This is a genomic window from Mesorhizobium sp. M1423, from assembly GCF_040317575.1.
GTDB lineage: Bacteria > Pseudomonadota > Alphaproteobacteria > Rhizobiales > Rhizobiaceae > Mesorhizobium.
This window is the reverse complement of sequence record NZ_JAMYKU010000032.1, coordinates 1-55,193: the sequence shown is the minus strand read 5'-3', so window position 1 is coordinate 55,193 and position 55,193 is coordinate 1. Positions and strand designations below refer to the sequence as shown.

Below are 55,193 nucleotides of genomic sequence, written 5' to 3'. Positions count from 1 at the left end.
ATCGAGCAGCAGAACGCCGCCAAGGAGCGCCTCGACCGCGCTGCCAAGATCAGCAAGCGCTTCACCAAGTTGGTGGCCTAATCATGAAGGGTGTCGTTCTCTTCCAGCTCGCCCTGATCGTCGCCTTTATCTACGGCTGGATCGTCAACTTGATCGAGGTGATCCATGCGGCCACCGCTGGTTCGCCGTTCACGACGATGCTGATCCTCCGCATCATCGGCATCCCCTTCGGTCTGCTCGGCGCGATCCTCGGGTGGTTCTGATGCAGGAGGCCATCCGTCTCGCTCACTGCTTCGGCGCGATCCTCACGGGCATCGTCATCCTCGTCCTGGCTGTGGCCATCAGCGCCACCCACGGGTCGGCCTTCGGAGTCGCCGTGGGCTTCCAAGCCTTGGTCGCCGGCTACGCTGTCGGGGTCAACGTGACGAACAACCAGCATCCACGCACCACGATCACCTTGGCCCTGTTCTGCTGGGCCTCGACGCTGGTCGCCATCCTCGCTGCGCTCAACAGCATGATCTGACGGAGGGGGCTTCGGCCCCTTCCTGTCCCTGAATCGAACAAAGGAATGCACATGCGCCAATTGCCTGCGCCGACCGTCAACGACGGCTTCCGCGTCACCCCTGCCGAGAATGGCGGATACATCCTGACCATAAACGACCCCCGCAAGGATGGTCTCTATGCCCAGCCTGAGGCTGCCTTCACGGACGCTTTGGACATGATTGCGTGGCTTGCCCGCGAGTTGAGCGTGACCGTGACGGTGAGCCAATGAGCCGAGCGTCAATCTCCCTGAGCGACCTCCGCAGATACGCCGACAAGCTGCCGGACTTCTACTCCCCGGATCGGCCGCGCTACTACAAGGTCGCCGTCATGCCGCGCATGGTGGAGCCCTATGCATACTACGACGCCCGCATCGATCGTGTCGACATCCAGACCATCGAGTTCCACTGCCGTGAGACCCACGTCGACGGCGTCCGTGCCCTCGCTTGGTACTATCACGACATCCTCGTGAAGGTGGCTGTATGAGCCCCAAGGAAATGGCCGAGGACCTCGCCGGGGACTTCTTGGAGTTCGCCAAAGACCTCCTCAAGGTCAGCCGAGAAGACAACGTCAAGGCCATCGCCGGTCGCCCCGTCACGCACGTCTACGACGCCGCGGAGATGGCCCGTATCGTCTTCACCGCCGCCTATCAGGTTCACCACCGGCTGATGTCCGTGGCGAACACGATGCGGATCGAGGAGGTCGGGTGAGGCAACTCTCCGACGCGGATAGGCTCTCGCTTCTCCGCTACCAGCTAGTCCTCAGTGCAGGCCGGCGCATGGGCAAATCCCTGCTCACCGCCGAGACCGTCAAGCACCAACTCCAGCAGTTCCAGAACACCCCGCCGCAAGGCTGAATGCACGAAACCGACAGTGAGTTCCTGCGCAAGGAGCCATGCCCATCCTGTGGCTCCCGCGACAATCTCGCCCGGTACACGGACGGCCACGCCTACTGCTTTGGCTGCCGCCACTACGAACCCGGAGACAATGAATTGACAGAACAGACCGAGGCTGCAGAGCCCCGGAACGTAGACTTCGTCCCTCTTGGTGAGCCGTCCGACTGGCAGAGCCGAGGCATCAATCTAGAAAGCGCGCAGAAGTGGGGCTTCACCCGTTCGACCCTGAACGGCCAGCCCGTCCGCTTGTTCAACTACCGAAACAGCGCGCAGCAACTCGTCTGGCAGAAGGTCCGGTTCCAAGGAAAGGACTTCCGGTCTAAGGGCAACAAGGAGGACATGTGCCTCTACGGCCAGTGGCTATGGCGGGACGGCGGTAAGCGCGTCGTCATCGTCGAGGGCGAGCTGGACGCGATCTCTCTCAGCCAAATGCAGGGTCACAAGTGGCCCGTCGTCTCGATCCCCAACGGGTGTGACGGCGCGGCCAAGGCCCTGCGGAAGAACCTCCAGTGGCTGGAGCAGTTCGAAGAGATCGTCCTCATGTTCGATCAGGACGAGCCCGGCCAGAAGGCAACCGACGAATGCAAGCTGATCCCGTTCACACCTGGCAAGCTGAAGATCGCCACGCTGCCCCTCAAGGACGCCAACGAGATGCTCATGGCGGGCCGCGTCAAGGAGACCATCGACGCCCTTTGGGGTGCCAAGGTCTACCGTCCTGATGGTCTCGTCGGCGTCTCCGACATCATGGGCGACCTCCTCAAGCCGGTCGAGTACGGGCTGCCGTGGTGCCTGGAGGAGCTGACCAAGCTCACCTACGGACGCCGTGACGGCGAGGTCTATGGCTTCGGCGCAGGCACCGGCATCGGCAAGACCGACTTCCTGATGCAGCAGATCGCGTTCGACATCACCGAGCTGAAGCAGCACGTCGGCGCAATCTTCCTCGAACAGAAGCCCGTCGAAACGGCGAAGCGTGTTGCAGGCAAGTTGGCCGGCAAGATGTTCCACGTCCCGGACGCCGGCTGGACACCGGAGGAACTGACCCGCGCCGCCACCGAGCTGGATGGCAAGCTGTTCTTCTACGACAGCTTCGGCCAGACGGACTGGGAGTTGGTCAAGGGGCACATCCGCTACATGGCGGTGAGCCTCGGCATCAAGCTGATCTACGTCGATCACCTGACCGCCATGGCCGATACAGGCGACGAGAAGGGCACCCTAGAGCAGATCATGAAGGAGATGGCGGGCCTCGCTATGGAGCTGGGCATCATCATCCACTTCGTCTCGCACCTGTCGACGCCTGATGGGAAACCTCACGAGGAAGGCGGGCGCGTCATGATCCGTCACTTCAAGGGCTCCCGAGCGATCGGCTTCTGGTCCTATTTCATGTTCGGCCTCGAACGAGACCAGCAGAACGAAGATCCGATTATCGCCACCACTACCATCTTCCGCATTCTCAAGGACCGATACACCGGCAGAGCCACGGGCAAGACCATCATGCTCGGCTTCAAGCAGGAAACAGGCCGCTTGTTTGTGCGGGACGACGACCCCTTCAAAGACAAGGACGCCCAACAGCATGGCTTCTCTAACGAGAGCGATGATGACCTGCCTTTCTGAGGCGCTGTCGTTCGTGATGGCAGCCCTCCTTATCCTCTGGATCGCGGCAACCCCGCATCCATCCCCACAGCCCGGCAATGAGTGCCGCGTGTATGCGACCGGCCTCTATCTTCCTTGTTCGAAGGTGGGGCCGACCGAAGCCAAGTTCCGCGACGTGTGGCTTAGCGAGGGGCAGGACATCTGACCTTCGACCACACCAATGAGAACGTCCCCTCAGCGCTGATCGTTCGGCGCGAGGGCTCCCGCCTAATCCTCCAAGGCAGAACTGCAACCATCGTCCTGTTCGCTGAAGCGTGGAGGGACGTGGTGAGCGCAATTCAAGAGGTAATGCAATCCGCCGAACCACCCTCGTCTTCGACATCGAGACGAACGGACTGATCCCAGAGATGACCACGATCCACTCGCTGGTCATCAAGAATACCGAGACCGGAGAAATCTGGTCATGCGACGACCACCGGAACCGGAACGGCTATTTCGTCAAAGACGGCCTCCTCCTCCTGATGAACGCTGACGTCATCGTCGGCCAAAACATCCAAGACTTCGACATCCCGGCGATCCAGAAGCTGAACCCGTGGTTCAAGCCGAAGGGCCTGATCCGCGACACCCTGATCATGTCCCGTCTCATGTACGCGGACATGCTCGACGCCGACTTCCGGCAAGAGAAGCGCCTCGGTCTCAACAAGTGGATCAAGAAGCAGCTCATGGGCCGACACAGCCTAGAAAGCTGGGGCCAGCGCATGGGGCTTTGGAAGGGCGACTACGGCGAGATCATGAAGGCGGCTGGTGTCGCCCAAGGTCTCAAGGGCGATGCGCTCACGGCGTTCGTGTGGGGCAACTGGTCCCAAGGGATGCAGGACTACTGCGAGCAGGACGTCGAGGTCACCGACCGCCTCTGGCAGAAGCTCATCAAGAAGGGGTTCTCGGAAGAGAGCATCCAGCTTGAGCATGACGTGCGCCGCATCGTGGCCCGTCAGGAGGCCTATGGGTTCGCCCTCGATCTCCCCAAGGTCCACGCGCTGCACAGCACCCTCGCGCAGCGTAAGGCCGACCTGGAGCGGATGCTGCAGGCTGAGTTCAAGCCTTGGTATCGCAACCTCGGCCCGAAGACGCCGACCATAGACCGTAGTGTCTCGCAGAAGCACCTCAAGCCTGTCGGCTACGAGGTTGACCGAAAGGGCAACTTCAAGATCGACAAGAAGACCGGCGAGAAGAAACCGATCTGGCCGAAGATACACTACTCGACCGACGCTCCGTACACCGAGGTCAAGCTGGTCCCGTTCAATCCGGGATCACGGCAGGACGTCGCCAACCGGCTGAAGAAGTTGTTCGGCTGGAAGCCCGCGGAGTTCACCTCCGATGGTCATCCGAAGGTCGACGACGAGACGCTCAAGGGCCTCCCCTACCCGTCCGCAAAGGTCCTGACCGAGTACTTCGTCGTTCAGAAGCGCATCGGCCAAGTCGCGGAAGGCAAGGAGGCGTGGCTCAATCACGAGCGCAATGGCCGCGTCCACGGGAAGGTTGCCACGAACGGCGCGGTGACGGGTCGCATGACCCACTCCAAGCCGAACATGGCTCAGGTCCCGGGCATCCACGACAAGAAGACCGGCGAGCTGCTCCCGTACGGCTACGAGTGCCGGGAATGCTGGACTGTCGGAAAGGGCAAGAAGCTCGTCGGCTGTGACGCTGATGCGTTGGAGCTGCGAGACCTGGCTGGGTACATGGCCGCCTACGACGGTGGCGCGTACATCAAAACCGTTCTCGAAGGAAAGAAGTCCGAAGGGACCGACATGCACACCCTCAACGCCAAGGCGCTGGGGTGCAGCAGAGACGTCGCCAAGGTCTGGTTCTACGCCTTCATCTACGGCTCCGGTGACGAGAACCTCGGGAACATCCTCGGTGTCGCGTCGTCGAAGGCCAAGGCAATCGCCGCTGGCAAGCAGTCCCGTCAGAAGTTCCTCAAGGCTCTTCCGGCTCTCGGAAAGCTGTCCGAAGCGGTGCAGCGCAAGGCCAAGACGCAAGGCTGGATAAAGGGCCTTGATGGTCGCATCCTCATGGTTCGCTCGGCCCATGCCTCCCTGAACACGCTCCTGCAGTCTGCCGGTGCGATCCAGATGAAGCGCGCGCTGGTGATCCTCGACAACAACCTACAGGCCCTCGGGATGGTCCCGGGCGTCCACTACGAGTTCGTCGTTAACGTCCACGACGAGTGGCAGATAGAGGTCGATGAAGACAAAGCAATTCTGGTGGGGAAGGAGGCCGAGAAAGCCATCCGTCTCGCTGGAGAATACTACAATTTCCGCTGCCCTCTCGCCGGCAACTCCGTCGTGGGAACGAACTGGGCAGAGACACACTAAGGCACCCCTCAACGCTCCGGGCTACGTCTACATCGCGATCAACGCGGCGTGGCCCGGGCGCTGCAAGGTGGGTCTCGCCAAGGACCTCAAGAATCGTCTGCGGCAGATGAATACCAACGACCCCGAGCGGGGTTACCGCTTCCATGAAACGAGGAGATTTGATGATCGCAAACAAGCTGAGGCAGTTCTTCACGAGTTGCTGGCTGGCTATCGCATCGCCGGCACAGAATGGTTCGACCTACACCCAGAAGATGCTGCCGGTCTGCTACGGGGGCTCCATCGCAGGACTGCTGCAGACGGCAGATCGGGAAGCGATGAAGGAAGCCCTGACGAATAAGTACGGCATCAGGGAAATCGACTGATGCGGTACGTCATCAAGGACGTGGACACCGGCCACTACGTCCGAGGCGAGAGCGCTTGGAACCGTAGGCGGGACGCCGACATCAGCAAGGCCAAGCTATTCCACCGCAAAGCCGACGCCTTGGCGCACATCGAGCGGTGGAAGCATTGGGCTCGGGCCTTCCGGTACGCCGTGGTGCCCGTTCAGATCACCGAAGCCCACCCATAGGAGAACCATTGAGAACACTGCTGATCGACGGGGACATCCTCGTCGTATCGACTGGAGCTGCCCTTGAAGTCGAGACCGACTGGGGCGACGACGAGTGGACCCTGACGTGCGACGTCGCAGAGGTTAAGGCCACCGTCCTCTCCACCATCCAACGCCTTGAGCGAGACCTCGACGCCGACGCCTCGGTCATCACTCTCTCAAAGGGCACGACGTTCCGCCACGACCTCTACGCCGGCTACAAGAAGGGCCGCTCACGCAAGCCTGTCGGCACCAATGAGGTCAAGCGCTGGCTGATCGAAGAACACGGCGCGAAATACAAGCCGGGGATCGAGGCCGACGATGTCATGGGTATCCTCGCGACCAACCCTCGGCTGATCAAAGGCGAGAAGGTCATCGTCAGCCAGGACAAGGACATGCTCACGATCCCGGGCCTGATCTACCGCAATGGCAACATCATTGAGGTCAGCCCCCGCGAGGCCCTCCACAACTTCCTCAAGCAGACCCTCACAGGCGACATAACGGACGGCTACCCGGGCTGCCCGGGCATGGGACCTGTCAAGGCTGAGAAGCTCCTCGCGGCGATCCAGCCCGGTGACCTCTATTGGCCTCACATCGTTGCCGCGTACGAGAAGGCCGGCCTCACCGCCGACGATGCCCTGCTTCAGGCTCGGCTCGCTCGCATCCTCCACAACGACGATTACGATCACGCCAAGAAGGAGCCCATTCTGTGGACGCCCCGGTGAAATCTGACGGGGGTTCCTCGTCCTACTATCTGATCCCCGAGACGGCCACCGAACTGATGGACCTGATCGAACACAAGCGCATGAGCTTCGCTGTCGGTAACATCTTCAAAGCTTGCTACCGCCTCGGCTCCAAATCGGGGACATCGAAGGCCTATGACCTCAGGAAGATCATCTACTTCGCTGAGCGAGAGCTTGCCATGCTCGGGCCGCTGGCTGGATGAATAGGGTGACCACTAGCACTACGGAGGGGTTTCTAGCTCCTCCGCAGTTGTCTCGGGAAATCCTCGCGTACCTTCGACAGGTCTTTCGCGACAGGCTGCCCGACGACCCAACGATTTCCGACCGTGAGCTTGGGGCTTTGATCGGACAACAGCGGGTGATCACACACCTAGCTGCCATCCTCCAAAATCAGGAAGAAGACCTCCTCGCCAATGTGCTTCAGCAAGCCAAAGATTGAGCCGGCCGACCCGGTCGCGCCTCCCCCACCCCCGATTGACAAGCCTCTCGCGCCTGTCCTGAACGAAACGTCCCGGCTGTCCAATCAGGATGGCAACGCCGCCGCTGCCGCCCGCAGGGGTCGCAAGGCACTGACCATACCGCTGGCTCGTACTGGCGGTTCTGGCATCAACATCCCTCAATAATCGACCTTGGCCGACGCGACTGACGTAATCACCGCGAAGGCTCTGTATGCGCAGCTCGCCACCGCAAGAGACCCGTATCTCAAGCGGGCTCGGCGGGCTGCAGAACTCACGGTCCCATACCTGTTCCCCAAAGAGGGCTCTTCAGGCTCGACCGAGTTCGTAGAGCCCAACCAAGGTCTCGGCGCTCGTGGCGTCAGGTTCCTCGCATCCAAGCTGAGCCAGAGCCTGTTCCCCATCAACGCGCCTTTCTTCAAGTACGAAATCGACGACATCGCCCTCCAAGACCTGACCAAGGCCACGGACAAGCGCGGCGAGATCGAGAAGGCCCTCAGTGCCCGCGAACGTGCCGTCATCAGCGAGATGAACGGTTCCATGTTTCGGCCCGTTGCCTTCGAGGCCTGCCGGCAACTGGTAATCGCCGGCAACTACATGATCTTCATCCCGAAGAAGGGCAAACCCCGCGGTTTCCGCCTCAGCTCCTACGTGGTCAACCGTGACCCGTCTGGCAACATCCTTGACATCGTGATCAAGGAAGAGGTCGCCCGCGCAGCCCTCTCGGAGGACATCAAGTCCAAGATACAGGCCGCGACTGCCGAAGGGCCTCGCGATGCCAAGGTCGAGGTCTACACCAAGATCTACCTCGACGACGCCACCAGCCAGTACATCGTGACCCAAGAGATCGACGACGTTGAGATCGACGGCGAGTACTCTGGCTCTTATCCGGCTGACAAGCTGCCCTGGCTCCCGCTCCGCTTCACCTACGTGGAGGGCGAGGACTACGGTCGTGGCTTCGTCGACGAGTACATTGGCGACCTCAACTCCCTCGACGTTCTGACTGAAGCCCTCCGCGACGGCACCGTTCAAGGTGCAAAGGTCGTCTGGATCGTCTCCCCAAACTCCACCGTCCGTGTCGAGAAGCTATCCAAGGCTGAGAACGGCGCGTTCGTTCAAGGCGACATCAACTCGATTCAGCCCCTCAGGCTCGACAAGCAGGCCGACTTTGCGGTGGCCGAAAGGTTCATCGCCCAGCTCACCGAGCGTTTGTCCTTCGCGTTCCTGCTCAACACCTCCGTCCAGCGGAAGGGCGAGCGGGTCACTGCCGAGGAAATCCGGTACATGGCCGGCGAACTCGACCAAGGCCTCGGCGGCGTCTATTCGCTGCTGGCCGAAGAGTTCCAGATGCCTGTCGCCAAGCTGTTCGAAATCCGCATGGAGTTCGTCCGAAAGGTGCCTCCGCTCCCCAAGGAGATCACCTCAACGACCATCGTCACGGGCCTCGACGCCCTCGGTCGCGGCAATGACCTGCAGAACCTCGACAGTTTCATCGCTGGCGCGGCCCAAGTTGGCGGCCCCGACGCGATTGGTCGCTACGTCAACCTCGGTGAGTACTTCAAGCGACGTGGAGCTGCCCTTGGCATCGACATGGGCGGGCTCATTCGTTCCGACGAAGAGATCGCCGCGTCGGACCAGCAGGCACAGCAGATGCAGATGCTCCAGCAACTCGGTCCTCAGGCAATCGCTCAAATGGGCGGCATGGCCAAGGAGGGCATGAAGCAGCAACCCCCACAAGGCACGACAGGAGAACAGAATGGCTGACGAAACACAGGCCGAGCCGGTAGCGGCAATTGCACCGGAGGCTCCCGTCGTGGAGCCGGTAACCAAAACCAAAGCTAAGGCCAAAGAGCCGAAGCTCGCGGACAACCAGACGCTGATGCTCAGCGGCAACGTCTACACGGCCCATTGATGCAGACTGGAAGCGTCCAGATCGGCCACGTCGAGCCGACCGCAGAACAGACCGCAGCAGCCCTCGCAGCGGCGGCAGCAGTTGCCCCGACGAACGGGGAAGAGGCCCGCGCCAAGATCGCTGCTGAGGACGCGGCAAAGAACGCCCCTGCCCCGTCGAAGGCTGAGCGCCCTGAGAATGTCCCGGAGAAGTTCTGGGATGCTGAGAAAGGCGAGGTGAACCACGAGGCCCTGCTGGCTTCGTACACCGAGCTGGAGAAGAAGGTTGGCGCTCCGAAGGAAGAGCCCAAGCCGGAAGACAAGGCGAAGGAAGACGCCGACAAGGCCAAGGATGAGAAGAAGCCTGAGGGGGAACCCAAGAAGGCATCTGAGGTTGTCGCCAGCCTGAACGAGCGGTTCGCCGCCAACGGCAAGCTGGATGACGCCGACTACGCCGCAGCCGAGGCCATTGGTCACGACCGCGCAACTGTCGACGCCTTCATCGCCGGCCAGCAGGCTCTTGCCGAGATGGCAACGCAGCGCATCACGTCGGCAGCCGGTGGCAAGGAAAGCATGGACCGCATGTTCGCATGGGCCTCCACTTCCATCCCCGCCGCTGAGATCGCCACCTTCAACAAAGCATTCGAAGGTGCGGACGTGAACGCCGCCGTCATCGCGATGGAGCAGCTCAAGGCCAAGTACGAAACGGCCAACGGCAAGGACCCGACATTGATCGGAGGCAAGCCTTCTGGCAGCTCCGTGGATGCCTACGCTTCGTGGGCTGAGGTCACGCGAGACATGTCCGACCAGCGCTACGAGAAAGACCCGGCATTCCGCACCAAGGTGCAGAACAAGCTCGGTCGCTCAAACATCTAATACCACTGGGTTCGGGGGGCCACGCCCTCGGTGATTGTGGGACTGAATTGGTTCCCCTTCCTAGTCACTTCAAGGAAAAATGAGACCCATTGACACTCTGGTGTGGCACTGTGCTGCCACGCCTGAAGGCAAGTGGTTCGACGTCGAGGATGTCCGCAAGTGGCACACTCTCCCGCCCCCGAAGGGACGCGGCTGGAAAGACGTCGGCTATCACTTCATCGTCCTCCTCGACGGCACCATCCAGAAGGGTCGACCCCTAGAGCGGGTTGGCGCTCACGTCGAAGGCCACAACACCGGCTCCATCGGGTGCTGCTACATCGGCGGCATCGAAGCCAACTCCTTGAAGCCCAAGGACACCCGCACGGCTGCTCAGAAGGCAGCGATGCTGAAGCTCACTCAGGATTTGCTCAAGCAGTTCCCGACAATCAAGCGCATCGCCGGCCACAATGAGTACGCCTCCAAAGCCTGCCCGTCGTTCGACGTCCGCAAGGACCCGCTCGGGAATCTCCCGACGTTCACCTCAGGCCGGCGTCCGTGATCCGCAGCAAGCGCAGGACCTCTAAGTTCTGGCTTGCCGTCACGCTCGCGCTCTCCTTCATCGCCCTGTTCAGTTGCATCTGGCGGGGCCTTGAGACGGCTGCCGTGGGGATCACAGTGATGATCCCGGCAGTCTACGGAGCATACGTCGGCGTCGGTCACATGGACTACCGGCAGTCGCTCGGCCAACCCGAACAACAGGAACCCTATGGCTAAGCTTTATGGCTGGCTGGCGGGCCTCGTCGCGATCCTCGCCATCATCGGCGTGATCTACGGCAAAGGCCGGCTGGACGCCAACCACGCTGTCGAGACCAAGCAGCTCACCGAGACAATCGAGCTGCAACGCAAGGCAATCGAGAACGAACAGGCGGCCCGCCAGTCGGACGCCATCGTCGCTTCCGAGAACGCCAAACGTCAGGCAGCCCTTCAAACCAAGATAGGCGAATTGAACCAGTATGTGGAAACGCTCGAAGACGCTGATCGCGAGTGCCTTAATGGCGCTGACGTTGAGCGCCTGCGCGACCTCTGGCGCTAAGTTCGCCAAGCCGCATTACCCTGAGCTGCCCGCCGATCTGCGGGTATGCTTCGAGACCCAGGTCGCCCCGCCGTCCAGTGGCGTGATGACAAAGAAGCGAGTGATCTTTCTGATCGCTGAGCTGAAGAAATCGGAGACCGAGAAGAACGATTGTGGCAAGCGCCTCATCGCCTTCTACGACAACGTCTCCCACTGACATACACCCCGGCACCGGCCGCTCAGGCCGATTTCGATGGCGTCTGAGATCACGTTGCCCTTCTCGTCGAACACCTTGCGACCTTATACAAGGTAAGTCTAATGTAATTAATGATCCGCCTATTGAGAAGGGACGGCAGCGCTCTCGGGTTGGGCGCTATCATAGCCGCAGCCTGCACTTTCGGGATGCCGTCGGCATCGGCACATGATTGGTATGAAAAGCAGTGCTGCCAAGATGAGCATTGTGAGCCAATCGCAGATGCCGCGGTGCGCGAAACAAGCAAGGGCTTCAAGATGCCATCCGGTGAGTTGCTGCCTTACGGGGACGGCAGGGTGCGTCAATCACACGACATGCGTTTCCATTGGTGCCATGCCCAAAAAAAAGGAACGGCACACGGGTCTCGTGGCCGATTACCACGTGGCCTCCCCGACATCACAATCTGCCTCTACGTGCCGCCTAGGTCCTTCTAACACTTTATTATTCCAATTCTGGCCGCACTTTTATTTGGCCGCAATCCACAATTCCCGACGCCCTGTTCTGACAGATCACACCCCTCTTTAGGCGGTGATCAAGGAACCAAGGAAGTCTCACCAGAAGACCACTTGGAGACCCGCCAACCGACGCCTGAGGGCTCGGAAGCCGGACAATCCCAATGACGCTTCCAGTGCTGCTCCGAGGTCCGCGCAAACCTCAGAACAAACACGGGAATACAACACATGGCCAATCCTGGCATCGTATCCAATCTCGGTCAGGCGAACGGCGCTGGCGCTCTCGACGCCAACTTCGTCAAGGTCGCTACCGGCGAAATCCTCACCGCTTTCGAACGCACCGTCGAGTACGCGGACAAGCACATGGTCCGCAACATCTCGCAGGGCAAGTCGGCGTCCTTCCCGGTCACAGGTCGCACCTCTGGTGCTCGCTACCACACCCCGGGCGATCAGGTCCTCGGTACGGTCACGAAGTTCAACGAGCGCGTCATCACCGTCGATGATCTGCTCCTGACCGATTACTTCACCGCCAACATCTACGAGGCGATGAACCACTTCGACAGCCGCTCGGAAATGACCAAGCAGCTCGGCGAAGAGCTGGCTCAGGCCTACGACCGCAACGTCGCTCGCACGATCATCCTCGCTTCGCGTGGTACGAACGTCGTGGACGGCCTGCCGGGCGGTGGCTCGATCACCAACGCGGCCCTCCTCACGGATAGCGATCAGATGGCGAAGGCCTTCTTCGACGCTGCCGTCATCTTCGACGAGAAGTACATTCCTGCAGGCGACCGTTGGGGCGCTCTGAAGCCGGCGCAGTACTACGCGCTCGCCCAGAACACCAAGGTCATCAACCGCGACTGGGACGGCAAGGGCTCCTACTCGGACGGCAAGGTCGTCAAGATCGCCGACATCCCGGTCTTCAAGTCGATCAACCTGCCGAACGGCACGAACGTGACGACTGGCCCGACCAAGTACCAGGGCAACTTCACGACCACCGCTGGCGTCATCTTCCACAAGGGCGCTGCCGGCACCGTCAAGCTGCTCGATGTGGCACTTGAGAGCGAATACATGGTCTCGCGTCAGGGCACCCTGATCGTCGCCAAGTACGCTGTCGGTCACGACAAGCTGCGCCCCGAGTGCGGCATCGAACTGAAGACTGCCTAATCCGCAGCACCCACCACTGAACCGGGGCCTCCTAACGGGGGCCTCGGTTTTTTTCGTTCAACTCTCCTCTGGAGGATCAATGGCCAACGGCCTGACCCCACTGACAGAGCTTGAGGCGATCAACGAAATCCTCGCGACCAGCGCCGAAAGCCCTGTGTCGACCCTTGAGGACAATCAAGTAATCGACGCCTCGCTCGCCATGAATACCCTTCGGGCCACCTCTGTGGAGGTCCAAACCGTCGGCTGGAACTTCAACTCCGAAGACGGCGTGAGCATCACCCCCGACCAGAACGGAGAGATCATCCTCCCGCGTAACGTCCTGAAGGTCGACACCTCAGGCGAAAGCTCCAGCATCAGCGCTGTCCAACGCGGCCAACGCCTCTACAACAAGGGCGACCGCACCTACCAATTCGCAGGCCCGGTGACGGTCGATTGGGTCCTCGGTCTCGACTTCGAGGAACTCCCGTCCACCGCGCGCCTCTTCATCACAATCAGAGCCGCCCGCAAGTATCAGGATCGATACTTCGGTGATCAGGCCACCCACTCCTACACGCTGCAGGACGAGCAGATCGCTCGCGCCGCGATGATGGAGGAGGAACTCGACAGCGCCGACCCGAACATGCTGAACGACAGCCAGTTCGTCGTGAGGCTCAAGACCCGGTCGTAATGGCTAAGGTCTCTGGGTCGATCCCCAACTTCGCCAACGGCGTCAGTCAGCAGGCTATGGCCCTGCGGTTGGCTACCCAAGGCGACATCCAGACGAACGCCTATTCCACAATCGTGGATGGCCTCAAGAAGCGCCCTCCGACGCAGCTCAGGGCGTCCCTTGGCGAGGCCATTGCGGGCAACGTCTTCACCCATCAGATCAACCGTGACGCCTCCGAGCGCTACGAGGTGATCGCCACGCCAACGTCGATCCGAGTGTTCACTCTCAACGGAACTGAGCGCACCGTCACGGCTCCCAATGGCTACGGCTATCTGAGCTACGACAGCGGCGCCTACGACCGTCCTCCTTATCGGGCACTGACGGTGGGCGACTACACTTACATCGCGAACCACACCGTCAAGGTCGAGCTGGACACGGCTGTAATCGAACAGCCCTGCCCCAGCGAGGCCCTGATCAACGTCTTGGCCGGCAACTACGGCAAGACCTACACGATCAAGATCAACAACGTTGAGATCGCCCGCTACCTGACTCCCGATGGTCAAAGTTCCGCGCAGACCCCTTCGGTTGACGTGTCCTTCATCGCCCGCCGCCTCGCAACTGGTGAGACCGTCCTGATGAAGGACACCGCCGATGACAAAGCGAATGGCAACTGGCACTGGGAGGACACTGACACAAACCTCGCCGCCAACGGTATCACCGCAGCCAATGGCTGGACCGTCAAGGTCTTCAAGTCGACGATCTACATCAAGAAGGATGACGGCGCAGACTTCAGCATCGCTGTAGACGATGGCTTCAACGGCCACGCCATGAAGGCGGTCCGCAAGACCGTTCAGGACTTCGCTGATCTGCCCGCCTACTGCGAGGACGACGTCGCAGTTGAGGTGGTAGGTTCAGTCGGCACCCAGTTCGACAACTACTTCGTCCGCTTTGACCGGCAGGACGCCAACTCCTCCATCGGCGTCTGGCGTGAAATCCCCAAACCCGGGATCGTCACCGCCCTGAAGGCTTCGACGATGCCCCACGTCCTGATCCGTCAGGCCGATGGCTCATTCACCTTCGATGGGGCCACTTGGGACAAGCGGAAGTGCGGCGATGACGTGATCGCTCCCGGCCCATCCTTTGTGGGCGAGAAGGTCAACGAGGTCCTGTTCTTCAAGAACCGCCTCGGGTTCCTGGCTGGCGAGAATGTCATCTTGTCCCGGCACGGCAGCTTCTTCGACTTCTGGCGCTCAACGGCTACGGCACTGCTGGACGATGATCCCATCGACGTGGCAGCGACCGATAACGGTGTCTCCGTGCTTCGCAGTGCGGTGGCCTCGTCGGACAGGCTGGTTCTGTGGGCCGACCAGATGCAGTTCACCCTCATGGGCAACGAGCTGCTGACCCCAAAGACAGCCTCGATCCGCCCCTCGACGGCGTTCTCATCGTCCAGCAAGGCGCGCCCCGTGCGGGCAGGCAACTCGATCTTCTTCCCGGTCGACCGTGGCCAGTTCACGATGATCAGGGATTACAGGATCGACGTGAACAGCGGCCTAGCTGACGCCGAGGACTCGACCGGTCACGTTCCGCAGTACATCCCGGGAACCGCCATCAAGCTCGCCGCGTCGACCCACGAGGACATCCTTGTGGTGCAGGCTGACGGAGACCTCACGTCTCTCTACGTCTACAAATACTACTGGTCGAACGCTCAGCAGCTTCAGGCTAGCTGGTCCCGGTGGACGTTCCCCGGCGTGACCTCGATCCTCGACATAGGCTTCATCGACAGCCAGCTCGTCTTGGTCCTCAACAGGGGCACCAAGGCCTTCATTGAGGTCATGGACATCCAGCCAGGTGGTGTCGACCCAGACGTCCGATTCGTGGTCAACCTCGACAGGCGGTTCAGGGTCGAGAACTACGATGTCCGCACCTACGATCCGTACAATAATCGGACCACGGTGCTGACCGATCACGACATGACCGAAGCTCCGTATGTCTGTGTCACGGCGGGATCACCAATACCGACCCTCGAACCGGGATTGCAGATCAGCATCCTGTCCTCAGATGCCGGCTCAGTGGTCCTCGAAGGCGACGTGAGGGACGTCCCACTCTACTTCGGGACCACCTACGAGACGCGCTACGGACTGTCGACTATCTTCATCCGGCAGGAGAGCCGAAATGGCGGCGTGTCGGTAATCACCGAGGGCCGGCTCCAGCTCATAAGCTTGCTGATCCAGTTCTCGAAGACCGCCTACTTCCGCGTCGAGGTCACACCTCTGGCGCACCAGACGAGGGCTTACTACTCGACTGGCCGCATCATGGGCGATCCGAACAACAGGGCCGACGAGATCAATCTCAGCGACGGAGCCTTCAAGGTTCCGGTCCTGTCCAAGAACGACCGCGTCAAGGTCGAGATCGTGAACGACAGCTATCTCCCGTCCTGCCTGCTCTCCGCAGAGTGGGTCGGCAACTACGTCCAGAAATCGCAAAGGATTTGATGATCACAATTCGCAGGGCCAAGGTGGCCGACGCTATTTCCTTGGCCCCGCGTCTGCGTTCAGCAGATCGGGATGAGTGCCGGGCTTACCTCGGGTTGGAACCTGAGGTGGTCCTGCCGCAGCTCGTCCAGCAGGGCAACTACGTGTGGGCCGGCGTGGAGACGAACGGGGAGGTCTTTGGCCTCTTCGGTGTCGACCCCGTCAAGGGCAATCCCCATCTCGGGATCGTCTGGATGGTCTCCTCGCCCGCCATCATGAAACACCGCCGAGAACTCATTGGCATGACCCCGAAGTGGCTCAAGAGGCTCCATAAGGTCCGCCCTCTTCTCGGCAACCACATAGACGCGCGCAACACCACGCACATCCGCTGGCTCAAGCGCATGGGTTTCTCGTTTCTGAGGACCCACGCTGAGTTCGGCGTTGAGAAGCGTCCCTTCCACGAATTTGCAAGATTGAGGTCATAACGAATGTGCATAGGCGCAGTCGGTTTGGCTGTTGCCCAGTTCGCTCTGTCCGCAGCCAGCACTGTCGCCGGCTTCATGGGCCAGCAGCAGCAGTATGAGGCGCAGCAGCAATACTACAAGAACAACCGTGAGGCGGCGAACAAGGCTGCCGTGAACTCCTATGCGGCCAACCAGAACCGCGCCCTACAGGAGCGTAAGGCTGCCTCTCAGGAGACCCAGCAACTGCAGACCGATGCGATGCGAGGTAGGGCAACCGCTGAGGTCGCTGCCGGCGAGGCTGGCGTCACAGGCCTGTCAGTCGACGCACTGATCGCGGACTACTATGGGCAACAGGGCCGCTACGAGCGAACCCTCGACAACAATTACCAGATGCAGGCCGACTATCTCCGTGGCGAGATGGATGCAACTCAGGCCCAGGCCGAGGGCCGCATCAACTCGGTCCAACAGGGCCAGAGGCCGTCCTTCGCTGACGCTGCAATCCGTATCCTCGGCGGCGGTCTCGATGCCTACGGCGGTTATCAACGCGCAAGGGCAGCAGGGGTCGCATAATGGCAGGCCAAGGAAGAGTTCAAGTACCGGAGCTGCAGTCGAACATTCGGCTCCAGCCCGCTCCGATGCAGTCGGACACCTACGCCCCACCGCCGCAGCCGGCCAAGAACGAGAACCTGTTCCGTCTGGCTGACGCTCTCGGGGCCTTCTCGAATACCGTCGGCGGCCTCGTCGGGGTCGTCGGCAAGACCAGCAAGGAACAGCGCGCCCGTGAGGACGCCGCCTTCCAGATGCACATCGCCGGCCAGACCCTAGCGGAGACCCGAAAGGACATCGCTGAGGGCCGCATGTCGGTGACCGACGACGTGATCGCCAACGCTGCCCGCCAGAAGGTCTACGGCAATAAGTGGGCGCAGAGCCTCGCTCAGGACACCGATACCGAACTGCAGACCAGCTTCGACTGGGACAAGGGCAACCCCGAGCAGTTCCTGGCTAAGACGTTCCAAGAGAACATCGAGAAGAGCGGCCTGACCGACCCGAACGCTCTCGCCTCGGCGGGTGCCGCATGGGACCAGTACAAGACGTCGGTCCTCGCGAAGCAAGACAAGTACCGGATCGATCGCACCAACAAGTCCACCGTCGACACGGCCTTCACAGTCATCACCGACAAGGCCAACGAGTGGATCAGCAACGGCGTCGAGCCCCGCGAGTTCGCCCAGAAACTCAGCGCCATGCGTGGAGAGTTGGGTGTTAAGGGCTCCCTAGGGGCCGGCGAAGAGACGCTCGATCAGGAGTACCTCAACGCTGCCGCTCGGATAGTCCAGACGAACCCCGAGTACGCCGTGGCCATGCTCGATGCCGAGTACAATGGTCGCTCTGGCAAGACCTCGCTCTCCTCGCAGAGAGTCTATCGGGACCGCGTTCTGCAGATCAAGGCCGAGGCCGAGAAGGCTGTTGGCGTCCGCAACGACAAGAACCAGCAGCTCAGCTTCGACACACAGGCCGACAGCTTGTTGGCCGAAGACAAGCTCGACCGAGCCGTGGACGCCACATGGACGGATCACAACGGTGAGCAGAAGACGATCAATGCCGAGACGCTGAAGAAGGAGACGTTCAATCGCTATCTCCTGCGCTCGCCTGAGATCGCCACTGCCAACAAGGAAGACCCCCAGCAGACGATGCAGCGGGAACTCCGAAAGGCTCAGCTCGCCGGCCTCGAACACCCTGCCCTGAAGGCCGTCGTCACGGGTATCGCTAGTGCCGCTTCGGTGGACATGGCGCAGAACCCCGACGCGATGGATCGAGTGATGGACAAGGTCAAGACGGCGCGTTGGCTCTACAACACGTCCAAGAACACTTACATGTCCTACGTGACCGAGGCCGACCGTGATTTCATGGAGAGCTTCATCATCGCCAAGGACAATCTCACCGGCAAGGATGGCCGGCAGATGTCAGATCAGGCCGCTCTCGAGTTTGCCGTTCGCACCTCGCAGCCGGTCCAGGTCGATGGCCTGAACTTCACCCGGGACCAGAACGACAAGATCGACCAGTCCGTGAAGACCCTCGCGTCGTCGGATGGCTGGCTCTTTGGCATCTTCGGCACGGAGACCACACCGTGGAACTCTGCCGCAGCCCAGCAGCGTGTTGCATCCATCGCCAAGCGCCTCGTGCGTGGTGGCGTGGATCAGAACATGGCCATTACGCAGGCCACCGAGAGCGTTAAGCGCAACTCGATCACCTACAATGGCACTCTGCTGGAACTCGGCAAGGCGGCTCTCCCTGACAACTACAGGGCCGCTCTGGACGGGATCATCGGGGACTTCGCGACCACCAATCCGGGGGTCTTGAAGGATCACGACATCTCGACCGGCGACATCACCATCCTGCCGATTGGCGACATCAATCGCTCTGGCGGCCGATTTATGCTGATCGACAAGAACACGGGCGCAAGCCTGATGGACGACAAGAATGGGGAACCGTACTTCGTCAGCTTGAAGACGATCCGCGACCGTGGCCGCGCGATGAACGACGAGAAGACCGCGAAGGCTGCCCACGACATCTCCGTCAGGGGCGCAGCCAAAACCCACGGCCTCGTCCCAGCGAAGGCGGAAGACGGCAATGGTACCGTCTGGATCAACCCGAAGACCCGCGAGGCCTTCGACGTCACGGTCCCTGAGCCGGGTGCAAAGCCCGTCATCAAGAAGCTCGGCAAGCGCATTCGCAAGAACGCTCCGGTCTACGATGACAACGGCTTCATGCCCCCGCTAGGCGGCGCGAACCGCTAACCACTCACAGGCCCTCGGATCACCTCCGGGGGCCTTTTCAATTCACCCACGAGGAACAATGAACTCAGAACTCTCTCAGGCCATCATTGACGAAAGCAAACGTCGTGGGGCTGACCCTCTCGACTTCGCTACCCTCGTGGGCTTCGAAACGGGAAACACCTACGACATCTGGCAAAAGGGGCCGACCACCAAGTGGGGTCAGCACCGTGGCCTGATCCAGATGGGCGAGCCACAGCGCAAGCAGTTCGGCTACCACCAAGGCATGACCGCAGCGGAAGCTGTGAAGTCGTCCTTCGATTATCTTGAGGCCAACGGATGGAAGTCCGGCATGAGCCTCCTCGACATGTATTCCACGATCAACGCCGGGGCTCCAGGCCGCTACGATGCGGTCGACGGCGGCACCACGGTTCGCCAGAAGGTAGAGAGCGAGAACATGCTCGTCTCCCGCAGGCGGGCTGCCAAGCTCCTCGGGGGTGAGTTCACACCCATCAACACTTCGAACAATGGCTCAGCCGACATCTCGATGCCCTCGGTCGAGGTTCCCGGATGGCGCACCAACACGCCTCGGGCTCCTGAGGTCGAGACCGCTGAACCGGGCTGGTGGCAGCTCCAGAAGGACGCCTACAACACCGAGCAGACGCTCCCGTGGCTTGGCGTCCAGAACAAGCAGATCGCCCCTGATCCGAACTGGTCCCTCGACCCGGCCAGGGTGAAGCAGGACCTAGAAATCCGCGGCGTCCCTGAGACCGAGATCGAGCGCTACTCTCCGCGTCTGGCAAGTGTCTCCGAGGTCGACTATCAGGACAATCTCGGTCGCGTCAAAGACGACTGGGACCGCAACATCCGGCTGTCCAACGCTGGCTTCACCGGCAGCGCCCTACGCATCGCAAACTCGATCTTCGATCCGGTGGCCCTTGGTGCTGACCTATTGGCGTCCACAGTCGCCCCGGAGCTGGTAATCGGCAACCGTGGCCGGCGTCTTGGCAGGGTCCTTGAAGGGGCTATGGCCGGCGCTTCTGGCGGTGCTGCCTCTGTTGCACTCAACGCCGCAGTGAACCCCAACGTCAACCAGTCTGACCTCCTCGCGGCGACCGTCTTTGGCGCTGGCATGGGCGGCGCTGTTGGTCACCTGTTCGGCAGGCCCGAGACGACCTTCGAAGGTGCCCGGCTGGCTCAGGCTACCCGCAACGCTGTTGATGCCCACGAGGGAATCGTCCCCAACGCCGGCTCCGTCGGTGCAGCAAGGGCGACCAACAACACCCCGTTCCTCGACGAAGGTCTCGGCCTCCTCGACGACAGAGACTTCGCCAAGACGTTCGGCGGCAGCATCCGGCCCGATCTCTCGGCCCGCCTCCAGCAGGATGCCAATCCGCTCGTAAAGGCGGTCGCTGGTCTCGTGCAGGATGGCACTGGCAAGCACGAGGGCGCGGTCAACGCTATTGCCGTGACAGAGGACATGACCCGCCTCTACGAGGAGAAGGTCATCCATCATCAGCAGACCTATTCGGCCCAGCTCAGCGACTTCGCCTCTCGGCAGGACAAGGGTATGGCCTCTGAACAGGTCGAGCGGGCGTTCAACCGCAAGGTCGACGAGTACATCCGAGACCGACAGCCAGGTCGTGCAGAACGATACGACGCTGCGGTCATCAAGATGGGCAACAAGCAGTCGCAACTTTACGACGACGCTCTGGGCATGATGCAGAACCCGTTCATGCGAGAAGGCATTGCCGACGCCCGTCCGGTGCTGAACGCCGACGCGGTCTCCAAGGACCCACACTTCGCTCCTCGCTTCTGGGACGCCCAGCGCCTAGTCGAGGCCCGCAGGTTGTTTGGGGTCGACACGATCTCGAACCTGATCGGGCGCGCGATGAAGTCCGCCAACACGGCTCTCGCAGACGATCTGGTCGAGCGCACCTCCAAGGCGTTCACCAAGGCCATCGTCGACCGGGCTCATGGCCTTGAAGACATCACCTCGGCTCGCCTCAGTGGGGGCAATCTGGACGCTTTGGTGGACATGCTGGAGAGCAACTACGGCCTCGTCAAAGAGGACGCTGACGCGCTCCGCTGGCAGTTCAAGGGGCAGCACATGCAGAGTGACAAGGGTGCTTCCGAGCATCTGAAGTCCCGCCTGCTTCTCGACGAGAGTATGCCGGCCATCTCGGTCAGGCGTCTCGACGGTGCGACTGAAGAGCTGAGGCTCTCGGACCTGTTCTCGACGGACGCCAAGGCCAACTACACGCGCTACATGCGCAACACGATGGGCCGCGTGGCCCTTGCCCGCTACCGCTTCAAGGACCCTCAGACCGGCGAATTGCTGATCAACGGGTTCACCAGCGATGCGGAGTGGGACAAGTACGTCCGCATGGTCAAGGAGAAGAACGCCGACCTCATCTCTCAAGGCAAGATCACGAGGTCAGACGCAGACACCAGCATCAAGCGCCTGGAGTTCACCTACGCCTCGATCCTCGGTCGCCCGACCAACACCATGGAAGCGACCAACGCCGGCTGGACCCTCAGGATGATCCGCAAGTTCAACTTCGCGCGCATCATGAACCAAGTTGGCTTTGCCCAGCTCTCCGAGATCGGGATGCCCATCGCGTCTCTCGGCTGGAAAGCAGCTCTCTCGCAAGCACCGGCCCTGCGCCGCGTGATCAACGAGGACGGCGCGTCGATCCTGAAGTCTGGCCTCGGGGACGACTTAGAAGCCATCATGGGTGTCGGTGCAGACCGCCTCATGCACAGCTCGAACTACAACCTCGAAGACCTCACGCACCTCTATGACGAACCCTCGGGGACATGGAAGGACGTGGTTGAGCGGGGCCTGAACAAGGCCAACAAGTTCACCTCCGAGGTCTCGGGGCTGACCCAGGCCAACGTCATGCTTGAACGCTGGACGGCTGCGGCCATCGTGCAGAAATTCTCCAACATGGCTGCCAACGGCGGCAAGGGCATGTCGGCCAAGCGGCTGGCAGATCTGGGCTTGGACAAGGAAATGACCGCTCGCGTCATGAAGATGTTCAACGAAGAGGGCAACTTCGAACACACCACCGGCTTCATCACCGGCAAGAAGGTCGTCCGCGCTCACTTCGACAAGTGGGCTGACAAGGAGGCTCGCGAGGCATTCATTCAGGCAGCCCATCGCCTGAGCCGTCAGGTCATCCAGAAGAATGACCTCGGCAACATGATCATGTGGATGTCCCATCCGCTAGCGAAAGTGCTGATGCAGTTCCGCACATTCATGGTCGGCTCTTACGCCAAGCAGACCCTCAAGGCTGCCAACATGCGCGACCTTACGGCGCTCCATCAGATCGTCCTCACCACGGCAATGGCCACCGCTTCCTACGTCGCTCAGATGAAGGTGCAGGCCATCGGACGCTCCGACAAGGACAAGTTCCTCGAAGAGCGACTGAACCCTATGGCGCTGATGGCGGCTGGCTTCGCAAGAGCTGGCGCTTCCTCGATCATCCCAATGCTTGTCGACACCGGGCGGTACGCCGCTGGGTACGACGGCCTGTTCTCCTACACTCGCACCACGGGGCAGACCAGTAACATGCTCTTCGGCAACCCCACCGTGGGTGGCATCGACGACGTGATGCAGGCGTCCAGAGGTATCGCTGGATTGTTCCGCGAGGGTGAGTGGTCTCAGGACGAAGCACGCAGCCTTGCTCGTGTCTCTGTCTTCGGGAACGCCCTGCCGATCACGATGGGCCTGAATGGCTTGATCGCTGATCTGCCCAAGCATCCACCGCGCCAGTAACCAAACCGGCTCCCCAACGAGGCCCTCGGCTAACCCCGGGGGCCTTTCTGCATTCCCCACCAAGGAACGAAATGACCACACCAATTCTATCCTTCGTCGTCTACGACGGGGACGGGTCGACGCTCGACTACACGTTCGACTTCGGCTACCTCGACCGCAATCACGTTAAGGCATACATCGACGACGTCGCCTCGGGTTCCTTCACTTGGACAGGGCCGTTCTCGATCCGCTTCTACACCGCTCCGGCAGCAGGAACCAAAGTCCGCATCGCCCGCGAGACGCCCTCTGCTCAGCCGCTGGTCACCATTGCGAACGGTGCCTCGCTGCGCGCTGAAGACCTCAACAGGCAAGCGCTGCAGTCCATGTACGTCAGCCAAGAAAGCGCTGACATCGCCATCCTCCTGAAGACTGGGGCGATCACGGCTCCTGCCACGGACGCCGGTCGCATCGTTCTCCAGTTCCCGACCATCGAAGTCCGCAAGAATAGCGTCCTCGGCTTCGACGCCGAAGGCCAGTTCCGTCCCTTCACGTCTGCCGACATGCCCAAGGGTGACACCGGCGAGAGAGGGCTTACCGGCAACCCCGGCCCCACGGGTCCGCAAGGTCCGCAAGGTACCCAGGGCCTTCAAGGTCCCCAAGGTCCTGCCGGGGCCAACTATGCCCCCAACGCCCAAGGGCTGACCGCAGGGCGGGCGGCTTACGACGCTCAGGCGCAGAACTTCTCCTACCTCGACATCCAGCAGGGCAAGCTCTTCTGGAAGCTCAGCGCGACCTCCGGCGACTGGTCCGCAGGGATCACCTTCGGTGCCGGTGCTCAGGGCATCCAAGGCATTCAAGGCCCGGCAGGACCCTCTGGTGCGCAAGGCCCAGCAGGAGCAACCGGGGCGGCCGGCACTCCAGGGATGATCTGGCGAGGCGCTTACGCAGGCGCAACGGCCTACGCCCCCAAGGACGTCGTCTCCTACAACGGCTCAGCCTACATCAACATCCTGGCTTCGACCGGAAACATCCCGACGAACGTGACCTACTGGTCCCCTGTGGCCGTCAAAGGCGACACCGGAGCGACCGGAGCGACCGGAGGCGTTGGTCCGACAGGCCCGCAAGGCGCAGCCGGCCCTCAGGGTCCTCAGGGTGTTGCAGGCACCAACGGCTCTGACGCGGCAGTCACCTCAGCCGCAGTTGCCTCGGCCATCGCTGGCATCGCTTACGGTGCCGTTGGGTCGTTCGTGTTTGCCTTCATCTTCAACGGCGGGGTTTCAGATAACGGGACCTACGCAGGCTCGTCCCTACAGCCCGCTGGTATTTCGTCCGTCCTATCTGCAGCCGAGCCCAACGACACCAAAGACGACAATCCTCGGCTTACCAGAGGTGGAAGCGTTCTTGCAGGGACGTGGAGGGCACTCGGTCGCGTCCAGGCCGATACCGGCCTCAACCGCCCCCGCTTCACTCTCTTCGTGAGGATTGCCTAATGGAATACCGCTACCCGAAGTTCAACGCGTTGGGCTCCATCGACATGGAGATCAACCACTCGGTCCACGGATGGATACCATTCACAGCGTCCACGAGGGACGCCGAGGTTCTTGGTCGGCAGCTCTATGCCTCGGCCAGTGCCTCAGCCGCTTCATACGTTGCCGCTACCCCACCGACCGTCGAAGAGCTTCGCGAGGCAATGCCGACCCTAAGCCCCCAGCAGGTCCGCAGGGCTCTCCTGTCCATCGGCATCGCTGAGGCAGACGTCGAGATGAAGCTGGTGAATGATCCGGCTGGCATGATCGAATGGCGATGGGCCACCTATTTCCGCAGAACTCACCCGCTGATCGACAGCCTCGGTCCCCTCTTCAGCATCACTCCTGTGCAGATCGACAGCCTTTGGGCGTGGGCGGCTGCGCTGTGACACCTCTCGCTCTAATCACAGGAACAACCACCGTGGACAACACCACCGCTGCGGTCGCCGTCTCCGCAGTCTCAAGCCCGATGTGGCTCCCGTGGCTCCACATGGCGTCTGATGGCGCGGCACTCATCGCACCCCTCCTCGGCACGGTCTGGCTCGTCGTTCAGATCGTCGCCAAGGTCCGCGACATGACCAGAAAGGACCCCAAGTGAAGACCGACAGCAAGGCCCTCGGAGACCTCTTCGACACCTTCGCGAACCAGCTCAAGACGATCCTCACCGATGGCCGAACGGTCGTCGATAAGGAGACCGGCGAGGCGCTTCAGGTAACCCCAGACGCCGCTTCGCTGAATGTCATCTTGAACTTCCTCAAGCACACCGGGACGACCGTCGCTCCAGGCACCAACAAGGTGGTCAACGATATCATCGACAGGCTCCCGTTCGACGGCTCCGAACACAACCCCGATTTCCCGAGACACTAAGTGAACATCACCGCACAGAACACCTTCACCCCCGCCGTCCTCATCCAGGCCGGCGACATCTTCGACGTGTCGATCAGCGGCACCTTCGTGGCGACCGTTACGGTGCAGCGATCCAAGGACAGCTCGACTTGGTTTGACGTCGACAACTTCACCGCTCCCGCTGAGAAGACTGGCGTGTCCGGCTCCGCTTGGTACTTCCGCGTAGGCGTGAAGACGGGCGGGTTCACTTCCGGCACCGTTGTGGCTGAGATTTACAGCTAATGGGCGTCCCTTACATGTTGTTCCAGGGCGTCCTCGGCAACGTCCTGTGGACCTCTGCCGCAGCAGCTCCGCCCGCGCCGCCGCCTGTGCCTGTCGATCCGGTGTACCTGCCATCGCTCTCGACGGCCCCTGCGGTCGTCTATGGAACGACAAGGCTTGTCCAGTCCTACTCAGGCCCGGCCCTCCGTGTGCAGCGCGCAGTCGATGACGTTGAGCAGGACATTGGCTTCGGCTCGAAGTACTTCGACACCGCCGCCGCCACATCGTTCCGTGGGGCCAGCTCTCTCGGGCTCCGCAAGTGGTACGATCAGACTGGCAACGGCTTCCACCAAGAGCAGGCGACCAAGGTCAACCAGCCGGGCGTCTTCCCCGAGGTTCTGTACAATGGCGCGCCCTCGATCTCGTTCGACAGCTCCGCGCTCGTCCAGAACCAAAGCTCGAAGTTCACGGCCTGCACCATCGGCCCGACCATCGCCAAGGAGAACTTCACCGAGTTCTACCTGCTCTCGCCGAACTTCTCGCTCAACGACAACTACTACGGCTCGTTCCCGGCAGACGCGACGACCGTGTCGCTGTTCACCACGACGGCAAACGTCGGCCTGAGGGGCAACAATACCACGCCCTTCAACGACACACGGACGGGTCCTCGAAAGGTACCGCCTTTGAACCAGTGCGTTCTGCGCTGGAGAGGTGGTCCGACAGGTAAGCAGTTCGGCGTCAACGGTTCCCTGTTCCTCGTGGGCACGGCCCCTGCGGCCGGCAACGTGACCGGCAAGGGCTTCGGCAGGTGGAATGCCACCACACCGTCCAGCTACGATGGCGAGTTCGACATCATCGCCTACGTTGCCTATCCGGCAGCCCTGTCTGATGCCGAATGCCTGGCTGTCGAGGCATCCCTCAAAGCCCAGTGCAACGTTCTGACCTCCTCCACCGTCAAGGTCGTCTTCGACGGCGACAGCAGGACCGAGGGCTCTGGCCACTCCAAGAACCAGACGTGGACGAAGAAGCTGGTCCAGTCGGTGTCGACGCCAATCTACGCGGTCAACATGGCCGTCGGCGGTCAGTACCTCAGCAACATGGCAACGAACGTCGCCGGTCGCGTGAACAACCAGTATGACGCCGCGTTCACCAAGAACATCGTCTGCATGGGCGGCCCAGGCATCAACGACCTCACCAACGGCAGGACGGACGCGCAGCTCATCGCTGACTTCCAGACCTACGCGAACGGCATCCACGCCAGCCAGCTCCTCATCGCGGCCACGATCCCTTACCGAGACACCGCGACAGCGCAGCAGGAAACTTACCGCAATTCCTACAACGCTTGGCTCCGTGCCAACTACGCGACGTATGCGGAGCGCCTCGTGGAACTCGACATCCCGCAGTTCGCCTACTGGTCCGCGAACTACTACATCGACATCGTCCACTTCAACGATGCCGGCCAGCAGCTTTGGGCAGACGCCTTCAAGCCTGCAATCGAGTCGCTCATAGCGGCCTAACAGACGCCTCAGGACGAGCGATAGGTCGCTCAGCAACCCAACAGCCCCCAAGCTCACAACGCTCGTCCTGAGCGCTCCCTGCCCCGTTTCCGAAAGGTTTAATGACCAAGCAGACCCTCGCTGCTTCGACACACTTGTCGACGCAGAAAGACCCTCTTCTGGACTTCCGCAACTTCCTCTACGTCGTGTGGAAGCACCTGAATCTGCCGGACCCCACCAAGGTCCAGTACGACATCGCATCTTTCCTGCAGCACGGCCCGAAGCGCTCGATCATTGAAGCCTTCCGTGGCGTCGGCAAGTCATGGGTCACCTCGGCCTTCGTCTGCTGGCTGCTCTACTGCAACCCCCAGCTCAACATCCTCGTCGTATCGGCCTCCAAGCAGCGCGCTGACGACTTCTCGACCTTCACCATGCGCCTCATCTTCGAGATGGAGCTGCTGGCCCACCTGAGGCCACGCGGCGACCAGCGCATGTCCAAGGTCTCCTTCGACGTTGGCCCTGCCCGCGCCTCTCACGCGCCCTCCGTCAAGTCGCTCGGCATCACCTCGCAGATCGCTGGATCGCGCGCCGACGTGCTGATCGCGGACGACATCGAAGTCCCGAACAATTCCGACACCCACCTGAAGCGCGAGAAGCTGTCCGAACAGATCAAAGAGTTCGACGCCGTGCTGAAGCCGGGCGGTCGCATTATCTACCTCGGCACCCCGCAGACCGAGCAGTCGATCTACAACCTTTTGCCGGATCGCGGCTACGCCGTTCGCATCTGGCCGGCCCGCTATCCCGATGAGGAGCGCCGCGCCAAGTACGGCTCCAAGTTGGCCCCTCTGATTGGCCGCGAGTTGGACGATAAGCCCGACCGAGTGGGTGCCCCAACAGACCCCCAGCGGTTCTCCGAAGTGGATCTTAATGAGCGCGAGCTGTCCTATGGCCGCTCAGGCTTCTCCCTGCAGTTCATGCTCGATACCAGCCTCTCGGACGAGGACAGGTTCCCGCTCAAGTTGGGCGATCTGATCGTCATGGGATTGAACCCGAAGAAGGCCCCGAGAGAGGTCGTCTGGGGCTCAGGCCCCGAACAGGTCAACGAGAAGCTGCCGATGGTTGGGCTGCCCGGTGACCGCTACCACCGCCCGATCTTCCACGACAAGGACTTCCTCGACTACGAGGGAACGTGCATGTTCATCGACCCCTCGGGGCGTGGCAAGGACGAGACCGCGTGGGCTGTGGTGAAGATGCTCAACGGTATCCTCTACCTCACCGCTGTGGGTGCCGTCAGGGGCCACGGCTATGCCGACAAGGTCCTCGACATGATCCTCGACTGCGCCAAGCAGCAGGGCGTGAACGTGATCAAGGTCGAGCCGAACTACGGCGACGGCATGTTCGCTCAGCTCCTCCGCTCTCGGTCGCAGATCAAGTACCCGGTCCTGATAGAGGACGCCGAATGGGCTAAGGCTCAGAAGGAAGCTCGCATCATCGACACCCTCGAACCGATCATGAACCAGCACCGTCTGGTGGTCTGCTCTTCGGTGGTCGAGTGGGACTACGACAGCACCGCTGCCTTCATCCCTGACGAGGTCAACAAGTTCCGCCTGTTCTACCAGATGACCCGGATCACCCGTAACCGAGGCTCCCTCGCTCATGACGACCGACTGGACGCTGTGGCAGGCTGTGTCGCCTACTGGCTGGAATGGATGGCCAGGAACACGACCCTAGCGGTGGAGCAGAGGAAGCAGGACCTGTTCGATCAGGAGCTGGCTAGGTTCATGGAGAACGCCCTCGGGGCCTCCTTACAGTCGTCCCCTCGGTTCTTCTAAGGGACCCCCATCGAATAGGGTGACCACTAGGACTATCCCCGAGGGTTCCCCTTAGAATGTACCTTAGGGTGGCACCTGAGAGGGAACCTAGAGGGACCCTTAGGTACCTCTTAGGGTGCCACCTGAGAGCCTTACAGCAAGGCTACCCCTTAGGCTCCCCTGACGTTCTCCTCAGGGTGTAGCCGAGGGGGCACAGGGACACAGTAGACCCCTACCTACTACTTCTTCTGGGCCTTGATCAGGTAGTATAATTGTTATCCATATAGCGGTACACGGAGAATCGTCGCAGGTCGCAAACGGCGTTCGCTGATTCGCTGCGCATGTCTGGAGGGGGCCGCGTGAACAAGCTTTGGTACGGCGACAATCTCACCATCATGAAGGGAATGAAGAAGCACTCCGTCGACCTGATTTACCTCGACCCGCCATTTAAGTCCGACGCGAATTACAATCTGCTCTACAAAAATATGACTGGCAAACCGGTGCCGGAGCAGGCGGAGGCATTCTTCGACACTTGGGACCTCGATGCAACGAAACTGGAAATCGCTCGGACGATGCCAGTTCTGATGCGAGAGCATGGCGTAGATGATCACTACGTTGCGTTTTGGAGCATCTGGATGCAGGCCCTCCGCAATACTCAACCGGAGCTGCTGGCGTATCTGATCTATATGGTCCAACGACTGCTCTATATGAAGAGCATCCTACGCCCGACAGGGTCCATTTACCTGCACTGCGACCCGACTGCCAGCCATTACTTAAAGGTGATGATGGATGGTATTTTTGGGCATCGGAACTTCCGAAACGAAATTATCTGGAGGCGAACACACTCCCACGGCGACACGAAGCGAAAGTTTGGGGCCGTCACCGATACGATCCTATACTACACCGTCTCGGACAAATATATTTTCAACCCGCAATATCGCCCGTTCAAAGCAGACTACATCGACGACACCTTCAAGAAGGATGCCAGCGGCCGCCATTGGCAATCCGTGACGTTACGAAGCCCGAGCCTACGACCCAACCTGCATTACCCGTACACAGCTTCGAATGGCGTAACCTACCATCCGCATCCCAATGGATGGTCCTGTGATATCGACAGGATGAAGACGTATGACGCAGAGAAGCGGCTCCACTATCCAAGCAAATCCACGGGCGCATTACGGCTCAAGATGTTCCTGGATGAGTCCCAAGGCGTAAAGGTCCAGAGCCTCTGGGACGACATTGACGCCATCCCGGCTAAGTCGCAAGAGCGGTTAGGTTATCCTACGCAGAAGCCAAAGGAGCTTTTGAAACGGATCGTGGCAGCCTCAACGAACGAGGGGCAAGTCGTATTCGACCCGTTTTGCGGATGTGGGACAGCAATATACGCAGCTCACGAGCTCCATAGAGAATGGATCGGCTGCGATATCGCCATACTGGCCGTTAAACTGATCAGAGAAGTTTTACAGGAACGGTACGCGCTCGCGGAGGGGGCGCACTTTGCGTTGGATGGAATCCCGGTGAGCGTCGAGCAGGCTGACGAGCTCTTCAAAGTCGACCCATTCCAGTTCCAACACTGGGTTGTCGAGCGAGTAGGCGGCTTCCCTATGCAAAAGAAGGTTGCGGACCGAGGGATAGATGGTCGCGTGTATTTTGAAACACGAAACACACTAGAAGAGATGATTATTTCGGTCAAAGGTGGGAAGCTTCGCCCAACCGATATTAGAGACCTCCGTGGAACAATGGAGCGAGAAAAAGCAGCTATGGCTGGATTTCTCAGTCTTCAGGAGCCATCCAAGGCAATGCGAGCCGAGGCGGCCGATGCGGGCGTATATACATACAACGAGGTGGGGTACCCGCGCCTTCAATTGTTGACTGTCCGAGACATCCTCGAAGGTAAACGGGAGTTCCACATGCCAACTCGCGTCAATACCAAGATCAGCACCGGCCAACAGTCTCTTGCACTGTAAGAGGGCGTAGCCGAGGGGGGCTTAGGGTAGACAGGGACCTATTTGTCCTTGATAGGAGGAAGGAGCCTGTTCTCCTCAATGGCAGCAGCCAGGAAGGCCTCTCGAACCTGAGCGGGTGTCATCTCGTTGGCCAGACCGGCCATGCAGACGCGCACCGCTTGGTTCCACTTAGGGCCACGCTTCTTCCACTCCAGCAGTTCCCTGGCCGCGCCCTCGACAGAGTTCACGTTGTAGCGGAACCCTTGGTTGGTCCTAACGGGGACCGCTGGCGAGAACCATCGGGTCGCTATAGGCTTTGTCATAGGGTTAATTTAGGGCGACGTAATGTATGGTTCAAATCGTCGTGACGTGAGACCTAGCCAGAGGAGCGTAACACCCCCTCCTCCTTGGCAGCAGCCTCGAAGGCCTTACGGGCCTCCTCGGGGGTCGCCCGGTCCTGGACAGCCTCGAGGCATAGTTGCACAGCCTTCCGCCACTTAGGTCCCATCTTGGTCCACTTCAGGAGTTCCTCGGCGGCACCCTCGACATTGTTGCAGCCGTAGGTGACCCCAGGCCGGTCGGTCTTGACGTAGACCGGAGGGGAGAACCAATGAGTTGCCATGAGGCTATTCGCGGAGGTCGAACGCGACAAACAGGCCAAAGGCTGGGGCAATCTCGACAATAAGCTCGACTAGCGCGCAGTCACTTTCCACCAGATGCGGCCCGTCTCGGCGCACCGCTGCGATGGTCTCTTTGACGGAGATGCTTTGACCGCGACGGGCTTGTAGGATCAGCTCTTCAACAATCTCGTGGGCAGTCATTTTGCTGGGTCGGCAATTCATCCGAAGGTTCATCCGAGGCCTCCACCTCAGCGATAACCCAAGGGAGCATTGATGATCCTCTGCCGGGAAAAATCAACAAAAATGTTGGGCAGAAATTTTCAAAGAAACCACCACAGAGCTGGCCTCTGTTTGACGCTCAGCCAGCCCGCTAGGCACCTTCTTCCGTCGCCCCCTGTTTGGCCAGATCAATAGCCGCGAGTAATGATGCTAGGGTCGGCGGCAGTTCTGGTTCGACTGCTAGCCTTAACAGCTTGTGTATGTGACGACGATTGGCTTCCGAATGGATCAGTTTCCGAACTGCTTTGGAGACAGACGGATGACCTGCCTGGTTCTTCTGTGTCATGTTCAGGGCGTCCCTTCCCCGTCAGCCGCAACTCGCCCGAAACGAAATGGTTCCAACCACGAGGCCGGGAATGTTTGGTAGAAATTTCTGAGCGGGTGATCGGATAACTGGCTCGCGCGACGACCCCCCGTGCCCCCCTTCGTTCCCACACTGCGCCGCTCGGGTCGCCTTCCGTCCCACAATCATTCCCACAACACGGCAGATTGGCGAATGATTTCAATGGGGCAAACAGGATAATGTATCTCTTATGATCCATGAGGCGCACATAGCGGACTGATCGAGGCGCATAGAGTGGCAAGGCATAGGCAAATGTTCCTACGCTTCCCTTCCAATCGGTGCTTTTGCCAATTGACAATCTGTCACAAAATGACCCGGCGATAACCCCACGGTTCAACGCTAGGTGCAACGCTAGGGGCACATCGGCAACGCACATCGGCAAACCTTGCCCGTTCTCTAGCTCCGCGCGTATACGTGGCGCGCATTGTTTCCCTTCAGTGGGACGATAGGTCAATCCGCGGCAACATTCTTAAACTTTCTTTCTCAATAATTTCAGCATGTTAGCATAAAAATGCACCTCATCTGTCGTTTTTTTCAATCATCCCACTTGCGGGACAATCCCACTTGTGAGACAAAGGGCCATCGAACGAGACGGCAACGCCAACTGGTTCGAGGCCGGGGACAAACCCTCGGCGCACGGCAAGGCCACCCTGGCCTTCGACCTTACAGCGGAACCAAAGGTCAGACTGGCGCGGAGCCGGGAGACAGCGCTTAACCGGGATGGTTGCGAGATAAGAGCCTAGAGCGAAAGCTGAAGAACTAGGTGGACCGTAACCAACGCAGTGGCAAGGCCGAAAGGCTGAACCGGGCGGCGCGACAAGTTTGACCTTGTCTATCCACTGTAGGGACAATCCCATTAGTGCAGCGGATTGACAAGCTCACACAAACCACGGGTTTCCATCATGTATCGCGGAACGCTTATCCGTAGTGGCGGCAACGCCAAGACAATCAAGGGTGACAAGGCCGGCGAGTACGAAACAGCCATCATGTACCTTGCGCCGGCTGCACAATCGGGCATGGGCAACGTGTGCCCTATGGCTGCCACGGCAGGCTGTGAAATGGGCTGCCTCTCAAAGGCTGGCCGCGCTGCCATCTTCAATTCCATCGTCAACGCTCGGATCGCCAAGACTCGGCGCTATTTCAGCAACCGGGCGGCGTTCATGGCCGAACTGGTCAAGGACATTGAAGCCTTCGTTCGCTACTGCGAGCGCAAGGGCGTCAAGCCAGCGGTGCGGCTGAACGGTACCAGCGACATTCAATGGGAAGTAGCGCACCCCTGCGTTCGCTACATCAAGCCTAAGCATCCCCAACAGGAACGCGAGGCGCACTACGCGTCCATCTTCCACGCGTTCCCCGAGGTGCAATTCTACGATTACACCAAGGTTTACAAGCGGGCTTACCGCTCGCTGCCGGCCAACTACAGCCTGACACTGTCCTATTCGGAGGCAAATTTTGCCTACCGTGATGCGGTGGTGAAGACTGCAGTCGAGACCGGCGCCAACATCGCCGTGGTCTACCGGAACAAGGCAACCCGAAACAACGTCATGCCGTCCGGTGACGCCTTCGGCAACATTGAGACAGGCTTCCGTCTCTACCGCGAGGTGATCGACGGCGACGAAACCGACATGCGCTTCAGCGATCCTCGCGGGGTCATCGTCGGGCTCTACGCCAAGGGACCGGCCAAGCGCGACACCTCGGGCTTTGTCGTGGGCTAACCTCTCCACTCTCGCAACAGTTCCCTGAGCGCATCGGTTGGCAGCCTCCAGTTGCTGGCCGGTGCCGCTCTTGGTCACCCTCGAAAGGAATCATCATGGAAATCGCAATCGCTGCCGTCCTTTGGTCGGTCATCGTGGGCTTCTGCTTCGTCGCGTTCGTCGCTGAGGTGCGGTCATGAATGACGCCACTTGTGAAGCCGCCATGTGCCTCTGGGAGGCCATGCTCGAAGTCCGCATGAAGGAAGGCACCTCGCAAGCCGCTTGGGCCGCGCCGATCTTCGCCCGGTGGGACCAATGGGGCACATGTGAAATGCGCCACGACTGCATCGCCCTCGCCCCTATCGCTGAGCGCGTTTGGGTGGCCGTTCGTGAGACCGGCGAGGAGGACGATCTGGTCCCCTTCGATTGGGAGTTCATCCCGGCCTTCCTGCGCCGCGTGAAGTTCACCGACGCGCACTGCAGCTATGCCTTCGAGACCATCGACGAGGCCGCAATGGTTGCCGATCTTCTCAGCGTCAAGGTGCCCAACCAATGAGCAAATACGTTTGCCAGAAGCTCGATGCTCACACCGAGCGCGGGAACAAGTGGGCGCTCAAGGTCGAACACAACAACGGCGCGTCCTGCCTCCTCGGCTTCCACCGAACACGCAAGGCCTGCGTCACGGTCGCCCGGCTGCTTGCCGGCTGGAGTGGCAAGGTCGTGGTTCGCGACAAGCCCGTCAGGGTCACCGCGTGGAGGATCGAGGCGCCTTCCGGGCCATCACTGCCACACCTCTAGTGAACCAGATTTCCTCGACTTCCCTCGCGGCCTCGCGGGGAGTGTCTTCGAACCCGCCGTGGCTGAAGCCTGTGTCCCCGATCATGGCATTCATCGTCCAGAACCAGCGGCGACCCTGCGGGCCACCAGCCATTTTGTAGATGCGGCCTACTCCCTGCTCCTCGGCAAAGGCCGAGAAGTCGTCGGGATGATCATCCCACGTCCGCTTCCACCTCAACTTCAACTCGATCTCGCTCATGCCAGGACAAATAGTGCCTGACGTGAACGGAACAAGAACAGGAGACATCATGCACACCATCAATGAGCAGTTCCACACCGAGGGCCGCGCCTTCACGTTCATGAGGGAATACATCGCCAAATACCGACCAGCCGTCTTCGGCACCCGCCTGTCGAAGCGCCGCTCCCGCTGCGGCCAGTATTGGGAGGTGGTCGGCTCCCGCTTCGCCATCAACTGATGAACCAGCCCATCCTCTTCATCGACGGCGAGACCGCCGTGATGCTCGCCCATCAGCAGGGACTTCGGGCCGTCTACCTCAACCCAAAGATGGCACATTCCTTGCGTTGCAACCTTCAGCAATTTTCAAAGGCAGACACCATGTTCAAGCTCAAGAATGAATACTTCAAAGGCCAGCGCATCCGCATCATCAACCCGGCTTGGGCCGACCATACCGACGGCTTCGCCACGGGGAACATCGTGACCGTCACCGAGCCTGTTCACCACGAGATCGGGGTGGTGGAAGCGGTCAACGACGCAGGTACCGCTGGCATCCTTTACAGCGATGAGTTCGAGGTGGTCGACGCTAAGGAGCCCAGCGCACCGATGACCAAGTCAGTCCTCGATCTGCTGCGTCGCAAGGGTGCGATCACGTCGCTGGAGGCTCAGGGCGTCCTGCGCTGCCGCCAGTTACCGGCCCGCATCCTCGAACTGAAACGCCTGGGTCACAGGATCGTGACCGAGCTGAAGTTCGACCCAACCGGACAGAAGTACGCTCGGTACCATCTGCAGCGCCCGTGATCCTTAGCCTGACCAGTGCTGGTCTAGGGACCCTTGTCTGTCGGATTAAGCCACTCTCGGGTCTCCCGGTTTTTCAAATCAAATCGGTATAGGGAAAAGGCGAGCACCGCTGGAAACCCGATGGCGCCGACAACAAACAGCGCGATGAGGCCAAACCAGTGGTAGGCCAGAACCCCAACGAAGCAGAGGGTCATGCCTACAATGAAACTACTAACAGGCGCGGGCGTCATGTCTGGGTTGTAGCAGAGCTTTGGTCAGCGGTCATCGGGGCGGCCAGAACACAAGGTCGTCCTAATGTACCCTCGCCGTCGCGGTTCGGAGACCCCAGATTGAACCTTTTGGTTCGAAAGGGATCGTCATGCCAAACCTTACCGCGAAAGAGAGAAAGAGGCGCGTGCCCGTCATCGAGTTAATCCTCGGGGTGAACTCACAGTTGACGGCTCTGGGTGAAAGCCGGGACATGCTTATCGTCCTTATGGCTATCCGCCTCGGGAATTATCAAAACAGGCCGATGGACGTGACGGCGCTCGCTGCTGCGACGAGCCTGCCACGAACCACTGTGATCCGTCACATCAAGGCTCTGGAGGAGCTGGATAGGATCAAGGTGGTGAACGCCGGTCGACGGGCAATCCCGATTCTCATTGGCACTGACAGCCCACTGGTTAAGGGCTTCTACAAGGGGCTGGAGAAGCTCGTTCTTCAAGCATCAGCTAACCTGTCCAAACTGGACAGTTCACCGATAGACACAAATCGTAAAGAAATGTTAGTCGCCCGCCAGCCGTCCCGCAAACGGGATAGAGGCCAACTCAGGGAATAGTTATCATGCTACAGACGTTCGAGGCGATCCTCGTTCAGCTTACCCGTATTGCGAATGCTTTAGAGAATGTTGGAGGGTCCGCGTTGGGGGTCGGCGCGGCAGTACCCAGCAACCCCTACACCAGCCCTGACGTGCCTGCCGGCTACGACACGGTGCTGAACTATCTTGCAAGGACTAACCCGGAAGCTCTTGATTTAATGGGCGATCCGGTTGCCGACACACAGCGCGATGGCTTCTGGTTGAAACACCAGGCCAGCCGCCGCGACATTCAGATTACCTCGGTCGAGGCCCCAGCTCCGTTGAAGGAAGTGGGTATCGAGATGGTCAATGCATACCCAATCGAACTGCTGCGGGAACGTCTCGGGGACTAAGAGATGCAACGCAGGGAGGCATTCGGGGGACCTTCCCTAACGTGGGATGGTCCCCTTATTGCAAAGGGTGCGGCTCAGGAGTAATCAACACCACGCAACACCATGTGGAGGGACTACCAATGAACACCTTTGCCGGTCGTCAGACCGAGAATAAGACCGCGCGTCGACTGCTCTCCTTCATTGAGGAGTTCGGCAAACTCGACCCGGAAATGCAAATCCAACAGATCGCCGTCTTCCTGCACGTCATGGGCAAGCCGGGGGTCACTATGCGGGAACTGGAACAGCTTACGGGGCTAAGCTCGTCGTCAGTCAGCCGCAACGTGTCGGCCCTGTCCAAGACACACCGTAAGGGACAGCCAGGACACGACCTTCTCGCAACCGTCGAGGACCCGATGGACCGGCGCATTAAGCGCATCAGCCCTACGTCGAAAGGCACCAAGGTCTTCAACACACTCATCAGCATTCTGGGGAGCTAACATCATGGCGGTCACCAAGCGTGGCAGCGGCTATCAGGCCGAGTTCGTTGTCGGGGGCAAGCGCTTCCGCCAACAGTTCGACAGCGAGGCGGCAGCGGAGAAGTGGGAGTTCGAGACCCGCGCTGCCTTGAAGGCCGGCAAGGTGCTGCCCGAGGGGCCATCCAAGTCGACCGGTGGCAAGGACGTGGGCACCCTGGGGGAGGTTCTGCGCTCGGCCACCAAGTTCCGCTGGACCAACCATGACGGTTGCGTCGGTCAGGTCAGGAACGCCACGACGTTCGTCAAGTGGGCCGGCGAGAAGACCAGCCCTGCGGAAGCCCTCACCACCGGCAACGTGCTGGAGTTCGTCGAGCATCTGATGGACGAGCGCAAGGTCGCCAACCAGACGATTAACCGCTACCTGTCCGCGATCTCTGTCCTCGCCAAGCAGGCCGGTGTGGCCAAGCCCGATCTGCCCTGGCAGAAGGGCAAGAAGGGCCGGCTGCGGTTCTTCACCGAGGAGGAAGTGGCGCTGGTCATCCAGACCCTCACCCTGTGGGGCAAGGATCGCATCCGCGACCTGTTCATCTTCCTCGTCGACACGGGAGCCCGACCGTACTCCGAAGCGACCGCCTTCCGGTGGCTCGATCTGCGCGGCAACGTGGTGACCTTCGAGCTGACCAAGAACGATCTGCCGAGGAGCATCCCGCTCACCAAGCGCGCCCTCGAAGCGGTCGAGCGTCAGCGACCCTACACCGGCCACCTGTCGGGGCCATTCTCCGACATCGGCAAGTGGGAGGTCATTGAGGTGTGGCGCAACATCCGCGAACACATCCCGGGGCTGTCCGACACCGTCGTCTACACCACGCGGCACACATGCTGCTCGTGGCAGATCATCCGTGGGATAGACATCCGTCGCGTCCAAATCTGGATGGGCCACAAGTCGATCCAGACCACCCTGAACTACGCCCACCTTGCGCCCAACCATCTGCTCGACAACCTCACCGCGCTCGAAGGTGGCGCGGCTCCGAGGCTCGTGGTAGTGAACGGCAAATCCTAAGTCGACCGTGTGGGAAACCATGTGGGAGAGCGGTGGGATTTCCCCACAATGTGGGAGGTGGGCGTGGCGGAACTGGTATACGCAGCAGACTTAAAATCTGCCGGTGTTTCAAGCACTTACGGGTTCAAATCCCGTCGCCCACACCAAGCTGCGCACCGGACTTAAAATCCCTCGATCTCTGATCGTACGGGTTCGATTCCCGTCGTCCGCACCAGATTTGGTCTCGTTTGATAGTCTCCGTAACTGGAGACCGGGCGCTCGACCCAGTTCTGGCCCCCTCACACCCCAATCGGGTTCAGCTTCAAATGCTGGATCAGCATAATGGTCTTGGCGTCGATAATCCTACCGTCGTGGATGCCGGCCAGCGCCTCGTCGAGCGGCATTTCGAGAACCTCGATGTCCTCGCCTTCGTCATGCGCGCCGCCGCCGTCGGAAATGCGGTCGGCGGGCGAGTAGCGGGCGACGAAGAACCAGAGCCGCTCAGTGACGCTGCCGGGGCTCATATAGGGCGAAAACAACCGCTGCACGTCCTTCAGGCGGTAGCCGAGTTCCTCCTCGGCCTCCTTGCGGATGCAGGTTTCGGGATCGTCTTCGTCGAGCAGGCCGGCACAGGCCTCGATCAGCGGCTCCTTGTGGCCGGTGACATAGGCCGGATAGCGGAACTGCCGCACCAGAAGCACCGTCGACCGCTCCGGATCGAAAGGCAGGATCACCGCGCCGTCGCCGCGATCGTAGGTTTGGCGGGTATGCGTTTCCCATCTCCCGTCGCGCCGGCGATAGTCGAAGACGGTCTTTTTCAGAACCGCCCATTCGTCGGAAAGGACTTCCTCAGAGCGGATGCGAATGCGATCTTCCATGGTGGACTCCCTGCTGCCGCGGCAAGGCGTAGCCGCGAACGGCCGTTCGTGCAATCGGGCCACCAATTGGTCCAGAGACCGGTTCACCGTCTCGTGTCTGGCGCTGGCACAATCGGCTGCATAAATAGCGGCAACCCTTTCCGGAGTTTTTTATGACCTCATCGCTTTTCCAGCCGATCACCCTCGACGGCCTGACCTTCCCCAACCGCATCGCGGTCGCGCCGATGTGCCAGTATTCGGCCGAGGATGGCTCGGCCAGCGATTGGCACCTCTATCACTGGATGAACCTGGCGATGTCGGGTGCCGGCATGGTCACCGTCGAGATGACCGATGTCGAACGGCGCGGCCGCATCTCGCATGGCTGTCTCGGCCTCTATTCCGAGGACAACGAGGCGGCGGCGCGACGCACGCTGGATGCAGCCAAGCGCGTCGCCGCGCCGGGCACGAAATTCGGCACGCAGCTTGCCCATGCCGGCCGCAAGGCCTCCAACCGGAAACCCTGGGAGGGCGGCGGCCCGCTGCATGCCGATCAGGACCCATGGCCGATCGTGTCGGCCTCGGCGATCGCCTACGACACCGGCTGGCAGGTGCCGCGGGCGCTGGAGGACGACGAGATCCTGCAAATCATCGAACGCTTCGCCGACGCGGCACGGCGGGCCGAGCGCGCCGGCTTCGACTTCATCGAGTTGCATGCCGCGCATGGCTATCTGATCTTCCAGTTCCTGTCGCCGCTGTCCAACCGGCGCACCGACCGCTGGGGCGGCTCTCTGGAAAACCGCATGCGTTTCGCCGTCGAGATCGCCAAGGCGGTGAAGAAGGCGGTGCCCAGGCTGATGCTGGGCGCGCGTCTGTCAATCAAGGAATGGGTCGATGGCGGCTTCGAGGTCGAGGATGCGATCGAAGTGGCAAAAGCGCTGAAGGAAGTCGGCGTCGCCTATCTCTGCTGCTCGAGCGGCGGCAATTCGCCGTTGCAGAAGCTGCCGTCCGGACCCGGCTACCAGGTTCATCTGGCCGAAGCGGTGCGCAAGGGCGCCGGCATCGCGACGCGGGCCGTGGGCCTGATCGACGATCCGAAACAGGCCGAGGCGATCGTCGCCGACGGGCGCGCCGACATGGTGGCGCTGGCGCGCGCCTTCCTTGCCGATCCGCGCTGGGGCTGGCGCGCCGCGGCCACCTTCGGCGAAAAAATCCACCCGGCGCCGCAGCTTGCCCGCTCGGTGACGACGATGCAGCATTGGATGAAGGCGGCGAACTGACGGGGCGGGTTCTCACCTCGCTGGACAGGGAACCATAGCTTCGCTTTGATCCTCTGCCGGTGTAGAGTGGCGAGGGCCGCGGCTGGGCGCGGCAGGTTGGGGGAGCAGAGACATGTCGTTCAGGGGGATTTCCATTGCGGCTGTTGCCGCGGTTTTGGCCGGGCTGTCGTTTGCCACATCGACGCCGGCCGGGGCGCAATATTGCGAAGGCACGGTGCACGGTCTTTCCAGGCACTACAATCTGGCAACGGGAAGCGGCTTTCTCGCCGTTCGGGCCCGGCCGAACTCGTCGTCGCGCATGATCGGGCAATTGTTCAACGGCGACCAAACCGAGATCTTTGACCGTCGCGGAAACTGGTACCAGGTCGATTTCGGCGGCCGCGCCGGCTGGGCGAATGCGCGCTGGCTGCGCAACGACTGCGGCTATTGAGGTATTTTCGCCTGAGCTAAAATAGCTGTTGCAACCAAATCGGCCGCTCCGCGTTGGCGGCGATGATGGACAGCAAGCCATTTGAAAAGCCGGTCGTGGTCGAACTCGGCCATGTCGGTAAATATCGGCATATCCGCAGCGCCCAGGAGGCGGCGGAGTGCCTGATGACGGTCTGGCCACTCAATCGCGGGCCGCGTCATCGTGATGCCCTCGACACTTGCCTAAAAGTGCTGGAAGGTTATCGTTCGACGGCCGATGCACGCCGGGCACTGATCGAAGCCGCCAGGGAATCGGACGTGCTGGTTACGGACGACAGGCTGCCAAACGACAGACTGGCCGACGATAGGCTGCATTGAGGCAACGGGCTTTCAACCGGAGGGTTTCATGGCGAAACTGACCTACAAGATCGTCGAGCATGACGGAGGCTGGGCCTACAAGGTCGGCTCGACATTCTCCGAAACGTTCCCCACCCATCAGGACGCGTTGCGCGCCGCCGAGATCGCTTCGGCCGAACAGCAGGTCGCCGGCAACACCGATGGCATCCAGTACGAGGACGCCGACGGCAAATGGCACGACGAGCTCGCCGATGGCCGCGACCGGCCGCAGACCGAGGTTTCGGATTAGGGTGTGTCGATATCCAGGTGATGCCGGGCTGCTTTACAGGTCGGTTTGGTAGCGCTACCGTCTGACATCGCGCGTGACCGGGGAGGAGCCTGGGCGCTGTCGCGGGCCAGGCAAGAAAGCGGTTTCCTTCGAAGTCGTTGCAGGAATCAGTCGGGAGGAGATCGATGGCGTCTGTCGCAATCGGCGATGTCTACAAATCATTTGGGACCGTCGAGGTCCTGCACGGGGTCAGCGTCGATATAAACGACGGCGAGTTCGTCACGTTGGTCGGTCCTTCGGGTTGCGGAAAGTCGACCCTGCTCAGGATGATCGCCGGCCTGGAAAAGATCTCGCGCGGCCAGATCGCGATCGGCAAACGTATCGTCAACAACGTTGCGCCAAAAGAGCGCGACGTCGCCATGGTTTTCCAGAACTATGCGCTCTACCCGCATATGACGGTCGCCGAGAACATGGCGTTCTCGCTGATGCTCAAGGGCGTTCCCAAGACGGAGAGCGATGCCGGCGTGCGGCGCGCGGCCGAAATCCTGGGACTGGTGCCGCTGCTCGACCGGTATCCGCGCCAGCTTTCCGGCGGCCAGCGCCAGCGCGTCGCCATGGGCCGCGCGATCGTGCGCGATCCGCAGGTCTTCCTGTTCGACGAGCCGCTCTCCAATCTCGATGCCAAGCTCCGGGTGCAGATGCGCGCCGAGATCAAGGAACTGCACCAGCGCCTGAAGACGACGACGGTTTACGTCACCCACGACCAGATCGAGGCGATGACCATGGCCGACAAGATCGTCGTCATGCACGACGGCATCGTCGAGCAGATCGGGCCGCCGCTCGAACTCTACGACCGGCCGAACAATCTTTTTGTCGCCAGCTTCATCGGCTCGCCCGCCATGAACATGCTGAGGGGCGAGATCGTAAGCGACGGCTCGCCGTCGTTTCGCGGCGCCGGAGGGATTTCGGTCCCGTTGGCCTCGGCACTTTCCATCGGCAATGGTGAGCCGGTCGTGCTGGGGATACGGCCCGAGCATTTGCGGCTATCCGACAATCAGGGCATTCCGGTCACTGTCGTGGTGGTCGAGCCGACAGGGTCCGAAGTGCAGCTCATCGGCCGAACCGCCGGCGGCGAGGAGATCGTCGCCAATTTCCGGGAACGGCATTCCTTCACGCCGGGCGAAACCATCTGGCTTACGGCCGAGCCTGGCCTCATCCATCTCTTTCACGGCAAAACCGGACAGCGGTTCGAAACACCCATCAAGCAGTAGGACGGCACGGACAATAAGCAGGAGGAAGCGAGCATGAAATTCACCAGACGCGACGTGATCCGCACCACCGCCGGCGTTGCGGCGGGAGCCTTGGGAAGCCGGCTCATCGGCTCTCCCGCCTTTGCCCAGGAGGGGTTGAAATACAAGCCCGAGGACGGCGCCAAGCTCAGGCTGCTGCGCTGGTCGCCTTTCGTGCAGGGCGACGAGGATCAATGGCTGGCCAACACCAAGCGCTTCACCGAAGCGACCGGCGTCGAGGTCCGCGTCGACAAGGAAAGCTGGGAGGACATCCGCCCCAAGGCAGCGGTCGCCGCCAATGTCGGCTCCGGCCCGGACCTGATGTTGGTCTGGTTCGACGACCCGCATCAATATCCCGACAAGCTGCATGACGTGACGGAACTGGGCGAATATCTCGGCTCGAAATATGGCGGCTGGCACGATGGACCGAAGCAATATGCGACACGGCAGGGCAAATTCCTCGGCCTGCCGCTGGCCACCATCGGCAATGCCATCGTCTATCGTGAAAGCTGGGTGAAGGAGGCCGGCTTCTCCGAATTTCCGAAGGACACGGCAGGCCTGCTCGAGCTTTGCAAGGCATTGCAGGCGAAGGGGCACCCGGCCGGCTTCACGCATGGCCACGGCGTCGGCGACGGCAACAACTACGCCCACTGGCTGCTGTGGAGCCATGGCGGCCAGATGGTCGACGAGAGCGGCAAGGTGACGATCAACAGCCCCGAGACGCTGAAGGCGATCGAATACGCGCAACAGCTCTACAAGACCTTCATTCCCGGTACCGAAAGCTGGCTCGACGTCAACAACAACCGCGCCTACCTGGCCGGCGAATTGAGCGTGATCGCCAATGGCATTTCCGCCTACAACACCGCCAAGATCAACAAGGACAAGGATCCGAAACTGACCGAAATCGCCAAGGACACGCGCACGACCAACCTGCCGATCGGTCCTGTCGGGAAATCCGTCGAGCTGTTCCAGGTGACCACGGCCGTGATCTTCGACTACACGCCCTACCCCAATGCGGCCAAAGCCTATCTGCAGTTCATGTTCGAGGAACAGCAAATGTCGCAGTGGATCACGTCCTCGGCGGGCTATTGCTGCCAGACGCTCAAAGCCTTCGACAACAACCCGGTGTGGACGGCCGATCCGAACAATGCCGCCTACGCCAAGGCCTCGGCGACGCTGCGGCCCAACGGCTATGCCGGCCCGCTCGGCTATGCTTCGGCGGCGACCATGGCCGACTATGTGCTGGTCGACATGTTCGCCAAGGCGGTGACAGGCCAGGCGACGCCGCAAGAAGCGATGGCAGAAGCCGAGAAGCGCGCAAACCGCTACTATCGCGTTTGAGCGGATTCAGCCGGGCAGCCATGCTGCCCGGCTTCGAATCGCGCATGGCCGCCTGGCCGATCAATGAGACTTAGAGGAGCCGACCCATGGCCGTGACCTCCGCTGCCGCTCAGCCACCCCGGTCGACGCTGTCGCGCATTTTGACGTTCGTGTCTGAAAGTCATAACGCGCTTGGCTTCGGCTTCATGCTGCCGGCGGCGGCGCTGCTGCTGGTCTTCCTAACCTATCCGCTCGGGCTCGGCGTCTGGCTCGGCTTCACCGATGCCCGCATCGGCCGCCCCGGCATCTTCATCGGCATCGAGAACTACGAATATCTGTGGGATGACGCCGTCTTCTGGCTCTCCGTCTTCAACACCTTGCTCTACACGATCAGCGCCTCGATCCTGAAGTTTGCGCTAGGCCTCTGGCTGGCGCTTATCCTCAACCAGAACCTGCCGTTCAAGTCGTTCTTCCGCGCGATCGTCCTGCTGCCCTGGGTGGTGCCGACGGTGCTGTCGGCCATCGCCTTCTGGTGGATCTACGATTCGCAGTTCTCGATCCTGTCCTGGGCGCTTATGGAAATGGGCCTGATCGACCATCGCATCAACTTCCTCGGCGATCCGGAGAATGCGCGCGCTTCGGTCATCGCCGCCAATGTCTGGCGCGGCATTCCTTTCGTGGCGATCACGCTGCTTGCCGGCCTGCAGACGATTCCGCAGTCGCTCTACGAGGCCGCCACGCTCGACGGCGCCAGCCGCTGGCAATTGTTCCGCTATGTGACGCTGCCGCTGCTGACGCCGATCATCGCCATAACCATGACGTTTTCGGTGCTGTTCACCTTCACCGATTTCCAGCTGATCTATGTGCTGACGCGCGGCGGGCCGGTGAACGCCACCCATCTGATGGCGACGCTGTCGTTCCAGCGCGGCATTTCCGGAGGCCAGCTTGGCGAAGGCGCCGCGATCGCAGTCGCCATGATCCCGTTCCTGCTGGCGGCGATCCTGTTCAGCTACTTTGGCCTGCAACGCCGCAAATGGCAGCAGGGCGGCGGAGATTGACATGACCGCGATCGAAACGAGCAAACGCCCCGAACTCGACGAAGGCGGCATGGGCTACCTGCAGAGTGTGCCGCGCCGCGTGGTGACGGTTTACCTGCCGTTGCTGATATTCGTCATCGTGCTGTTGTTTCCGTTCTACTGGATGACGATCACGGCGGTTAAGCCCAACCTCGAGATGACCGACTACGCCAATTTCAATCCATTCTGGGTGGTGCATCCGACGCTCGAGCATATCCGCTATCTTCTCTTCGAGACGTCCTATCCGGGCTGGCTGCTCAACACGATCATCATCTCGACCGCCGCCACTTTCCTGTCGCTGCTGGCAGCAGTGTTCGCTGCCTATGCGATCGAACGCTTGCGGTTCTCCGGGGCGCGGCAGGTCGGCCTCGCGGTGTTCCTGGCCTATCTCGTGCCGCCGTCGATCCTGTTCATTCCGCTGTCGGTGATGGTGTTCAACCTTGGGCTTTACGACACGCCCTTCGCGCTCATCCTCACCTATCCGACCTTCCTGATCCCGTTCTGCACATGGCTGCTGATGGGTTACTTCCGCTCGATCCCGTTCGAGCTGGAGGAATGCGCGCTGATCGACGGGGCGAGCCGCTGGCAGATCCTCACCAAGATCGTGCTGCCGCTGTCGGTGCCGGGCCTGATTTCCGCGGGCATCTTCGCATTCACGCTGTCATGGAACGAGTTCATCTACGCCTTGACCTTCATCCAGTCGTCCGAAAACAAGACTGTGCCGGTCGGCGTGCTCACCGAACTGGTGCGCTCGGACGTCTATGAATGGGGGGCGCTGATGGCGGGAGCGCTGATCGGCTCGCTGCCGGTGGTGGTGCTCTATTCGTTCTTTGTCGAGCACTATGTTTCCTCGATGACCGGAGCCGTGAAGGAATAGGTTCGGAGGTATTCCCGGCGGCCGGGATGTCCCGAGGCACCCTGCCGGCCGAGGCTGCGGCGGGTTGCACACCTTTGCGTGAGGTTCCGGGAGCGTGTCAGCTGCTGGTGTCGGACTTCGGCGCAAATGCGCGGTCGGCAATGCGTTCGATGAAAGCGACGACCCGTTCCGGCCCGACGAATTGTGGCATATGGCCAAGCCCCTCGACCGGCTCGAAATCGAGCCCGCTGATCTTTTCCATCAGCGGCCAGCCATGGATATCGATGCCCAGCACGACGTCGGAAGCACCAAACAGAATGCCAGCCGGCATGGTGATCTCGCGATAGCGTTGCTCGATACGGCCAAGGTCGTGCTCGATGGCCACGACATCGGTCGACGTTGCATAGAAATGACTTGGCCTGAGCCCGCACCAGCCGCCGCCCTCGACCATATAGTCGGCCGGCGTCGCCTGCGGCGCGAAGATGAAGGCCAGCGTGCGTTCTGCGTATCTGAGAGCCGCCGGGATCGCCACCGTGTGAGCCATGATCCGGCGCCGCAGCGGCGACTGAATGTATAGCGGGCCGAACTTCTCGCGCGCGTCCGGCTCCAGATGGGTCAGCGGCGCCAGCAAGGCGATACCGGAAACCGCCCCGGGATGCTCGACAGCCAGCGTCAGCGCGATGGCGCCACCCAGCGAGTGGCCGACGATCAGCGGCTTTTGCAGTCCAAGCGCCTCGATAAAATGCCGCACGATCTCGGCCTGCTCGGGTAGCCGCCCGCTGGCGCCCCTGGCCCGCACCGAATAGCCGGAACCCGGACGGTCGAGCGCGATCAGCCGATAGTTCGGGCCGAACCGTCCGAACAGCGTGTGGCGGAATTGATGAAGCTGCGCGCCAAGGCCGTGCAGGAAGACGATCGGCCGCCCCTCGCCCATCTCGAAATAATGGATGCGATTGCCGTCGATCTCGATGAATTTACCGCTGGCCGGCACCAGCCTTTCGGCTTTCGCCGCAATCCGCAGCGTCGCCAGCACAGGATAAGCTGCCACGACGAGCGCCAGCAGAAACAGCGCGCCGGGCAGCCATAGAAGAATCGATACCGGCATGTTCTTGCTCATGGCCCAAACCGGCGCAGCATCACCCGCCGAAGGTTCCACTGCAAGGGAGGTGGCACAGGTGGATCCGTCGTTTGGCGGCATTGCCGCCGGCCGTTCGCCGCGCTATCTCAGGCGACCCGTTGCCGGAGCCTGCCATGACCGAAATCGTCACCGCCGCCATGCTCGTCATCGGCGACGAGATTCTGTCCGGCCGCACCAAGGACAAGAACATCGGCCACCTCGCCGACATCATGACGGCGATCGGCATCGACCTGAAGGAAGTGCGCATCGTTGCGGACGAGGAAGACGAGATCGTCGCTGCGGTGAATGCGCTGCGCACCCGCTACAGCTATGTCTTCACCACCGGCGGCATCGGCCCGACGCATGACGACATCACCGCCGATTCCATCGCCAAGGCCTTCGGCGTGCCGTGCGAATACGACGCCAGGGCCTACGCCCTGCTGGAGGCAAGCTATGCTGCCCGCGGCATCGAATACACCGAAGCGCGCAAGCGCATGGCGCGGATGCCGCGCGGGGCAGACCACATCGACAACCCGGTGTCGGTTGCGCCGGGCTTTCGCATCGGCAACGTCCATGTCATGGCCGGCGTGCCGGCGATTTTCCAGGCGATGCTCGACAATGTCGTGCCGACATTGCGGGCCGGCACCAAAATGCTCTCGGCAACCGTGGAATGTCCGTTCGGCGAAGGCCTAATCGGCGGGCCGCTGGGCGACATCCAGAAGGCGCATCCGGATACGATCATTGGCTCCTACCCGAAATATGGCGACGGCAAATTCTGGACCGAACTGGTGGTGCGTGCCCGCAGCCAGCAGGCGCTGGACTCCGCACGCGCCGACGTAGAGGCTATGGTGGCGGGCCTGACCAAGGCAAGCAAGGTGGGCTGATCGGCAGGCGTGACGGAACCAAGCATCGCGCCGTGACGTTTGTCACGAGTGGGATCGCCGAAAAACTGAGGGATTGCCCATGCGCTTCAAGACCATTGTCGCCATATTGCAGAATGAACAGGACGCCGAGCGCGTTCTCGACTGCGCGATCCCGCTGGCCAGCCGGTTCCAGAGCCATCTGATCGGCATTCATGCCGAGGCGCTGCCCGTGCCCTACACCTCGGCCACCGGCTTTCCGGACACCGAGTTCCTGCAGGTTTCGGCCGACATGAACCGGGAGCGCGCCGAGAAGTTGCAGGCCGCCTTTCACAAACGCGTCGAGAATTCCGGCCTGTCGTTCGAGTGGCGCAGCCTCGAGAGTTTTTCCGGCGACAGTGCGCTGACCGGTATCTCGACCGTTCGCACCGCGGATCTGATCATCGCCGCGCAGCGCGAATCGAGCGGCGATCCGAGCGCCGACGTCGACACGCTGGTCTACGATGCCGGCCGGCCGGTGCTGGTGGTGCCGCATTCGGGTCCGCTGGTCACCAGCTTCAAGCACGTGCTGCTCGCCTGGAACGGCAGCAAGGAGGCCGCACGCGCGGCCTTCGATGCCCTGCCCTTCATCATCGAGGCCGAGAAGACGGACATCGTCGTCATCGACCCGCCGGATACGCTCGAAGAGGCGCCGGAAACGGCCGGCGCCGAGATCGCCGCCTCGCTGTCCAGGCACGGCGCGACCGTCAGCGTCTCGGTGCTGAGGTCCGGCGGCGCCTCGGTCGACGACATCATCCAGACCAGGGTCGCCGAATCGGGCGCGGACCTGCTCGTGCTCGGCGCCTACAGCCATTCCTGGCTGCGCCAGCTGCTGTTCGGCGGGGTGACGCGAACGGTGCTGCGCACCGCGCCGGTGGCGGCTTTCCTGTCGCGGTAAGTTCATAGAGATCACGGGTTGGACAATCGCTTTGCCGTGCCCTTGCCAAGGCCAAGCCTTTCCAGTTAATTCCGCGCGCATTCCATAGTGTCTGCGCGCGATGCGCGCTTTGCGGAGTGCGCGAAAGATGTCCCTGCCCGAAAAAGCCTTCCCGGTCTCCTGGGACCAGTTCCACCGCGATGCACGCGCGCTCGCCTGGCGGCTTGCCGGCGCCAACAAGGGGCAATGGAAGGCAATCGTCTGCATCACGCGCGGCGGCTTGGTTCCGGCCGCCATCATTTCGCGCGAGCTCGGCATCCGCATCATCGAGACGGTCTGCGTTGCCTCCTATCACGATTATACCAGCCAGGGGCAGCTGCAGGTGCTGAAGGAGGTCACCCCAGCGCTGCTCGCCGATGACGGCGCCGGCGTGCTGATCATCGACGACCTCACCGACACCGGCAAGACGGCAGGAATCGTGCGCGCGATGATGCCCAAGGCTCATTTCGCCACCGTCTATGCCAAGCCGAAAGGCAGGCCGATGGTCGACACTTTCGTTACCGAGGTCAGCCAGGACACCTGGATCTATTTTCCCTGGGACATGGGCTTCACCTACCAAAAGCCGATCGCCGACGACCACGCCGGCTGATTCGCGGTAACGCCGCTTCCGTCGGAAGACAGCGTCGAGCACTCCTTGAAGGAGTGGCCCCGGCACACGATATTTCCTTAATCGACGCCCATTGGAGTGGTTAACCAGTCCACATGAAGTTTTTTACTTTTATTGCTTATGATTAGCCGTAAGATTCACGAGACGGCAAATGATTCTGGGAGCTGGGGCAAGCTTCTCCGATGTTGACGAGGCCAACGACGCACAACCATCTGGCCGAAAGAGTCCGGCGGCTCTTCGGCACGGCGCCGTGCCGCCTTCAGGTTGCAGCGCTGCCCTGGCGCGATAGCGGCGACAGCGTCGAAATCATGCTGATCACCAGCCGCGATACCGGCCGCTGGGTGCTTCCCAAGGGCTGGCCGGAAGCAAAGGAGCCGCTTTGCGAAGCAGCGGCGCGCGAGGCCGGCGAAGAGGCCGGGCTGCGCGGCACGATCTCGCATCATGAGGCCGGCCGCTATTTCTATGCCAAGGTGCTGGCGTCCGGCGAGGAAGTGCCCTGCGAGGTGCTGGTGTTTCCGCTGCACGTCGACAAGGTCGCCGACCGGTGGAAGGAAAAGCGGGCGCGCATCCGCAAATGGGTCAGCGCCGCCGAGGCGGTACGCATGGTCAACGAGCCTGACCTCTGTCAGATCATCGCCCATTTCGGTGCCGACCCGCATCGCTTCAACTGAGTCGGCACATGGCTTCCGAGTCGGCATGGTCTTCGCTGCGGCCAAGGGCCTTCGAGCGTCGGCACCAGGCTTGTGGCTGCAAAAACGGAAATCAGCGCGCTTCTGTCCCCGTTATCCACATATGTGACACACAAGATGTTGGGGTCATAAAAGCTACGCAAACGAATCCTTGACGGCGCAAAACGAGTCGCCTTTTATAGGCCATGCGCTCCTGTTGAGAGTGCGACCGGAAAAGTTTCGAGGCCGGTCTTTTTCCCGGAATATGTGCGTTTTGATCCGCATTCCCGCCTGTTTACGAGGCCGGCGAAGGCGTGGGATTTTGAAGCCTTGGGGGGCGAAAGGGGAGGATTGTCGGACTTGAATAAATTGTCTGTTAACACTATATTTAGTGTTTGCAGGTAGGTTCGACGCTAGATAATGTGAATTTCCCTCGACCGAGGGTGTTACAAAAAGTTTTCAGTTTTGAGGGACCCACAGGGTCCGTGAGCGCGTTGGACAGCGGCCTCGCAGGAGGTTCGACCGGCAGGGCGGCGGAGACTGTGAAGATGAGAGTCGGGGTTTTCGAACGCCGGCAGACAGCGGCCATGCGCGTTTCGTCAAGAGGGCAGAAATCCTCTGGGAAAAGCGCTATATGTAGACAAAAGGGACCGGACCAATGCGCATCGAGCGTCGTTTCACCAAGCCAGGGCAATCAGCTTACGCGGAGATCGAGTTCCGCAAGGCGCTTTCGGAGATCAAGAATCCGGATGGCTCGGTGGTGTTCCGCTTGGACAACATCGACGTGCCGGCGCAGTTCTCCCAGGTTGCCGCCGATATCCTGGCGCAGAAATATTTCCGCAAGGCGGGCGTTCCCGCACGGCTGAAGAAGGTCGAGGAGACGCAAGTCCCCTCCTTCCTGTGGCGCTCGGTCGCCGACGAGGCGGAACTGGCCAAGCTGCCGGAAGCCGAGCGCTACGGTTCCGAGACCGACGCCCGCCAGGTCTTCGACCGGCTTGCCGGCACCTGGACCTATTGGGGCTGGAAGGGCGGCTACTTCAAGTCGGAGGAAGACGCGCGCGCCTTCCGCGACGAGCTCGCCTATATGCTGACCACCCAGCGCGTCGCGCCGAATTCGCCGCAATGGTTCAACACCGGCCTGCACTGGGCCTATGGCATCGACGGCCCGAGCCAGGGCCATTTCTATGTCGACCCGTTCACCGGCAAGCTGACCAAGTCGAAGTCTTCCTACGAGCATCCGCAGCCGCATGCCTGCTTCATCCAGGGCGTGCAGGACGACCTCGTCAACGAGGGCGGCATCATGGATTTGTGGGTGCGTGAGGCGCGCCTGTTCAAATACGGCTCCGGCACCGGCTCCAACTTCTCGTTCCTGCGCGGCGAAGGCGAAAAGCTGTCGGGCGGCGGCCGCTCGTCGGGCCTGATGAGCTTCCTCAAGATCGGCGACCGCGCCGCCGGCGCCATCAAGTCGGGCGGCACGACGCGTCGCGCCGCGAAAATGGTTATCGTCGACGCCGATCATCCCGATATCGAGGAATTCATCGACTGGAAGGTCAATGAGGAGCAGAAGGTCGCCTCGCTGGTCACCGGCTCGAAGATCGTCAAGAAGCACCTCGAAGCGATCATGAAGGCCTGCATCAACTGCGAAGGCAATGGCGACGATTGCTTCGACCCGGCGGTCAACACCGCGCTGAAGCGCGAGATCAAGGCGGCCAAGAAGGACGCGGTGCCGGAGAACTACATCTACCGCGTCATCCAGTTCGCCAAGCAGGGCTACACCTCGATGTCGTTCAAGACCTACGACACCGATTGGGATTCGGACGCCTATCTCACCGTTTCCGGCCAGAACTCCAACAATTCGGTGTCGCTGAAGGACGATTTCCTGCGCGCCGTCGAGCAGGACGGCGACTGGCATCTCACCGCCCGCAAGGACGGGAAGGTGCTGAAAACGCTGAAGGCGCGCGATCTCTGGGAAAAGATCGGCTATGCCGCCTGGGCGTCGGCCGATCCGGGCCTGCATTTCAACACGACGATGAACGACTGGCACACCTGCGCCTCGGCCGGTGCGATCCGGGCGTCCAATCCGTGCTCGGAATATATGTTCCTCGACGACACCGCCTGCAATCTGGCCTCGATCAACCTTCTGCCCTATCGCAACGCCGACGGCACCATCGACATCGCCGCCTACGAGCACACGGTGCGGCTGTGGACCATGGTGCTGGAAATCTCCGTCATGATGGCGCAGTTCCCGTCGAAGGAGATCGCCAAGCTCTCGTACGAATACCGCACGCTCGGCCTCGGCTACGCCAATATCGGCGGCTTGCTGATGACCTCGGGCATTCCCTATGATTCCGACGAGGGCCGCGCCATCTGCGCCGCCCTCACCGCGATCATGACCGGGACGGCCTATGCCACCTCGGCTGAAATGGCCGCCGAGCTCGGCGCCTTCCCCGACTACGACCGCAATGCGCAGAACATGCTGCGCGTCATGCGCAACCACCGCCGCGCGGCCTATGGCGACAGGGACGGCTACGAGAAGCTCGCCGTCAACCCGGTGCCGCTGGTCGCCTCGGATCTCAAGCAGCAGGAGCTTGCCAACCATGCCAAGGCCGCCTGGGACCGCGCCATCGAGCTCGGCGAGGAGCATGGCTACCGCAACGCGCAGGCAACGGTGATCGCCCCGACCGGCACGATTGGCCTGGTGATGGATTGCGATACCACCGGCATCGAGCCCGACTTCGCGCTGGTAAAATTCAAGAAGCTCGCCGGCGGCGGCTATTTCAAGATCATCAACCGTGCGGTTCCGGAAGCGTTGCGCACGCTTGGCTATTCCGAGAGCCAGATCGCCGAGATCGAGGCCTATGCCGTCGGCCATGGCAATCTCAACCAGGCGCCTGCCATTAACCCCGGCTCGCTCAAGGCAAAAGGCTTCACCGACGACAAGATCGCGGCGCTCAATGCGGCGCTGAAGTCGGCCTTCGACATCAAGTTCGTCTTCAACCAGTGGACGCTGGGCGCCGAATGGGTGAAGGAGAATTTTGGCTTCACCGATGAGCAGCTCAACGATTTCTCGTTCGAGATGCTGCCGGCGCTTGGCTTTTCGAAGAAGGACATCGAGGCCGCCAACATCCATGTCTGCGGGGCGATGACGCTGGAAGGCGCGCCGTTCCTGAAGGCCGAGCACCTGCCGGTGTTCGACTGCGCCAGCCCGTGCGGCAAGATCGGCAAGCGTTCGCTGTCGATCAACAGCCACATCATGATGATGGCGGCGGCGCAGCCCTTCATCTCCGGCGCCATTTCCAAGACCATCAACATGCCGAACGACGCGACGGTGGAAGACGCCAAAGGTGCCTACATGCTGTCGTGGAAGCTGGCGCTGAAGGCCAACGCGCTCTATCGCGACGGCTCGAAGCTCTCGCAGCCGCTCAATGCCTCGCTGCTCGCCGATGGTGAAGAGGACGACGACGAAGCCGTCGAGCAGCTGATCGCGGCACCGGCCGCACAGCGCGCCGTTCAGGTGACCGAGAAGATCGTCGAGCGCGTCGTCGAGCGTCTCTACCGCGACCGCGAAAAACTGCCGAACCGCCGCAAGGGCTATACCCAGAAGGCGGTCGTCGGCGGCCACAAAGTCTATCTCAGGACCGGCGAGTTCGACGACGGCCGTATCGGCGAGATCTTCATCGACATGCACAAGGAAGGTGCCGCCTTCCGGGCGATGATGAACAACTTCGCCATCGCCATCTCGCTCGGCCTGCAATATGGCGTGCCGCTCGACGAATATGTCGAGGCCTTCACCTTCACCAAGTTCGAGCCGGCCGGCATGGTGCAGGGCAACGACGCCATCAAGAACGCCACGTCGATCCTCGACTACGTGTTCCGCGAACTTGCCGTCTCCTATCTCGGCCGCCACGACCTCGCCCATGTCGACCAGTCGGATTTCGACAAGACCGCACTCGGGCGTGGCATCAACGAAGGCAAGGCGACGCCCTTCTCCAAGGGTCTCACCCGCGGTGCCTCGCCGGTCAAGCTGGTGTCGGGCATGGGCGCCGAGCCCAAGGGTTTTGCCGGTTCGGGCTCCGGAATTCCGGCCCGTACTGCACCGACCGCCTTCTCCGGCTCCAACGTGCTGACGCTGAAGCCGGCAAGCGACGAAGCCATCGCCTACAAGCGCGACTATGAGGAACGCGCCAGGGAACCGGTCGAGGACATCGTCTACGCGGAAGCGTCCGACCCGACGGAGCTGTTCACCGACGAGGCGGCGAAAGAAGCAGCCGAAGCCAAAGCGCTCGCCGCCAACCGGCGCCAGCAATCATTGATGCAGGGCTACACCGGCAACGAATGCTCGGAATGCCACAATTTCACGATGGTGAGGAACGGGACTTGCGAGAAGTGCGACACTTGTGGGGCGACGAGCGGGTGTAGCTGAGGAAAGATGCCGCCTCGGCTCACGGTCCGCGAAGTCATTCGCTTGCTGGAGACCGATGGCTGGTATCTGATTGCAACTAAGGGCAGTCATCGCCAATATAAGCATGAAATCAAAGCCGGTCGCGTCACCGTGGCCGGCAAGCCGTCTGAAGAGGTTGCGCCAGGTACACTGAACAGCATCCTCAAACAGTCCGGTCTGAAGGAGCGATGACATGCGATACGCGGTGGTGATTGAAAAAGCCGGAAACAATTTTTCCGCCTATGTGCCGGATCTGCCCGGCTGCATCGCCACCGCTGCAACTGTGCCTGAAGTGGAAGCCGAAATCCGCGACGCAATACGCTTTCATATCGAAGGCCTGCGTGCCGATGGACTGGATGTGCCCAAAGGTGTCAGCTTGGCGGAATATGTAGAGGCGTAGAAGCTGCGTATTCCCTTCTCCCCTTGTGGGGCCTTTGCAGAGAAGGCGCATAGATATGCGATTTGAGGCATATATGCTTTTTTGAGCGTCGGAGAGCGCTGCTTGGCCGTTCAG

65 protein-coding genes and 1 tRNA gene (1 of these 66 running past the window's edge) are annotated in these 55,193 nt (G+C 61.1%); 60 read left to right on the top strand and 6 right to left on the bottom strand.

Translation table 11 applies throughout. The features are described from left to right. The 35 genes from NKG95_RS29155 to NKG95_RS28985 form a co-directional block, all read left to right on the top strand. Positions 1-81 carry the 3' end of a hypothetical protein gene (locus NKG95_RS29155; RefSeq protein WP_353043208.1) on the top strand. Its footprint begins 159 nt before the window's first position, so 81 of the gene's 240 nt are visible here — the last part of the coding sequence; its start codon lies off the left edge, out of view; its stop codon occupies positions 79-81. A gap of 2 nt (positions 82-83) precedes the next feature. Further along, entirely contained in the window at positions 84-263 is a 180-nt protein-coding gene (locus NKG95_RS29150; RefSeq protein ID WP_352869737.1) for a hypothetical protein, read from the top strand. Further along, positions 263-523: a hypothetical protein gene (locus NKG95_RS29145; protein ID WP_353043207.1), complete on the top strand. Its 261-nt coding sequence runs from the start codon at positions 263-265 to the stop codon at positions 521-523. Before NKG95_RS29150 ends, NKG95_RS29145 begins: the two co-directional genes overlap by 1 nt. 51 nt (positions 524-574) lie before the next feature. Next, positions 575-772: a hypothetical protein gene (locus NKG95_RS29140; protein WP_353043206.1), complete on the top strand. Its 198-nt coding sequence runs from the start codon at positions 575-577 to the stop codon at positions 770-772. Then, positions 769-1,026: a hypothetical protein gene (locus NKG95_RS29135; RefSeq protein ID WP_352883764.1), complete on the top strand. Its 258-nt coding sequence runs from the start codon at positions 769-771 to the stop codon at positions 1,024-1,026. Before NKG95_RS29140 ends, NKG95_RS29135 begins: the two co-directional genes overlap by 4 nt. Next, positions 1,023-1,250: a hypothetical protein gene (locus NKG95_RS29130; RefSeq protein ID WP_353043205.1), complete on the top strand. Its 228-nt coding sequence runs from the start codon at positions 1,023-1,025 to the stop codon at positions 1,248-1,250. Before NKG95_RS29135 ends, NKG95_RS29130 begins: the two co-directional genes overlap by 4 nt. A 146-nt stretch (positions 1,251-1,396) precedes the next feature. Further along, on the top strand, positions 1,397-3,046 hold the full coding sequence (locus NKG95_RS29125; RefSeq protein WP_353043204.1) for a toprim domain-containing protein: 1,650 nt from the start codon (positions 1,397-1,399) through the stop codon (positions 3,044-3,046). After that, a complete protein-coding gene (locus NKG95_RS29120; RefSeq protein ID WP_353043203.1) occupies positions 3,030-3,230 on the top strand; it encodes a hypothetical protein in 201 nt (66 codons plus the stop codon). Before NKG95_RS29125 ends, NKG95_RS29120 begins: the two co-directional genes overlap by 17 nt. A 202-nt stretch (positions 3,231-3,432) precedes the next feature. Next, positions 3,433-5,400 carry a DNA polymerase gene (locus NKG95_RS29115; protein ID WP_353043202.1) on the top strand — a complete coding sequence of 656 codons (1,968 nt, stop codon included), beginning with the start codon at positions 3,433-3,435 and terminating at the stop codon, positions 5,398-5,400. 67 nt (positions 5,401-5,467) lie between these two features. Further along, entirely contained in the window at positions 5,468-5,737 is a 270-nt protein-coding gene (locus NKG95_RS29110) for a GIY-YIG nuclease family protein (protein ID WP_352869749.1), read from the top strand. A 24-nt stretch (positions 5,738-5,761) separates the two neighbouring features. Next, positions 5,762-5,968 carry a hypothetical protein gene (locus NKG95_RS29105; protein ID WP_353043201.1) on the top strand — a complete coding sequence of 69 codons (207 nt, stop codon included), beginning with the start codon at positions 5,762-5,764 and terminating at the stop codon, positions 5,966-5,968. 8 nt (positions 5,969-5,976) lie between these two features. Continuing rightward, positions 5,977-6,711, top strand: a complete 735-nt coding sequence (locus tag NKG95_RS29100; protein WP_352844962.1) for a hypothetical protein — start codon at positions 5,977-5,979, stop codon at positions 6,709-6,711. Next, positions 6,708-6,932: a hypothetical protein gene (locus NKG95_RS29095; protein WP_352844963.1), complete on the top strand. Its 225-nt coding sequence runs from the start codon at positions 6,708-6,710 to the stop codon at positions 6,930-6,932. Before NKG95_RS29100 ends, NKG95_RS29095 begins: the two co-directional genes overlap by 4 nt. Positions 6,933-7,358: 426 nt before the next feature. Next, positions 7,359-8,948 (top strand): portal protein, encoded by a 1,590-nt coding sequence (locus tag NKG95_RS29090; protein WP_353043200.1) that lies wholly within the window; start codon positions 7,359-7,361, stop codon positions 8,946-8,948. After that, positions 8,941-9,096, top strand: coding sequence for a hypothetical protein (locus NKG95_RS29085; RefSeq protein ID WP_353043199.1), 156 nt, complete (start codon positions 8,941-8,943; stop codon positions 9,094-9,096). The genes NKG95_RS29090 and NKG95_RS29085 overlap by 8 nt, the downstream gene beginning before the upstream one ends. Continuing rightward, positions 9,096-9,950, top strand: coding sequence for a capsid assembly protein (locus tag NKG95_RS29080; protein ID WP_353043198.1), 855 nt, complete (start codon positions 9,096-9,098; stop codon positions 9,948-9,950). Before NKG95_RS29085 ends, NKG95_RS29080 begins: the two co-directional genes overlap by 1 nt. A gap of 79 nt (positions 9,951-10,029) precedes the next feature. After that, positions 10,030-10,488 (top strand): N-acetylmuramoyl-L-alanine amidase, encoded by a 459-nt coding sequence (locus NKG95_RS29075; protein ID WP_353043197.1) that lies wholly within the window; start codon positions 10,030-10,032, stop codon positions 10,486-10,488. Continuing rightward, positions 10,485-10,703: a hypothetical protein gene (locus NKG95_RS29070; protein WP_352869765.1), complete on the top strand. Its 219-nt coding sequence runs from the start codon at positions 10,485-10,487 to the stop codon at positions 10,701-10,703. Before NKG95_RS29075 ends, NKG95_RS29070 begins: the two co-directional genes overlap by 4 nt. Further along, on the top strand, positions 10,696-11,022 hold the full coding sequence (locus NKG95_RS29065; RefSeq protein WP_353043196.1) for a hypothetical protein: 327 nt from the start codon (positions 10,696-10,698) through the stop codon (positions 11,020-11,022). The genes NKG95_RS29070 and NKG95_RS29065 overlap by 8 nt, the downstream gene beginning before the upstream one ends. Continuing rightward, complete coding sequence (locus tag NKG95_RS29060) at positions 10,982-11,218, top strand: hypothetical protein (protein WP_352775755.1); 237 nt, start codon at positions 10,982-10,984, stop codon at positions 11,216-11,218. Before NKG95_RS29065 ends, NKG95_RS29060 begins: the two co-directional genes overlap by 41 nt. 716 nt (positions 11,219-11,934) lie before the next feature. Further along, the gene (locus tag NKG95_RS29055) at positions 11,935-12,870 is read left to right on the top strand and encodes a major capsid protein (RefSeq protein ID WP_353043195.1); all 936 of its coding nucleotides are present in this window, start codon (positions 11,935-11,937) and stop codon (positions 12,868-12,870) included. 79 nt (positions 12,871-12,949) lie between these two features. After that, the gene (locus NKG95_RS29050; RefSeq protein WP_353043194.1) at positions 12,950-13,537 is read left to right on the top strand and encodes a phage tail tubular protein A; all 588 of its coding nucleotides are present in this window, start codon (positions 12,950-12,952) and stop codon (positions 13,535-13,537) included. Beyond that, positions 13,537-16,011, top strand: a complete 2,475-nt coding sequence (locus NKG95_RS29045; RefSeq protein ID WP_353043193.1) for a phage nozzle protein — start codon at positions 13,537-13,539, stop codon at positions 16,009-16,011. The genes NKG95_RS29050 and NKG95_RS29045 overlap by 1 nt, the downstream gene beginning before the upstream one ends. 107 nt (positions 16,012-16,118) lie before the next feature. Continuing rightward, positions 16,119-16,475, top strand: a complete 357-nt coding sequence (locus NKG95_RS29040; protein ID WP_353043192.1) for a hypothetical protein — start codon at positions 16,119-16,121, stop codon at positions 16,473-16,475. 3 nt (positions 16,476-16,478) lie between these two features. Further along, entirely contained in the window at positions 16,479-17,024 is a 546-nt protein-coding gene (locus tag NKG95_RS29035; protein ID WP_502913995.1) for a virion core protein, T7 gp14 family, read from the top strand. 65 nt (positions 17,025-17,089) lie between these two features. Continuing rightward, entirely contained in the window at positions 17,090-19,249 is a 2,160-nt protein-coding gene (locus NKG95_RS29030) for a hypothetical protein (RefSeq protein WP_353043190.1), read from the top strand. Positions 19,250-19,307: 58 nt separating this feature from the next. After that, positions 19,308-23,006: a hypothetical protein gene (locus NKG95_RS29025; RefSeq protein WP_353043189.1), complete on the top strand. Its 3,699-nt coding sequence runs from the start codon at positions 19,308-19,310 to the stop codon at positions 23,004-23,006. A 71-nt stretch (positions 23,007-23,077) separates the two neighbouring features. Continuing rightward, positions 23,078-24,475, top strand: a complete 1,398-nt coding sequence (locus NKG95_RS29020; protein WP_353043188.1) for a phage tail fiber domain-containing protein — start codon at positions 23,078-23,080, stop codon at positions 24,473-24,475. Next, positions 24,475-24,900: a hypothetical protein gene (locus NKG95_RS29015; RefSeq protein ID WP_353043187.1), complete on the top strand. Its 426-nt coding sequence runs from the start codon at positions 24,475-24,477 to the stop codon at positions 24,898-24,900. The genes NKG95_RS29020 and NKG95_RS29015 overlap by 1 nt, the downstream gene beginning before the upstream one ends. Before the next feature lie 32 nt (positions 24,901-24,932). After that, entirely contained in the window at positions 24,933-25,109 is a 177-nt protein-coding gene (locus tag NKG95_RS29010; protein WP_352844988.1) for a hypothetical protein, read from the top strand. After that, a complete protein-coding gene (locus NKG95_RS29005; protein WP_353043186.1) occupies positions 25,106-25,378 on the top strand; it encodes a hypothetical protein in 273 nt (90 codons plus the stop codon). The genes NKG95_RS29010 and NKG95_RS29005 overlap by 4 nt, the downstream gene beginning before the upstream one ends. Beyond that, the gene (locus tag NKG95_RS29000; RefSeq protein WP_353043185.1) at positions 25,379-25,639 is read left to right on the top strand and encodes a hypothetical protein; all 261 of its coding nucleotides are present in this window, start codon (positions 25,379-25,381) and stop codon (positions 25,637-25,639) included. It begins immediately after the preceding gene. A gap of 14 nt (positions 25,640-25,653) precedes the next feature. Beyond that, positions 25,654-27,135 carry an SGNH/GDSL hydrolase family protein gene (locus NKG95_RS28995; RefSeq protein ID WP_353043184.1) on the top strand — a complete coding sequence of 494 codons (1,482 nt, stop codon included), beginning with the start codon at positions 25,654-25,656 and terminating at the stop codon, positions 27,133-27,135. Positions 27,136-27,236: 101 nt separating this feature from the next. Next, on the top strand, positions 27,237-28,946 hold the full coding sequence (gene terL / locus NKG95_RS28990) for a phage terminase large subunit (protein WP_353043183.1): 1,710 nt from the start codon (positions 27,237-27,239) through the stop codon (positions 28,944-28,946). A 338-nt stretch (positions 28,947-29,284) separates the two neighbouring features. Then, a complete protein-coding gene (locus tag NKG95_RS28985) occupies positions 29,285-30,892 on the top strand; it encodes a DNA methyltransferase (RefSeq protein WP_353043182.1) in 1,608 nt (535 codons plus the stop codon). Positions 30,893-30,930: 38 nt separating this feature from the next. Here NKG95_RS28985 and NKG95_RS28980 read toward each other — a convergent pair whose 3' ends face one another. The 4 genes from NKG95_RS28980 to NKG95_RS28965 all read right to left on the bottom strand — a co-directional run bounded on the left by NKG95_RS28980 (position 30,931) and on the right by NKG95_RS28965 (position 32,056). Then, entirely contained in the window at positions 30,931-31,194 is a 264-nt protein-coding gene (locus NKG95_RS28980; protein ID WP_353043181.1) for a DUF982 domain-containing protein, read from the bottom strand. A 53-nt stretch (positions 31,195-31,247) separates the two neighbouring features. Continuing rightward, complete coding sequence (locus tag NKG95_RS28975) at positions 31,248-31,493, bottom strand: DUF982 domain-containing protein (protein WP_353043180.1); 246 nt, start codon at positions 31,491-31,493, stop codon at positions 31,248-31,250. Between the two features lie 4 nt (positions 31,494-31,497). Continuing rightward, positions 31,498-31,725 carry a hypothetical protein gene (locus NKG95_RS28970; protein WP_353043179.1) on the bottom strand — a complete coding sequence of 76 codons (228 nt, stop codon included), beginning with the start codon at positions 31,723-31,725 and terminating at the stop codon, positions 31,498-31,500. A gap of 136 nt (positions 31,726-31,861) precedes the next feature. Beyond that, positions 31,862-32,056 (bottom strand): hypothetical protein, encoded by a 195-nt coding sequence (locus NKG95_RS28965; RefSeq protein WP_353043178.1) that lies wholly within the window; start codon positions 32,054-32,056, stop codon positions 31,862-31,864. 959 nt (positions 32,057-33,015) lie between these two features. Here NKG95_RS28965 and NKG95_RS28960 point away from each other — a divergent pair. The 10 genes from NKG95_RS28960 to NKG95_RS28915 all read left to right on the top strand — a co-directional run bounded on the left by NKG95_RS28960 (position 33,016) and on the right by NKG95_RS28915 (position 38,469). Beyond that, complete coding sequence (locus NKG95_RS28960; RefSeq protein WP_353043177.1) at positions 33,016-33,828, top strand: GP88 family protein; 813 nt, start codon at positions 33,016-33,018, stop codon at positions 33,826-33,828. Positions 33,829-34,003: 175 nt separating this feature from the next. Then, positions 34,004-34,363: a hypothetical protein gene (locus NKG95_RS28955; RefSeq protein WP_353043176.1), complete on the top strand. Its 360-nt coding sequence runs from the start codon at positions 34,004-34,006 to the stop codon at positions 34,361-34,363. Continuing rightward, positions 34,360-34,605 (top strand): hypothetical protein, encoded by a 246-nt coding sequence (locus tag NKG95_RS28950; protein ID WP_353043175.1) that lies wholly within the window; start codon positions 34,360-34,362, stop codon positions 34,603-34,605. The genes NKG95_RS28955 and NKG95_RS28950 overlap by 4 nt, the downstream gene beginning before the upstream one ends. A gap of 287 nt (positions 34,606-34,892) precedes the next feature. After that, on the top strand, positions 34,893-35,060 hold the full coding sequence (locus tag NKG95_RS28945; RefSeq protein ID WP_353043174.1) for a hypothetical protein: 168 nt from the start codon (positions 34,893-34,895) through the stop codon (positions 35,058-35,060). Continuing rightward, positions 35,060-35,620, top strand: a complete 561-nt coding sequence (locus NKG95_RS28940) for a helix-turn-helix domain-containing protein (RefSeq protein ID WP_353043173.1) — start codon at positions 35,060-35,062, stop codon at positions 35,618-35,620. The genes NKG95_RS28945 and NKG95_RS28940 overlap by 1 nt, the downstream gene beginning before the upstream one ends. 358 nt (positions 35,621-35,978) lie before the next feature. Further along, on the top strand, positions 35,979-36,437 hold the full coding sequence (locus NKG95_RS28935) for a helix-turn-helix domain-containing protein (protein ID WP_353043172.1): 459 nt from the start codon (positions 35,979-35,981) through the stop codon (positions 36,435-36,437). Positions 36,438-36,442: 5 nt separating this feature from the next. Then, entirely contained in the window at positions 36,443-36,808 is a 366-nt protein-coding gene (locus NKG95_RS28930; RefSeq protein ID WP_353043171.1) for a hypothetical protein, read from the top strand. Between the two features lie 119 nt (positions 36,809-36,927). Next, the gene (locus NKG95_RS28925) at positions 36,928-37,284 is read left to right on the top strand and encodes a MarR family transcriptional regulator (protein ID WP_353043170.1); all 357 of its coding nucleotides are present in this window, start codon (positions 36,928-36,930) and stop codon (positions 37,282-37,284) included. Between the two features lie 4 nt (positions 37,285-37,288). Then, on the top strand, positions 37,289-38,323 hold the full coding sequence (locus NKG95_RS28920) for a tyrosine-type recombinase/integrase (protein WP_353043169.1): 1,035 nt from the start codon (positions 37,289-37,291) through the stop codon (positions 38,321-38,323). A 57-nt stretch (positions 38,324-38,380) separates the two neighbouring features. Further along, positions 38,381-38,469: transfer RNA gene (locus NKG95_RS28915), tRNA-Leu, on the top strand. Between the two features lie 132 nt (positions 38,470-38,601). On the opposite strand, the gene NKG95_RS28910 is transcribed toward NKG95_RS28915, so the two are convergent. Then, positions 38,602-39,180 (bottom strand): NUDIX domain-containing protein, encoded by a 579-nt coding sequence (locus NKG95_RS28910; protein WP_353043168.1) that lies wholly within the window; start codon positions 39,178-39,180, stop codon positions 38,602-38,604. A gap of 152 nt (positions 39,181-39,332) precedes the next feature. On the opposite strand from NKG95_RS28910, the gene NKG95_RS28905 reads away from it, so the two are divergent. The 8 genes from NKG95_RS28905 (at position 39,333) to NKG95_RS28870 (ending at position 46,031) form a co-directional block, all read left to right on the top strand. Beyond that, a complete protein-coding gene (locus NKG95_RS28905) occupies positions 39,333-40,436 on the top strand; it encodes an NADH:flavin oxidoreductase/NADH oxidase (RefSeq protein WP_353043167.1) in 1,104 nt (367 codons plus the stop codon). A 112-nt stretch (positions 40,437-40,548) separates the two neighbouring features. Continuing rightward, positions 40,549-40,866, top strand: a complete 318-nt coding sequence (locus tag NKG95_RS28900; protein WP_353043166.1) for an SH3 domain-containing protein — start codon at positions 40,549-40,551, stop codon at positions 40,864-40,866. 62 nt (positions 40,867-40,928) lie between these two features. Then, entirely contained in the window at positions 40,929-41,222 is a 294-nt protein-coding gene (locus NKG95_RS28895; RefSeq protein WP_352641155.1) for a DUF982 domain-containing protein, read from the top strand. Between the two features lie 28 nt (positions 41,223-41,250). After that, positions 41,251-41,490 carry a DUF2188 domain-containing protein gene (locus NKG95_RS28890; protein WP_023674770.1) on the top strand — a complete coding sequence of 80 codons (240 nt, stop codon included), beginning with the start codon at positions 41,251-41,253 and terminating at the stop codon, positions 41,488-41,490. Between the two features lie 164 nt (positions 41,491-41,654). Then, positions 41,655-42,740: an ABC transporter ATP-binding protein gene (locus tag NKG95_RS28885; RefSeq protein ID WP_352495828.1), complete on the top strand. Its 1,086-nt coding sequence runs from the start codon at positions 41,655-41,657 to the stop codon at positions 42,738-42,740. Between the two features lie 33 nt (positions 42,741-42,773). Next, entirely contained in the window at positions 42,774-44,099 is a 1,326-nt protein-coding gene (locus NKG95_RS28880) for an ABC transporter substrate-binding protein (protein WP_353043165.1), read from the top strand. 185 nt (positions 44,100-44,284) lie between these two features. Continuing rightward, positions 44,285-45,136, top strand: coding sequence for a carbohydrate ABC transporter permease (locus tag NKG95_RS28875; RefSeq protein WP_376705884.1), 852 nt, complete (start codon positions 44,285-44,287; stop codon positions 45,134-45,136). A 1-nt stretch (position 45,137) separates the two neighbouring features. Further along, on the top strand, positions 45,138-46,031 hold the full coding sequence (locus NKG95_RS28870) for a carbohydrate ABC transporter permease (protein ID WP_023717433.1): 894 nt from the start codon (positions 45,138-45,140) through the stop codon (positions 46,029-46,031). Positions 46,032-46,128: 97 nt separating this feature from the next. Here the strand turns inward: NKG95_RS28870 and NKG95_RS28865 are convergent, their stop codons facing one another. After that, positions 46,129-47,115, bottom strand: coding sequence for an alpha/beta fold hydrolase (locus NKG95_RS28865; protein WP_353043164.1), 987 nt, complete (start codon positions 47,113-47,115; stop codon positions 46,129-46,131). Positions 47,116-47,261: 146 nt separating this feature from the next. Here NKG95_RS28865 and NKG95_RS28860 point away from each other — a divergent pair, with 146 nt between their 5' ends. The 7 genes from NKG95_RS28860 to NKG95_RS28830 all read left to right on the top strand — a co-directional run bounded on the left by NKG95_RS28860 (position 47,262) and on the right by NKG95_RS28830 (position 55,079). After that, positions 47,262-48,011: a competence/damage-inducible protein A gene (locus tag NKG95_RS28860; protein ID WP_353043163.1), complete on the top strand. Its 750-nt coding sequence runs from the start codon at positions 47,262-47,264 to the stop codon at positions 48,009-48,011. A gap of 79 nt (positions 48,012-48,090) precedes the next feature. Next, entirely contained in the window at positions 48,091-48,924 is an 834-nt protein-coding gene (locus NKG95_RS28855; RefSeq protein WP_023717430.1) for a universal stress protein, read from the top strand. A 127-nt stretch (positions 48,925-49,051) separates the two neighbouring features. Further along, entirely contained in the window at positions 49,052-49,552 is a 501-nt protein-coding gene (gene gpt / locus NKG95_RS28850) for a xanthine phosphoribosyltransferase (protein WP_023674762.1), read from the top strand. Between the two features lie 200 nt (positions 49,553-49,752). Beyond that, positions 49,753-50,241 (top strand): NUDIX hydrolase, encoded by a 489-nt coding sequence (locus NKG95_RS28845; protein WP_023717429.1) that lies wholly within the window; start codon positions 49,753-49,755, stop codon positions 50,239-50,241. A gap of 655 nt (positions 50,242-50,896) precedes the next feature. Next, positions 50,897-54,661: a vitamin B12-dependent ribonucleotide reductase gene (locus NKG95_RS28840; protein ID WP_353043162.1), complete on the top strand. Its 3,765-nt coding sequence runs from the start codon at positions 50,897-50,899 to the stop codon at positions 54,659-54,661. A 6-nt stretch (positions 54,662-54,667) separates the two neighbouring features. After that, positions 54,668-54,871, top strand: a complete 204-nt coding sequence (locus tag NKG95_RS28835) for a type II toxin-antitoxin system HicA family toxin (protein ID WP_031193524.1) — start codon at positions 54,668-54,670, stop codon at positions 54,869-54,871. 1 nt (position 54,872) lies between these two features. Beyond that, positions 54,873-55,079: a type II toxin-antitoxin system HicB family antitoxin gene (locus NKG95_RS28830; RefSeq protein WP_023717426.1), complete on the top strand. Its 207-nt coding sequence runs from the start codon at positions 54,873-54,875 to the stop codon at positions 55,077-55,079. Positions 55,080-55,193: the final 114 nt, after the last annotated feature.

Coding starts and splice junctions, on each gene's coding strand:
- NKG95_RS29150 (WP_352869737.1), top strand. CDS start 84: ATGAAGGGTGTCGTTCTCTTCCAGCTCGCCCTGATCGTCGCCTTTATC.
- NKG95_RS29145 (WP_353043207.1), top strand. CDS start 263: ATGCAGGAGGCCATCCGTCTCGCTCACTGCTTCGGCGCGATCCTCACG.
- NKG95_RS29140 (WP_353043206.1), top strand. CDS start 575: ATGCGCCAATTGCCTGCGCCGACCGTCAACGACGGCTTCCGCGTCACC.
- NKG95_RS29135 (WP_352883764.1), top strand. CDS start 769: ATGAGCCGAGCGTCAATCTCCCTGAGCGACCTCCGCAGATACGCCGAC.
- NKG95_RS29130 (WP_353043205.1), top strand. CDS start 1,023: ATGAGCCCCAAGGAAATGGCCGAGGACCTCGCCGGGGACTTCTTGGAG.
- NKG95_RS29125 (WP_353043204.1), top strand. CDS start 1,397: ATGCACGAAACCGACAGTGAGTTCCTGCGCAAGGAGCCATGCCCATCC.
- NKG95_RS29120 (WP_353043203.1), top strand. CDS start 3,030: ATGACCTGCCTTTCTGAGGCGCTGTCGTTCGTGATGGCAGCCCTCCTT.
- NKG95_RS29115 (WP_353043202.1), top strand. CDS start 3,433: ATGACCACGATCCACTCGCTGGTCATCAAGAATACCGAGACCGGAGAA.
- NKG95_RS29105 (WP_353043201.1), top strand. CDS start 5,762: ATGCGGTACGTCATCAAGGACGTGGACACCGGCCACTACGTCCGAGGC.
- NKG95_RS29085 (WP_353043199.1), top strand. CDS start 8,941: ATGGCTGACGAAACACAGGCCGAGCCGGTAGCGGCAATTGCACCGGAG.
- NKG95_RS29080 (WP_353043198.1), top strand. CDS start 9,096: ATGCAGACTGGAAGCGTCCAGATCGGCCACGTCGAGCCGACCGCAGAA.
- NKG95_RS29075 (WP_353043197.1), top strand. CDS start 10,030: ATGAGACCCATTGACACTCTGGTGTGGCACTGTGCTGCCACGCCTGAA.
- NKG95_RS29065 (WP_353043196.1), top strand. CDS start 10,696: ATGGCTAAGCTTTATGGCTGGCTGGCGGGCCTCGTCGCGATCCTCGCC.
- NKG95_RS29060 (WP_352775755.1), top strand. CDS start 10,982: ATGGCGCTGACGTTGAGCGCCTGCGCGACCTCTGGCGCTAAGTTCGCC.
- NKG95_RS29055 (WP_353043195.1), top strand. CDS start 11,935: ATGGCCAATCCTGGCATCGTATCCAATCTCGGTCAGGCGAACGGCGCT.
- NKG95_RS29050 (WP_353043194.1), top strand. CDS start 12,950: ATGGCCAACGGCCTGACCCCACTGACAGAGCTTGAGGCGATCAACGAA.
- NKG95_RS29045 (WP_353043193.1), top strand. CDS start 13,537: ATGGCTAAGGTCTCTGGGTCGATCCCCAACTTCGCCAACGGCGTCAGT.
- NKG95_RS29035 (WP_502913995.1), top strand. CDS start 16,479: ATGTGCATAGGCGCAGTCGGTTTGGCTGTTGCCCAGTTCGCTCTGTCC.
- NKG95_RS29030 (WP_353043190.1), top strand. CDS start 17,090: ATGCAGTCGGACACCTACGCCCCACCGCCGCAGCCGGCCAAGAACGAG.
- NKG95_RS29025 (WP_353043189.1), top strand. CDS start 19,308: ATGAACTCAGAACTCTCTCAGGCCATCATTGACGAAAGCAAACGTCGT.
- NKG95_RS29020 (WP_353043188.1), top strand. CDS start 23,078: ATGACCACACCAATTCTATCCTTCGTCGTCTACGACGGGGACGGGTCG.
- NKG95_RS29015 (WP_353043187.1), top strand. CDS start 24,475: ATGGAATACCGCTACCCGAAGTTCAACGCGTTGGGCTCCATCGACATG.
- NKG95_RS28995 (WP_353043184.1), top strand. CDS start 25,654: ATGTTGTTCCAGGGCGTCCTCGGCAACGTCCTGTGGACCTCTGCCGCA.
- terL (WP_353043183.1), top strand. CDS start 27,237: ATGACCAAGCAGACCCTCGCTGCTTCGACACACTTGTCGACGCAGAAA.
- NKG95_RS28980 (WP_353043181.1), bottom strand. CDS start 31,194: ATGACAAAGCCTATAGCGACCCGATGGTTCTCGCCAGCGGTCCCCGTT.
- NKG95_RS28975 (WP_353043180.1), bottom strand. CDS start 31,493: ATGGCAACTCATTGGTTCTCCCCTCCGGTCTACGTCAAGACCGACCGG.
- NKG95_RS28970 (WP_353043179.1), bottom strand. CDS start 31,725: ATGAACCTTCGGATGAATTGCCGACCCAGCAAAATGACTGCCCACGAG.
- NKG95_RS28965 (WP_353043178.1), bottom strand. CDS start 32,056: ATGACACAGAAGAACCAGGCAGGTCATCCGTCTGTCTCCAAAGCAGTT.
- NKG95_RS28960 (WP_353043177.1), top strand. CDS start 33,016: ATGTATCGCGGAACGCTTATCCGTAGTGGCGGCAACGCCAAGACAATC.
- NKG95_RS28955 (WP_353043176.1), top strand. CDS start 34,004: ATGAATGACGCCACTTGTGAAGCCGCCATGTGCCTCTGGGAGGCCATG.
- NKG95_RS28950 (WP_353043175.1), top strand. CDS start 34,360: ATGAGCAAATACGTTTGCCAGAAGCTCGATGCTCACACCGAGCGCGGG.
- NKG95_RS28945 (WP_353043174.1), top strand. CDS start 34,893: ATGCACACCATCAATGAGCAGTTCCACACCGAGGGCCGCGCCTTCACG.
- NKG95_RS28940 (WP_353043173.1), top strand. CDS start 35,060: ATGAACCAGCCCATCCTCTTCATCGACGGCGAGACCGCCGTGATGCTC.
- NKG95_RS28935 (WP_353043172.1), top strand. CDS start 35,979: ATGCCAAACCTTACCGCGAAAGAGAGAAAGAGGCGCGTGCCCGTCATC.
- NKG95_RS28930 (WP_353043171.1), top strand. CDS start 36,443: ATGCTACAGACGTTCGAGGCGATCCTCGTTCAGCTTACCCGTATTGCG.
- NKG95_RS28925 (WP_353043170.1), top strand. CDS start 36,928: ATGAACACCTTTGCCGGTCGTCAGACCGAGAATAAGACCGCGCGTCGA.
- NKG95_RS28920 (WP_353043169.1), top strand. CDS start 37,289: ATGGCGGTCACCAAGCGTGGCAGCGGCTATCAGGCCGAGTTCGTTGTC.
- NKG95_RS28910 (WP_353043168.1), bottom strand. CDS start 39,180: ATGGAAGATCGCATTCGCATCCGCTCTGAGGAAGTCCTTTCCGACGAA.
- NKG95_RS28905 (WP_353043167.1), top strand. CDS start 39,333: ATGACCTCATCGCTTTTCCAGCCGATCACCCTCGACGGCCTGACCTTC.
- NKG95_RS28900 (WP_353043166.1), top strand. CDS start 40,549: ATGTCGTTCAGGGGGATTTCCATTGCGGCTGTTGCCGCGGTTTTGGCC.
- NKG95_RS28895 (WP_352641155.1), top strand. CDS start 40,929: ATGATGGACAGCAAGCCATTTGAAAAGCCGGTCGTGGTCGAACTCGGC.
- NKG95_RS28890 (WP_023674770.1), top strand. CDS start 41,251: ATGGCGAAACTGACCTACAAGATCGTCGAGCATGACGGAGGCTGGGCC.
- NKG95_RS28885 (WP_352495828.1), top strand. CDS start 41,655: ATGGCGTCTGTCGCAATCGGCGATGTCTACAAATCATTTGGGACCGTC.
- NKG95_RS28880 (WP_353043165.1), top strand. CDS start 42,774: ATGAAATTCACCAGACGCGACGTGATCCGCACCACCGCCGGCGTTGCG.
- NKG95_RS28875 (WP_376705884.1), top strand. CDS start 44,285: ATGCTGCCGGCGGCGGCGCTGCTGCTGGTCTTCCTAACCTATCCGCTC.
- NKG95_RS28870 (WP_023717433.1), top strand. CDS start 45,138: ATGACCGCGATCGAAACGAGCAAACGCCCCGAACTCGACGAAGGCGGC.
- NKG95_RS28865 (WP_353043164.1), bottom strand. CDS start 47,115: ATGCCGGTATCGATTCTTCTATGGCTGCCCGGCGCGCTGTTTCTGCTG.
- NKG95_RS28860 (WP_353043163.1), top strand. CDS start 47,262: ATGACCGAAATCGTCACCGCCGCCATGCTCGTCATCGGCGACGAGATT.
- NKG95_RS28855 (WP_023717430.1), top strand. CDS start 48,091: ATGCGCTTCAAGACCATTGTCGCCATATTGCAGAATGAACAGGACGCC.
- gpt (WP_023674762.1), top strand. CDS start 49,052: ATGTCCCTGCCCGAAAAAGCCTTCCCGGTCTCCTGGGACCAGTTCCAC.
- NKG95_RS28845 (WP_023717429.1), top strand. CDS start 49,753: ATGTTGACGAGGCCAACGACGCACAACCATCTGGCCGAAAGAGTCCGG.
- NKG95_RS28840 (WP_353043162.1), top strand. CDS start 50,897: ATGCGCATCGAGCGTCGTTTCACCAAGCCAGGGCAATCAGCTTACGCG.
- NKG95_RS28835 (WP_031193524.1), top strand. CDS start 54,668: ATGCCGCCTCGGCTCACGGTCCGCGAAGTCATTCGCTTGCTGGAGACC.
- NKG95_RS28830 (WP_023717426.1), top strand. CDS start 54,873: ATGCGATACGCGGTGGTGATTGAAAAAGCCGGAAACAATTTTTCCGCC.